The sequence below is a fragment of the Kitasatospora sp. NPDC058162 genome, assembly GCF_042884005.1.
In the GTDB taxonomy this organism is placed as follows: domain Bacteria; phylum Actinomycetota; class Actinomycetes; order Streptomycetales; family Streptomycetaceae; genus Kitasatospora.
In genome coordinates this window covers 221,547-276,921 of the sequence record NZ_JBHVUS010000005.1, presented here as the reverse complement: position 1 = coordinate 276,921, position 55,375 = coordinate 221,547, and the positions used below count along the sequence as shown (strand labels likewise).

Below are 55,375 nucleotides of genomic sequence, written 5' to 3'. Positions count from 1 at the left end.
GACGGTCTCGCGCTGCGGGATGCCGGTGATCTTCTGGACGACGTCGTTCAGCGATTCCAGGTGCTGGATGTTGACGGTCGTGATGACGTCGATCCCGGCGGCGAGCAGGTCCTCGACGTCCTGCCAGCGCTTGGCGTGGCGGCCGCCGGGGATGTTGGTGTGCGCCAGCTCGTCGACCAGGACGACGGACGGGCGGCGGGCGAGCACCCCTTCGAGGTCCATCTCCTCGAACTCGGCGTCGCGGTACGAGCGGTGGACCCGCGGCAGGACCTCCAGGCCGTCGGTCATGGCCTCGGTGTGCCGGCGGCCGTGGCACTCGATGTACCCGACCACGACATCGGCCCCGCGCTCCTGTCTGCGCCGGGCCTCGTCCAGCATCCGGTACGTCTTGCCGACCCCCGGGGCGGAGCCGAGGTACACCCTCAGCCGACCGGTGCGGATGCCGGAGCCGGGGGTGAGGTCGCGGGCCATGGGCACTGCTTCTTTCCATCAGGAGGTGGCGGCTGGGCGGTACGCGTCTGCGGATACGGGGCGGCCGACCCGGGCGCGGGGAGCATCCTCCCGCGCCCGGGCCGGCCCGGTCATCCTGGTATGTCGTCCGGTGTCACTGTCCGATCACTTCTGCTCGGTCACGTCGACTCGGCCACATCGGCTCAGTCACTTCGACTCGGTCACTTCGACTCGGTCACTTCGCTTCGCTGACGGCCTTGTTGAGCAGGACGACGTTGACGCCCTCCTGCCCGAGGAAGCCGAGCGAGCGGCCCTCGGTGTAGGTGTCGACCAGCTTGGCGACCGTCTCCACCGGGAGCTTGCGCTCCTTGGCGACCCGGTTGACCTGCTCCTTGGCGTAGGCCACCGAGATGTGCGGGTCGAGGCCGGAGCCGGAGGCGGTCAGCGCGTCCACCGGGACGCTCGCCGGGTCGACGCCGTCGAACTCGGCGACGGACTTGCGGCGGTCGTTGACGGCCTTCAGCAGGTCGTCGCTGTTCGGACCGAGGTTGCTGGCACCGGAGTTGTCACCGGCGTAGCTGTTGGCGGAGGGGCGGGGCTGGAACCACTTCGGGTCCGGCTGGGCCACCTCCTCCTTGTCGTCCGGGTTCTTCTTGGGCAGGTTGTAGTTCTGGCCGAGCAGGCTGGAACCGATCACCTTCCCGTCGGACTTCACCAGCGAGCCGTTGGCCTTGTCGCTGAACGCGACCTGGCTGATCCCGGTGACCAGCAGCGGGTAGGCGACTCCGAGGATCACCGTGAGCACGAGCAGCACGCGCAGCGCGGTCCAGTGGGTACGGACGGTCGTCGGCAGGGGCTTGGACATGATGTTTTCTCCTTCCCTGCGTCAGCTGAGGCCGGGGATGAACTGGACGATCAGGTCGATCAGCTTGATGCCGACGAACGGCACCACCAGACCGCCGAAGCCGTAGATCCCGATGTTGCGGCGCAGCAGCGAACTGGCGTCGGACGGGCGGTACTTCACACCCCGCAGGGCGAGCGGGATCAGGCCGATGATGACCAGGGCGTTGAAGATGATCGCCGAGGTGATCGCGGACTGCGGGCTGTGCAGGCCCATGATGTTGAGGTGGCTCAGGCCCGGGTAGACCCCGGCGAACATCGCGGGGATGATCGCGAAGTACTTGGCCACGTCGTTGGCGATCGAGAAGGTGGTCAGCGCACCGCGGGTGATCAGCAGCTGCTTGCCGATCTCCACGATCTCGATCAGCTTGGTCGGGTTGGAGTCCAGGTCGACCATGTTGCCGGCCTCCTTGGCCGCCATGGTCCCGGTGTTCATCGCGACGCCGACGTCGGCCTGGGCGAGCGCGGGGGCGTCGTTGGTGCCGTCGCCGGTCATCGCGACCAGCTTGCCGCCCTCCTGCTCCTTCTTGATCAGGGCCATCTTGTCCTCGGGCGTGGCCTCGGCGAGGAAGTCGTCCACGCCGGCCTCCTCCGCGATCGCCTTGGCGGTCAGCGGGTTGTCGCCCGTGATCATGATGGTCTTGATGCCCATCCGGCGGAGCTCGTCGAAGCGCTCCCGCATGCCCTCCTTGACCACGTCCTTGAGGTGGATGACACCCAGGACGCGGGCGGGCTTGCTGCCGACCTTGGTGGCCACCACCAGCGGGGTGCCACCGGCCGCGGAGATGCCGTCGACCAGGGTGGCGACCTCGTCGCCGACCGAACCGCCGTTCTCCGTCACCCAGTTGGAGACCGAGCCGGCCGCGCCCTTGCGGACCTGGTGGACGCCGTCGGCCTCGTCCAGGTCCACACCCGACATGCGGGTCTGGGCGGTGAACGGGACCCACGTGGCGTGCGTCAGCTCGCCCTGGGCGCGGGCCCGCAGACCGTACTCGGTCTTGGCCAGGACCACGATCGAGCGGCCCTCGGGGGTCTCGTCCGCGAGGGAGGAGAGCTGGGCGGCGCTGGCCAGTTCGTCGGTGCTCACGCCCGGGGCGGGCAGGAACTCGGCGGCCTGGCGGTTGCCCAGGGTGATGGTGCCGGTCTTGTCGAGCAGCAGGGTGTTGACGTCGCCGGCGGCCTCGACGGCACGGCCGGACATCGCCAGCACGTTGCGCTGGACCAGGCGGTCCATGCCCGCGATGCCGATCGCGGAGAGCAGCGCGCCGATGGTGGTCGGGATGAGCGCCACGATCAGGGCGACCAGGACGATCATCGACTGCGGGGCGCCCGCGAAGGTGGCCATCGGCTGGAGGGTGACGACCGCGACCAGGAAGACGATGGTCAGCGAGGCCAGCAGGATGTTGAGCGCGATCTCGTTCGGCGTCTTCTGCCGGGCGGCGCCCTCGACCAGGGCGATCATCCGGTCGATGAAGGACTTGCCGGGCTCCGAGGCGATCTTCACCACGATCCGGTCGGACAGCACCTTGGTGCCGCCGGTCACCGCGGAGCGGTCGCCGCCGGACTCGCGGATGACCGGCGCGGACTCACCGGTGATCGCCGACTCGTCGACGGACGCGACGCCCTCGACCACGTCGCCGTCACCGGGGATGACCTGCCCGGCCTCGACCACCACGTGGTCACCGAGCTGGAGCGCGGTGCCGGGCACCTCCTCCTCGTCCTGGGTGGCGGGCCAGTTGGTGAGCCGGCGGGCGACGCTCTCGGTCTTGGTCTTGCGCAGGGTGTCGGCCTGGGCCTTGCCGCGGCCCTCGGCGACGGCCTCCGCCAGGTTGGCGAAGATCGTGGTGAGCCAGAGCCAGACGGTGATCGCCCAGGCGAACACGGACGGGCTGGCGATCGCGGAGACGGTGGTGACCACCGAGCCCACCTCGACCACGAACATCACCGGGTTCTTGACCATCACCCGGGGGTCGAGCTTCTTCACCGCGTCCGGCAGGGACGCGAGGATCAGCTTCGGGTCGAGGAGGCCGCTCTGCACTCTGTGCGGCGCGGCGGGCTCGGCCTTGTCGTCGGCCGGTGCGGGGTTGAGCGTAGGGGTGGACATCAGGAGAGACCTTCCGCGAGCGGCCCGAGGGCCAGGGCCGGGAAGTAGGTGAGGCCGACGACGATCAGGATCACGCCCGACAGGAGGCCCACGAACAGCGGCTTGTGGGTGGGCAGGGTGCCCGGAGTGGCCGGAACCGGCTGCTGCTGGGCGAGCGAGCCCGCCAGCGCCAGGACGAAGACGATCGGCAGGAAGCGGCCGAAGACCATCGCCAGACCGAGCGCGGTGTCGTACCAGTCGGTGTTGACGGTGATGCCGGCGAACGCCGAACCGTTGTTGTTGGCGGCCGAGGTGAAGGCGTACAGCACCTCGGAGAAGCCGTGGGCACCCGAGTTGAGCATCCCGGCCCGCTCACCCGGCAGGGCCATCGCCACACCGGTGCCGACCAGCACGAGGGTCGGGGTGGTGAGGATGTACAGCGAGGCGAACTTCATCTCGCGGCCGCCGAGCTTCTTGCCCAGGTACTCGGGGGTGCGGCCGACCATCAGACCGGCGACGAACACCGCCACGACGGCGAGGATCAGCATGCCGTACAGGCCGGAGCCCACACCGCCGGGCGCGATCTCGCCCAGCATCATGTTGAAGATCGTCAGACCGCCGCCGAACGGCGTGTACGAGTCGTGGAACGAGTTCACCGCACCGGTCGAGGTCAGCGTGGTCGACGTGGCGAACAAGGCGCTGGCCGCGATCCCGAAGCGCTGCTCCTTGCCCTCCATCGCGCTGCCCGCGGCCTGCAGGGCGGTGCCGTGGTGCTGCGACTCGGCGAAGGTCATCAGGGCGGTCGAGGCCACCCAGAACAGACCCATCACCGCGACGATCGCGTAGCCCTGGCGGTTGTCGCCCACCATCCGGCCGAAGGTCCGCGGCAGGGCGAACGGGACCAGCAGGATGAGGAAGATCTCCAGCCAGTTGGTGAAACCGGTCGAGTTCTCGAACGGGTGCGAGGAGTTCGCGTTGAAGAAGCCGCCACCGTTGGTGCCGAGCTCCTTGATGACCTCCTGGGAGGCCACCGGGCCACCCGGGATCTTCTGGATCTCACCGGTGAGGGTGTGCGCCTCGGTGAAGCCGTGGAAGTTCTGGATCAGGCCGTTGGCGGCCAGGACCAGGGCGAAGACGAACGCCAGCGGCAGCAGCAGCCGCAGGTTGATCCGGACCAGGTCCACCCAGAAGTTGCCGACCCGGTCGGTCTTGTTGCGCGTGAAGCCCCGGATCAGCGCGGCGACGACGGCGATGCCGACGGCCGCGGAGACGAAGTTCTGCACCGCCAGGCCCGCCATCTGCACCAGGTGGCCCATCGCGGACTCGCCGCTGTAGGACTGCCAGTTGGTGTTGGTGACGAAGGAGATCGCGGTGTTCCAGGCCTGGTGGCCCTCCATCTGCGGAACGCCCAGGTTCAGCAGCAGGTAGCCCTGGAGCCGGATCAGGCCGTAGAGGAAGAGCACCGAGACGGCCGAGAAGGCCAGCACCGAGCGCAGGTACACCGACCAACGCTGATCGGCGTCACCGTCGACGCCGATCACCTTGTAGATGCCGCGCTCGACTCTGAGGTGCTTGGGGGTGGTGAGGAGCTTGGCGATGTAGTCGCCGAGGGGGCGGTAGCACAGGGCCAGCGCGCCGACGAGGGCGAGGGCCTGCAACCAGCCCGCGAGAGTGGATCCCATGTCAGAACTTCTCCGGGAAGATCAGCGCCACGACGAGGTAGCCGACGAGAGCGACGGCCACGACCAGACCTGCGATGTTCTCGGCACTCACAGCTTCTCCACCCCCCGCGCGATCAGGGCGATGACGGCGAACACGGCGACCGTGACACCGACGTAGATGAGATCGGACATGGGCTCCACCAGCGTGGTTCGGAAGATGCCGCAGGCGGGCCGGAAGGCCACGCTCGGCACCGGCGGACGACCGGCAGACGAAGCAAACCAGCCGTCTAAGGCGCGTTAGGGAGCCCTGACGCCCTCCATACGGGTGATAGCGGTCCGTTGACGCGACCTTGACGTCCGCTTCACCGGGCCGAGACCGGCGTGATCGGGCCGAGACCTGGGGCGCGTCGGGCGGGGGCGCGTCGAGGACCGGCCCCGGACGCGATTCGGGCCCCGGTGCGACACGGCGTCGCACCGGGGCCCGTCCGTCTCCCCTACCGGGGCCCGTCCGTCACCCTCTACCGGCTCTACCGGGGCAGCCGGGTCACATCCGCATCCGCAGCCGGCAGACCACCGCGTCGGTGTGCCGGCGCAGGGCGCGGTCGATCACCGCGCCGCGCCGGTTCTGCAGCGCGCGCTGCCACCAGTGGGCGGGCTCGACCTCGGGGATCAGCACGGTGAGCCGGTCGTAGGCGTGCTCCTCGCCCAGCCGGTTGACGAAGTCGGCGATCGGCTGGCCGAGCCGCCGGTGGTCCTCCGGGATCTCCAGCAGCGGCACCCCGGGCTGCCACAGCTCCCAGTCCCGGCGCAGCGCCTCGGCGTCGGCCGGGTCGTGCACCACGGTGACCGCGAACACCTCGTCGCCCAGCGAGAGCGCCGCCGACAGGCCGTCCCGGGTGAGCCGGGTGATCGCCGTCACCGGGACCACCACCAGGCTGCGCTGGCGGGTCACCGCGCCCGGCACCCGGCCGAGCTCCAGCCGCTCGCCGATCCGCCCGTAGCTGCGGTGGATCGCCTCGAACAGCACCACCAGCAGCGGCAGGGCCACCACGATGCCCCAGGCGCCCTCGGTGAACTTGGTGCCGGTCACCACGACGGTCGCGACGCCGGTCAGCACCGCGCCGAAGCCGTTCAGCGCGGCCTTCCGCCGCCAGCCGGCCGGACGGTTCCGGTACCAGTGCCGGACCATGCCGACCTGGCAGATGGTGAAGCCGACGAACACGCCGATCGAGAACAGCGGCACCAGGTCGTTGACGTCGCCGCCGGAACCGACCAGCAGCGCGGCCGACACCACGGCCAGGAACAGCACGCCGTACCGGTACACCTGGCGGTCGGCGCGCAGCGCGAAGACGTGCGGGAGGTGGTTGTCCCGGGCGAGCAGGTCCATCAGCACCGGCAGGCCGCCGAAGGAGGTGTTGGCGGCGAGGCCGAGCAGGACGACGGTGGCGAACTGGACGACGAAGAAGCCGACGCCGTGGCCGAGCGAGGCGTCGGCGAGCTGGGCGAGCACGGTGACGCCGTCGACCGGCTGGAGGTGGAAGCGGCCGATCAGCACGGCCAGGCCGATCAGCATCACGCCGAGCAGGGCGCCCAGCGCGACCTCGGTGTGCTGGGCCCGCTTCACCCGCGGGGTCCGGAAGGAGGGGACGGCGTTGGCCACCGCCTCGACGCCGGTCAGCGCCGAACAGCCGGCCGCGAAGGCCTTGAGCAGCAGCAGCGCGCCGACCGCGGTGGCGTTCTCGGCGAGCACCGAGGCGTGGCCGGCGGCGGCCGCGGTGCTGGCGGGGGCGTCCCGGAACAGGCCGACCACGATGATCGCCAGAATGGAGAGGACGAAGACGGCCGTCGGCACCATGAACCAGCGCGCCGACTCGGCGATGCCGCGCAGGTTGACGGCGGTCACCAGGGCCAGCACGCCCAGGCAGAGCCAGACCCGGTCGTCGTACAGGCTCGGTACGGCGGAGGTCAGCGCGGCCACTCCGGCGGTCACCGAGACCGCGACGTTCAGGATGTAGTCGATCACCAGCGAGGCGGCGGCGGTCAGCGCCGTCCGGCGGCCCAGGTGGGCCTTGGCCACCGCGTAGGAGCCGCCGCCGTCCGGGAAGGCCGCGATCACCTGCCGGTAGGAGGCGACCAGCACCGCGAGCAGGACGGCGATCGCCACCGTGACCGGCACCGTGAAGCCCAGCCCGTACGCGCCGGCCGCGGCCAGCACCAGCACGATCGACTCCGGGCCGTAGGCCACCGAGGCCATCGCGTCCAGCGACAGCGCGGCCAGTCCGCCGAGCGCGCTGAGCCGGTGCCGCTCGTCGCCCGCACCGGTATCGGGCGGTTCGTCGGCCGTCACGGCCGGGGTGGAGATGGCGCTGGACATCGGACGGACCTCCGCAGTCGGTAGTTGCTCCGAATCCTGCGGTTCGCGCGCCCGGGAGGCGCCCGTCCCCTACGCGTTCCTGACGCCGCCACCAGTGCCCTTGACGCGGTCTTGACGCCGCCGCCGTACGGCACGAAGGGGGCTTGGCGGGGGTGGGGTGAGCCGTTGTCCCGGCGGGCGCCGGTTGGGAAGACGATCAGCTCGGTCGAAGGACTCCCACCCCCGACGCCCCACTCTGCTGCCTCCCAAAGGTAATTGCAAGCAATGCGCAACAAGCCCCGCCCTCGGCCCCGCCGCCCGGGCAAACGAAACAGCCCCCGATCCGCGTTTCCGCAGATCGGGGGCTGATCTCTATCCTGTGGCTGGTGCAGGGTTCGAACCTGCGTAGCTTGCGCGACAGATTTACAGGCCGCTGACCAGAGGCGCTCTGACCTGCGGACTCTTGCTCCCGGCCCGGATCTGGTCCGCCACTGGTCCGGATCATGATCCCGGAACCCCTGACCAACCCACCCCCGCGAGCACCCCAAGGGCCGGGCTCGGGCAGCGGAGACGCTGCCCGAGCCTGGCCCTTCTGTGTTTCCGATCACTCTCCGCCGGTCGGGTTGCCGACGCCGAGATCGAGCCGGGCCTGCGAGTGGTAGGCGTTGAGCAACCCGATCAGGACGGCACCGTCGGGCACGCCGGCGTGCCCGCGGGCCGCGATCTCGGCCTCCCACAGCGCGGCGTTCACCGCCTTCGCCGCCTCCACCGCGGCCGGACTCGCGAGCAGAACGAGCGTCTCGAAGAGCGCCGACCGCCGAATCTCCGCCTGCTCCATCGTGGCCAAGAACTCCGCCCGCGACGTCGACCCCGCCTCGGCGTCGACGGCCCGCTTGGCCACCGCCACGATCTCCTTCACGCAGGTCGCGTACTGCACGTAGGTGTCGAGCTTCCTCTCGTCCCACCGCGCGGCCATCAGCCGCCGGTGCTTGGTCCGCTCCGCCCACCCGGTGGCCACGAACGAGGTGAGCGCCCCCAGCAGGACACCCACCAGCGTGACGATCTGAGTAATCACCGCCCAGAACCTACAGAGGTCACCCGCCCTGCAGAAGGGCGCCCGCCCTCGCGGCGAGCTCGCTGAGGGGGCGTCCCCGTTACGGCCAGCGCCCGGGTCGCACCGGCACCTCGCAGGTCACCATCCCGCTGTTCGATCGCTTGCCGACTCCAGCACTATCCCCTGGATGACCTGCACCATCACAGCCGTGTGTGGAATCCAGAAAGTCGCGACCTATCCAAGACATGTTGGCGTAGCATGCGATGCAGCCCGAGGTGGTGCTTTGAATAGACTGGCCGGAGAGGGGAATTATTCATGGCGGGACTCTCACGAGCATCGGTGAAACTTTGGACCTCCATGAAGTCGTTTGCGCCGTCGAGGATGGTTCAAAAGATCTCATTCGATAAGGATGCAAAATTTCCCGGCTCCTCCGTAGACCTAACCCCGCTAACAATTGTCTGCGGGCCGCACGGGTCTGGAAAAAGCACCCTCCTCAGCTACATCGCAGAGGCTCTACAGAGAGGGGCAATGCACGAGGATCACCCTCCCTTCGTAGGAGCGAGAAGATATCCTGGGCCCAAAACTCTCGCCGGAGTCTGCACTCTTGATCTAAATATCGACGGAGAGCACAAGGTCGTCGTCAGCGACTTGGGGGAAAGTGTCAGGCGCGACGACTCATGGCCGGACTTGGACCTGTATCCGATTGTCTACACACCCCTAGCAACCCCAGCCGATATTCACATGTTCTTCCAGGATTTGATTCCCGATTTCACAGAGCGCCAGGAGGGCAAGGAAATAACCCAAAAGCGGGCCGACCTGGATGCACTCCGCGAGATTTTGGGCGCCTCGTACGATGAGGTCATTTATATTCCCGTTCGCGCGGACAAGTACGGGCCTATCGAGCCTTACGTAAGGGCGCGCTCGGGAAGCAATTGGATTAGCTCTTATGATATGAGCTATGGCGAGCTCTATGTTCACAAGCTGCGCTGGGAGATGCAGTACGCCCGGGACTCTGTCTTCGTTATTGATGAACCTGAGGCTCACATCTCTCCGCGTGGACAAGCCGCCCTGATGGACGAGATTGCAAGACTTGCCAGAGCGCACGACACCCAAGTGATCATCGCTACCCATTCTCCAGACTTTATTCAGCGGGTTCCGGTGGAGTGGGTTCGCGCCTGCGTTCGATCTCCATCCGGATCTCTCATTTTTAAGCCAAACAACCTCTCTGACATTAGGGAGGTTTTGGGCGCCGAATCTCGCGTATCGGGACTTCTGCTCGTTGAAGATGAAGTCGCCGCCGCGACACTTCGAATGATCCTCACCGCGACGTCATTCCCGCGCATGAGCGAGCTTGAGATCGTCCCATCGGGAGCTTGGCAAGACCTAGTAATGGCAGAATCAGCACTGTCTAACGCGAAGCGCTTGCGAGTTGTAGCTATCCTTGACGGCGACCAGCGAAGTAATCCAAGAGTTGCAAATCGCCTAAGCTTCTTGCCAGGCGAAGAGGCGCCGGAGAAAGTTTTTATCGGCTATGCAATCGGCAAGCCAAGTGAGCTAGCAGATCGTCTTGGGTGCACCACCGAAAGCGTCAATATTGCGACTGCCGAGGTGATGGGACTCGAACATCACCTATGGCTTCGATCGATTTCGCGACGCCTAGGCCGAGAGTGGTCGCACTGCCTGAGAGTGGCATTTGAGATGTGGAACTCCGACCCCTTGAATTCTGGAAAGGCTGCCGATCTGAGTCGGGAAATTGCCCACAAGGTGTTTGGTTGACGTCGAACCGGTTTCCTATTCGGAGTGAGCGACCAGCGCGTCGGCGATGAGTTCCATGGATCTCACGACCACCACGGCCCCGGCAGCGGCCAGCTTCGCATCCTTCCCTGGCTTATTGGCGTAGCCGATCGTAAGGACGCTGGCCGCCTCCCCAGCCTCGACATCGCGGGCCGCGTCGCCGATGAAAATGCACTGCCCTGGCGCGGTACCCGCAGCCTCCATCGCTTCGAGCAAGAGGCGCGGGTTCGGCTTCATGGACGAGGGGTCGCCTGGGGCACGCCCGAAGACGCCGGCCACGTAGTCGCTGAGACCGTGCCCGGTGAGGTATGCCTCGATGGCCGTGCCCGCGTTGTTGCTGACCACGGAGACCAGGCGGCCGGAGCGGGCACACGCGTGGAGAACCGATTCTCCGCCCGGGGTCGGGCGGGCGACCCGGACGGCTTCGGTCTCCAGCGCGGCCAGCACGGCGTCCGTGCTCGCCGTGAGATCGGGCCGGGCATCCGCGACCAGGCGGAGCAGGGCGAGCGGGTCGTTCTCCTCCTCCGCCCCGACCGGGGCCTGCTCGCCCGAGGCGAGCAGGCCCTCACGGAGTCGCCGAGCGACCTCCGGAGCGGGAAGACCGGCGAAGACCGAGCAAACCGGGCCGTCGAAGTCGAGGAGCACGTGCTTCACCGGCCGCAGGACGTCGGCGAGTTGCTGAGGGGTGGCGGTCATGGCTGCCGCTCGTACGCGATCGTGCTCCACACGCTGTCGAACCACATCTGGGCCTGCTGGACGTACTGCGATCCGAGCGAGGCATCGTCCGGGCCGGCGGCGTGGTGAAACAGGGTGGTGTCCTTGCCGGTCACGTCGTAGAAGGTGTGGGCCGTGTCGTCGATCGACACGGTGCGCTCGCGGAGCGGGTAGAAGCCGAAGAACGCCTCCGACCGGTTCAGGATGTACAGCTTGAACAGGCTGGACGCCCGGTGCACCTTGACCTGGACGCTCGCCTTCTGGACCAGGCCCAGCTCGGCCAGCATCTCCACCGAGTGCGCGATCCCGCCCGCGTTCGTCAGCGCGATGTGCCGAGCGCGCTCCCGGAGGGCGACCTCGTCCTGGAGCCCGTCGACCAGCACCGGCACGGCCATCGGCGCCGTCGTGTCCGGCAGCAGCAGCCGGACGGTGATGGACTCCGGCGCCAGCCGGCCGGAGCGGACCTTGTCGAGCGGCTCCTGCAGCGCGTTGTGCAGCGTCTCGCTGGAGAACCCGGCGAAATCGAGGGTCACCTGCTGCTGCTCGAAGGCTGCTTCGAGGTGAGGCCGCAGCCCGACCGGCCGAGAGGTGCGCTCCCGCACGAACGAGCCGCTCCCCTGTCGGGTCACGATCAGTCCCTCGGTGCGGAGCAGGTCGAGCGCCTTGTCCACCGTGCCGCGCGCCACGCCGAAGTGCTTCGCCAGCTCGGGGCCTGAGGGGAGCTTGTCGCCGGTCTCGAAGCCCGGCTTCTTCGTAAGGATCGAGGCCCGCAGAGAGCTGCCGACCTGCTGATACGGGGGGCGAGAGTCATCCGGGTCTAGGGCCATACGCCAATGCTAGGGGAGGTGCCCAACAGGCGCGAGAAACCCAACTCTCTTGACCTGCCTAAGCAGGTTGTCTATGTTGTGCGTGTCGCACCAAGTGAGACAGAGGCGACACAGAGGGGCCTTCTTTGGGCTGCTCTGAGCTGCACAAACGCGCCCAGAGGGGTGGGGTGACAGCCCCCCGAAGGCAGCGCTCGTTCCTTCACAACTCCATAGGTCCCGCCGAGAACCCCGCGAAGGGAGGTGTCTGGGGAGAGGCGGTGGCAGACCAGGCGGACGGCCCGCAGCGGGCCCCTGCGGGGGCGAGGGTGCGAATCCCTCCCCGTCCACGTGCAGCACGCCGTGCATCCCACGCTGGCCGCTGCCTTCCTTGGGCCCGTGGATTGGGCCGCCGCGCATTCCTTGGCCGGGCGCGCGGCGGCCCTGGGCCCACAAACCCACGAGAGAGGTAGGCCCGTGAAGTCGATTGTTGCAGGTCAACACGCCAAGGACTCCAAGGAGTTCGCGGAGCTGGCGTTGGGCGTGGACGAGGAGCTGTTCGCCGGCGTGGTCGGCGAGTCGGCGATCGAGCGCCAGGCCCGGTTGGACGTGGCGTACGCGGTGGTGGCGGACCTGCGCCGGGAGGACCCGGAGCTGGCCGCCTTCGCCGAGCAGCAGATGAAGATGGCGCCGGTGCCGCTGCGGTGCCGGGCGATCGTCCGTCGTACCGCCAGCCTGGAGCTGGCGGCCGCGTGAGCGGGCTGGGTGGCTACCGCGCCGAGCGGCGGGCCGACCGCCAGGCCGACCGCGCCGACGCCCGAGCGGACCGCCGGGACGAGCGCGAGCAGAACCGGCTGGACGCCGAAGCGGCCCGCCAGCGGCGGGAGGCCGACCAGCGCGCCGCCGAGGAGACCCGTGGCCGGCGCCGGGCGGCGCGGGCCGAGCGGCTCGGCCGGGTGACCGGGTGGGTGACGGCCAACCCGGCGCGGGCGTTCGTCCGCTTCGTGCAGGCCTGCTCGATCGTGCCGGCTCTGGTGTCCCAGGTTGCCGCGCTCGACGGCGCGCAGGTGCACCTCTTGCTCGCGGTGCTGCTGGCCGCGATGCTGGAGGGCGGCGCATGGGCGCTGGTCGCCATGGGCGCCCAGGCCGAGGGTGAGCGCTCCACCCGCACCTACCGCCTCGGCGCGTGGGCGGCCGGCCTGGTCGCCGGGGGCATCAACTTCGCCCACGGTTGGCAGCAGTACCCCGCGCACCACTGGGTCGCGTTCGTGCTGGCCCTGTCCAGCATCGGCGCCGTCTGGCTGACCGACCTCCAGACCCACGGCGGCCGCGGCCCGACCACTGCCGAGAAGAAGCAGGCGAAGGAGAAGGCCGAGCACACCCGCCGTCGCTCCGAGCACCACCCGCAGGTCCGGGAGGTCGCCGACCGCCTGCTGTCCGCCGCGCCGTTCGGCGCGCTGCCGGCCGACGAGGCGTGGCGGATCGCGTGGGAGTACGTCCACGGCGTCACTGTCCCCGGCCTGACCGCCGATCTGCTCGCCCGCAGGCTCAACGCCCGCGCCCGGGTGGCGGAACTGAGCGTTCTCCCGGCGCCCGCCGATCTGTGGCCGGGAATGCCCGACGACCCGTTCCCCGCCCTCACCCTCCCACTGCCCTCCGGGCCATCCGACGGCGTCTACCTCGACACCGTGCCCGACGAGTCGCGGAACGCTTCCCCGATCACGATCGAAAGGCTGGAAGCCCTTTACGGAACGGGGTCGTACGCACCCGCACCCGATTCCGAGGCTCCCAAGGCGGACCGCCCGGACGAGGCCGCCGGGAACGCCTCCGCGGCTGCCGGGGAACGCCCCCTCGACCCGACCGACATCGCTCGGGTCCGCGTCCTGGCCGACAACCTCGCCGCGCGCGGCGAGGACCTCAGCACCAAGAAGGTCCGCGACGCCCTCAGCTGCCGCAACGACTACGCCGTGCGCCTGCGCCGCCACGTCGACACCGAGCGCAACAACCCGCCGGCCGCCGCCTGAGCGTCCGCCGCGAGGACATCTCCCCCTCCCCCAGATCCGCCCCACCACGCGCACACCGAGGGCAGTGTCATGATCCTGATCAGTACCGCACCCCCCATCCCCCCGATCACCCCCGAAGACCGCACCCGGGCCGCCGCCGGCGCCGACCGCGTGCTGACCGTCCAGGTCGGCAAGTCGGGCGGTGCCCGGTGAACACCATCCGCAACGTGCCCGGTCTCGGCATCGCCCGCCTCGACCACGGCGGCCTCGCCTACCGCCTCGCCGAGCCGCTGACGATCGACGAGGTCGCCAGCCTGCCCCGCGAGGCCTGGTGCCACCGCCTGACGGTCACCGACGCCTGCGTCGACGGCCGATACGCCGCCGAGTTCCACGCGATCTGCGAGCTGGACGGCGAGCCGTTCGTCCTCGTCGGCCGGATCGGGGAGGGCACCTGATGCGCGGCTTCGGCAAGAAGCAGCCCGCCCAGCCCGCGCAGTCCCGCCAGCAGCGCAGGGCGAAGGCCGTCCGCGAGGCGGACCACGCCGGGCACGCCGCCATGGACGCCAAGACCCGCCGCACCACGGCCCTGGAGGCCAACCCCGTCCGCGCCTGGTGGCGCTCCTCCTGACCCGCCGTCCGGGGCCCGGTCCCAGCCGGGCCCCCTTCTCTCCCGAGAGGAGACAGCCGTGATCTACCTGCTCTACCTGCTGCTGATCCTGGTCGACGTCGGGCTCGCCGTGTGGGGTCTCTGCGAGTTGGCCCGCCGGGGGTGGCTGCGGTGACGATCCCCCCGCCCCCGACCCAGCCGCCGACCGTCGGCGTGCCCGACGCCGAACCCGAGCCCGTTGCCGAGTGGTGGCGCAAGAGCGGTCCGTGGAACCAGCGCACCGCTCCCGAACCCGAGGCCGAGCCCGTCGACCTCCGCAAAGCCGCCCTCGGCGACGCCGGCGAGGACCAGGCCGACGAGGACCCGGTCGACGAGGTCGGCCCCGCCGACCCGCAGCAGCTCGTCCCGCCGCCCGCCCCCGCCTACGACATGGACAGCCTGGTGAACCGCCTGGGCCTGCTGATCAGCGAGACGCCGGAAGAGCGGGCCGAGCGGATCCGCAACGAGCGCGAGGACTGGTACCAGCGGCAGGGGGAGACCCCCGAGCAGCGCAAGGCCCGGCACCGGTCCGAACGGCTGGCCCAGCGCCACAAGGCCTCCGTGCTGTGGCGCCAGCCCCAGTCCGAGCGCGCCCGCCGCTTCCGCCGCTGGTGCATCCTCACCACCGCCTCCGCCGTGGTCGGCTTCAACGTCGGCGCTGTCCAGCTGGCCGCCCACCTGCCCCTCACCGTCGCCGCGTTCGCCGCGGCCGGCGCCTGGGTCCTCGACCTGCGCATGCGCAGGTGGGGCCACGTCCGGGTGTCCGAGGTCCGAGGCCCCGGCGCCCTCACCGTCCTGGTCCTCGTCAGGGTGCCGCTCGCCTCCGCCCTGGTCGGCGCCCTCGGCCTGGCTCCGCTGATCACCCTGCTCTCCAGCTCCCACCACTGACCGTCAGGAGATCACCATGGACACCCAGCTGCTCGGTTCGTTCGGCTCCGGCGGCCTCTGCCTGGCCATCGCCGTGTGGATCATCCTCGGCAGCCGCAAGGCCGAGAAGCAGGGCAAGCTCGCCAAGAAGCACAAGGACGAGCACACCGCCTGGCTCATGATCGTCTTCGGTATCTTCGCCGCCGGCGCCGGGCAGGCGTTCAGCGCACCGGGCACGGTCGGCGACGCCCTCACCCACGCCTTCACCTCACAGAGCCAGGCGTTCGGCAACGTCGGCGCCGGGGCGGTCGCCGCGATCCTGACCCTCGCCCTGTTCGGCACCAAGCCCGGCCCGTGGAAGGACAGCATCCTGGGCGCCACCGTGCCGTCCGTCTACGCCGCCGCCGGCGGAATCTGGGCCCTGCCGCTCACCGTGATCGGCTCGGTCCTCAAGGGCCTGGTCGGTGCCTGATGAAGCTGCACCGCTACCTCGAAGGCGTGTCGATGACCGCGTTCGGCCTGGGCAACAGGCTGATCATCCGGGCCGTCCGGCCCCGCGTCGAGAAGGTCTCGATCACCCGCCAGCAGGTCGGGGGAGCGCTCGCCCTCGGGCTCTTCCTCTCCCCCGTCCTGGCCCGGCCCGTCGCCCGGTACGCGCCGACCACGGTCACCGTCCTCCTCGTCCTGTGGGTGGTCGTGGCGGTCGTGGTCGGCAACACCGAAGCCGCCGCCGAGCTGGCGGAGGCCGACCAGACCGCGAAGGAGAAGGCCGCCAAGGTCAAAGCCGGGGGCCAGGAAGAAGCCTCCGCCGAGGCCGGGCCGGACGACCCCGACGACCAGGACGACGAGCTCCAGGACGCCCCTGCCGAGGCCGATCTGTACGCCCTCGTACGGCACGTCGCCGCGATGTCCGACCAGGGCACCGCCGCACACCTCTCCCAGGTCCTGGAGGAGGGCCAGGCGAGGGGCCTCTTCGGCGGCTGGAAAGTCCCCGACCTGAGGGGCCACCTGGAGGGCCTGGGGGTGGGTCTGGTGGAGGGCAAGAAGCTCACCTTCAACGGGCGCCAGCGCAACCGCCTCGCGGTGCTGCTGGATGCCCTCCCGGAGGCCGCTCCGGGCACCGTCCCGGCGGTTGCCCAGAAGGCTGCCTGACCCCGCTCCCCCAGCCCCTCCCGCCCCCCTCTCTCGGGCGGCGGTAGGGCGGTAGGAACCGCAGGTCAGCGCACACCTACCGCCCTCCCTACCACTCCCCTACCTACCGCCCTACCCCCTCCGATCGGCACCCGCCGGGAGGGGAAGTCGATCACCAGAAGGAGACCTCCATGGACCAGGACCTGGCCGCCGCCCTCGCCGCGGATGTCGCCGCTGAGGACGCCGGCATGCACCCCGACGACCGCCGCACCTGCTGCACCCACCAGTGCTGGGCCGAGGACTGCACCGACCGCTCGATGCACACCAACCCCAGCGTCTTCAGCTGAATCACTGCCCTCCCCGGGGCCTGTCCCCTCAACAGCCCGACGGACCCGGTCACATGACGGCGGTCCCGTCGGGCTGCCCAGCGAAAGGCTTCACCGTGGACGACGACTACGACGAGTTCGACGCCGCCGACTGGGCGCCGGGCGAGTGCGACCACTGCACCGGCGGCGAGCCCATCGAAACGCCGCTCGGACTCATCTACTGCGCCTGCCAGATCGGACAGGGCGCCGCCCCCGAGGACTGCCTCTGCGGCCCCGAGGACGACTGACCGACACAGCACGAAGCCCCGCAGCAACCGTCGACCTTGCCGGGTAACGGGCGGTTGCTGCGGGGCCAATCCGATCCCCTCTCAGAGATCAGAGGACTCCAGCATGCCCGGAAGCACCACCTCGCCGCAGCCCCGTTGCGAGGCCGCCCACCTCGGCGACGCCAGCCCCTGCGAGGGCCCGCTCGACGCCGTGACCGTCCTCGACCGCCACGGCGACGCCGCCGGGGCCTGCGTGCACCACGGCGCGCGCCTGTACGCCAGCCTCGTCGACCCGCGCGTCCACGTCGGCAGCGTCCCGGGCGCGGCCATCGAGGTCTACTACCGCGCCCAGACCACCTCCGCGTTCGCCTGGCTCGACCACCACCAGCTCCCCGACGAGGAGGAGCGGTGAGCGAGAACTCCCTGAACGTGATCCCGTTCCGCCCCGAGCCCGCCGACGTGAAGGCCGCCGAGCAGGCCGTCATCGGCGCCGCCCTGCTCGACCCCGCCCAGATCCCGGCGCTGGCCGCCCAGCTCGGCGACCCGAGCGCGTTCTACCACCCCGCGCACGAGACGATCTGGCGCACCATCACGCGCATGGCCGGCGGCGAGCGGCCGGTCGACCCGATGCTGCTGGCCGGCGCCCTGCGCGCCCAGGGCGACCTGGGCCGCGTCGGCGGGCCCGGCTACCTGCACGCCTGCGTCGAGGCGACCCCGACCGCCGCCAACGGCGACTACTACGCCGAGATCGTGCGCCTCGCCGCCGAGCGCCGCCGGATCGGCACCGCCACCAGCCGCCTCGCCAACATGGCCATGGCCGGCGAGGACCAGGCCGACCTCGACGCCGTTCGTACCGCTGCCCTCTCGATGCTCGCCGACCTCGCCGCCGGAGACACCTGGCTCGACCCCGTCCCCCTCGGCTCCCACGGCGCCCTGCCGACCTTCCCCGTCCAGGCCCTGCCCGGATGGGTCGGCGCCTACGTCGCCGCGGTCGCCGAGTTCACCCAGACCCCGCCCGATGCCGCCGCCACCATGGCCCTCGCCGCGCTGTCGACCGCCGCCGGCGGGCGGGTGAACGTGGAGATCCGGCCCGGCTGGCGCGAGCAGTCCAACCTCTACCTGACCTGCGCGATGCCCCCGGCCAGCCGGAAGTCCGACGTGTTCGCGTTCACGATGGGCCCGGTCTACAAGGTCGAGGCGGAGTTCCAGGCCGGCGCCAGGGCGGTGATCATCGAGGCCGAGACGGCCAAAGACGCCGCGCTGGCAGAGGTCGACGCCCTGATGGCCAAGGCCCGCAAGAACCCCGACCTCGACCGCACCCGGCTCATCGCGGAGATCTCCGCCGCGAAGATGCTCGCCGAGGAGATCACCGTCCCGCCGACCCCGCGGCTGACGCTGTCCGGGGACATCACCCCGGAGACCGTCACCAGCCAGCTCGCCGTGCACCGGTGCCTGGCCGCGCTCTCCCCGGAGGGCGACCTGTTCGACAGCATGGTCGGCCGCTACAGCAGCAAGCCGAACCTGGGGGTGTTCCTCCAGGCGCACAAGGGCGAGCGGCTCCAGTCCGACCGCATCACCCGCGAGCAGCCCACGGTCGACAAGCCCGCCCTGACCATCGGCGTGACCCCGCAGCCCGCCGTCCTCCAGGAGCTCGGCACCGCCCCCGGAGCCCGCGACCGCGGCCTGCTCGCCCGGTTCCTGTACTCCCTGCCGCCCTCCAACCTGGGCTACCGCAAGGTCCGCACCGCGCCGATCCCCGAGCAGGTCGCGAACGCCTACGACCGCAACCTGACCCGCCTGCTCCGCGCCATGACCGACCTCACCGACCCGGTCACCGTGCTCATGGACCAGGCCGCCGACCTCGCCATCGAGCGCCTCCAGGAGCGCGTCGAGGTCCAGCTCCGCCCGGACCAGCCGCTCGCCCACATCAAGGACTGGGCCGGGAAGTTGGTCGGCCACATCGCCCGGATCGCCGTTCTGCTGCACCTCGCCGACCGCATCGCCTCCGACCGGGACAGCAACGCCTGGCGGGCCGGCCTGGAGGCCGCCACCGTCGACCGCGCCGCCGAGATCGCGGACTACTACACCGCCCATACCCTCGCGGTCTTCGACCTCATCGCCGCCGACCCCGCCACCGAGGACGCCCACGCCCTCCTCCAGTGGCTCCAGCGGCCGAAGAAGGACGGCACCCACCGCACCCACATCAAGGCCCACGACGCCGTCGCGTCGTCCCGGCGGTTCAAGAAGGTCGCCGACGTCGAACCCGCCCTGCACCTGCTGGAACAGCACGGCTGGCTCCGCACCGACCAGCCCACCGCCAGCGGTCAGCGCGGCCGGCCCCAGGCCGTCACCTACCGCGTCCACCCGGCCGTGAGCACCCCCACGGCCGCAGACGCGCCTGCGTAACCGTCAGGGATGTCAGGGCAAAGCCCTGACCAGGCCAATCGCCACCAGACGGCCAGTCAGGGAACGTCAGGGCTGTCAGGGGATAACCGAGATCCCCTGACAGCCCTGACAACTCCTGACGCCCCGGCATAGGCCGTACCCGCAGGTCAGCGAGTTCCCCTGACATCCCTGACGCCTTCCACCCTCCGCGTCCGCCCGCGCGAGGGTCCGCAACACACCACAGCCTTCACTCCGCACCCACAGCAGGAGAATTCGCCATGCCCAAGCGCGAACTGCTCAAGCTCCCCGTCGTGCTCGCCGAACTCGGCATGTCCCGTGCCGCCTTCTACCGGATGCGCGCCCGGGGCCAGGCGCCGCGCCTCATCAAGCTCCCCAACGGTCAGGTCCGGGTCGACCGGGCCGACCTGGACGCATGGCTCACCGCCTGCGAGGTGGCCGCCTGATGCCCACCTCCTACAAGGTCAAGTTCTGGGACCACCGGCACCGCCCGGACCGGCGGGCCCCCTGGATGGTCCGCTGGACCGTCGCGGGGCGGGAGTTCTCCGAGTCCTTCCTGACCAAGACCGCGGCCGACGGCCGGAAGTCCGAGCTGATCTCCGCCCTCCGCGACGGGCAGCCGTTCGACGTTGACCGGGGCCTGCCGCTCTCCGAGCTCCGCAAGGAGAAGCAGATCAGCTGGTACGAGCTCGGTCGGCGGTACGTCGAGGCCCGATGGGAGGGCGCTCCGGCCAAGACCCGCACGACGTGGGCGGACGCCCTCGCCACGGTCACGTTCGAGCTGGTGAAGTCGAAGGCCGGCATGCCGGACAAGCGGCTCGTCCGCCGGGCGCTCTACAGCTGGGCGTTCAACGTGAACGCCTGGGAGGAGGACCCGCCGGCGGACTGGGCCAAGGCCTTGGCCTGGGTGCAGAAGCAGTCCGTGTCGGTCTCAGCCTTCGAGGAGCCGCCGATGGTGCGCCGCCTGCTGAACGCCCTCGCGGTGAAGCTCGACGGCAAGAAGGCCGCCCCCTCGGTCATCCTGCGCAAGCGCCGGATCCTCGGCCACCTCTTCGGCTACGCCGTCGAGGAGGGCTACCTGACTGCCAACCCCCTCCCGACCGTCCAGTGGCAGCCGCCGGAGGCCGAGGAGGAGGTCGACCCCGGTGTGGTGGTCAACGAGGACCAGGCCGCGGCGCTGATCGAGGCGGTCGGCCGCCAGGGGAAGCGCGGAGCCCACCTCCGGGCCTTCTTCGCCTGCCTCTACTACGGCTGGCTGCGGCCGGCCGAGGCCGTGTTCCTCACGCTCCCGCTCTGCCACCTCCCGGTCGAGGGGTGGGGCTACGTGGTCCTGGACGAGACCCGGCCGCGGGTCGGCTCGTCCTGGACGGACGACGGGACGTCGCACGACAAGCGCGGGCTCAAGCACCGGGCCGAGAAGGCGACCCGCCGCGTCCCGATCCCGCCCGAGCTGGTGGCGATCCTGCGGGAGCACATCGCCGCCTTCGGCGCCGCGCCCGACGGGCGGCTGTTCCGGACGTCCCGGGGCGGGATGGTGCAGGAGAGCGGGTACGGGGTGGTCTGGCAGCGGGCCCGCGCCGAGGTGCTGTCGCCGGCCGACTGCGCCACGAAGCTCGGCAAGCGGCCGTACGACCTGCGGCACGCGGGAATCTCGCTCGGGCTGAACTCCGGGGTCGACCCGACCGAGGTCGCCCGGCGGGCGGGGCACAGCGTCGCTGTCATGCTCCGGGTCTACGCGAAGTGCCTGCACGGCACCGTCGAGTACGCCAACGAGCTGATCTCGAAGCGGCTCAACCGGAACCGGCCGACGCCGCCAGCCCCGGATCCTGGTCCGTAGCTGGTCCAGATGCGCTGGTCAGCATCGGGATTCGGGCGAAACCAGGTGAGACAAACCACGCAAAACGGCCATCCGGCGTGACCGGCGTTCGAAGGCAACGAAACAGGCCCTGATCTGCGTTTCCGCAGATCAGGGCCTGTTTTCTATCCTGTGGCTGGTGCAGGGTTCGAACCTGCGTAGCTTGCGCGACAGATTTACAGTCTGCTCCCTTTGGCCGCTCGGGCAACCAGCCAGGATGGTGTCTCGCGGGGCTTCGCGGCCCCGTTCGACGTGGTAAACCATACCTGATCCCCGGGGGTGCTCCGCCACTCGATAGATCACGCGATGATCAAGAAGTGGCGCGCGGCGGTCACGGGCGGGGCCGGGGTGACGCTGGATAGGCTTGGGCGGCGGGCGCCCGGTGGGGCGGGCCGTGTCAGTGAAGCCAGAGCATCAAGGAGACCAACACCCATGGCCGACTCCAGTTTCGACATCGTCTCGAAGGTCGAGTGGCAGGAGGTCGACAACGCGATCAACCAGACCTCCCGCGAGATCGCCACCCGCTTCGACTTCAAGGGCGTGGGCGGCGAGATCAGCCGCTCCGGCGAGAAGATCGAGATGAAGGCCAACGGCGAGGAGCGCGTGCGCGCCATCCTGGACGTGCTGCAGACGAAGTTCATCAAGCGCGGCCTGTCGCTGAAGGCTCTGGACGCCGGTGAGCCGCAGCTGTCCGGCAAGGAGTACAAGATCTTCGCGGACATCAAGGAGGGCATCACCACGGAGGATGCCAAGAAGGTCGCGAAGATCATCCGGGACGAGGGCCCGAAGGGCGTCAAGGCCCAGGTCCAGGGCGACGAGCTGCGCGTCAGCTCCAAGAGCCGCGACGACCTCCAGGCCGTCCAGGCGCTGCTCAAGGGCAAGGACCTCGACTTCGCGATCCAGTACGTGAACTACCGCTAGTCGACCCCGCCCCTGGTCGCCCGCCCCCTGTGCGCGGGCGGCAGGACGGCACGGCCCCGCTCCCGGGTTCGGGGGCGGGGCCGTTCGCGTCGGTGCGGCCGGTCAGCCGGCGGTGTGGTGGGAGTGGGTGGTGGAGGTGAGGGCCTGCGCCTGGGTGCGCAGGGTGTCGAGCTGCTCCTGGAGGCCCGCGGGTGCGGAACCGGGGAGCCTGGGCGGGGTCGCAGCGACGCCCGGGACGGTGGGCAGCGTCGGCACGGCCGGGAGTTGGCCGAGCAGGCCTTGCAGGAGGCTCTGCAGGGAGGCGACCAGTTGCTGGACGGCACCGAGGTCGGGGACGGCCGAGGTCACCGTCGAGAGCAGGCCGGTGACCAGCTTGACGACGTCGCCGATCGCCCCGAGGGCCGCGCCCGGGTCCGGCGTGGCCGGGAGGGTGGGGAGGGTCGGGAGGGCCGGGGCCGCAGGGGTGTCGGGCACCGCAGGGGTGTCGGGCACCGCGGGGGTGTCAGGCACCGCGGGGGTGTCGGGTGCTGTCGGGGTGTCAGGGGCGGTCGGGGCACCGGGCACCGTGGGGGTGTCGGGGGCGGTGGGAGTGCCGGGGACCGTGGGCAGGTCGACGGCCGGGAGGGTGGTCGGCGGCGCCGGGACCGTCACCGGGATGACCGGGACGACGGGGGCCGAGACGGTGGTGCGGTGGGCCGCGGCTCCATGGCCTGCGGCGGTGGCGGACGCCGTGGCGACCATGGTCAGCGCAAGGGCTGCGGTCAGCGCGGCGGCCATCCGGGTGGCACGCATGGGTACTGCTTCCTCTCAGTGCGAGTCAGGCGAGATCGCCTGACTCACACCGTGCGGTCGCCGCCCGGGGGCAGCCACCGCAGGTACGCCGAACGGCGGCGCGTCGTACGGCGACCCGCGGTCGGCCGGCCGCGCCGCCCAACCCGTCGCTCAGCCGACCGCCCAGCCCGCGGTGCTGCGGTGCGCCCCCAGTCCGACCGAGTCGAACTCGTCCGTCCGCCCCGGCCCGACGAACCCGCCGAGCCGCCGCAGGGCGCGCGAGATCGGGGTGCCCTCGGCCGATACGGGCTCGAACTCCCCGCTGGCGAGCGGGCCGAGGACGATCCGGCCGTCCGACCAGACCGCGGCGCGCTGGGTGCCGCTGCCGCCGAAGTACTCGGCCTCGACGCAGGCGATCGGACCGGCCTTGGACCAGGCGGCGAGCCGGAGTTCGAACCCGGCGGAGTGCCAGCCGAATCCCGCCCCGCCCCCGGGCTTGGGCACGGCGGTGTCGCCCTGGAGCGCGGACAGCACGGCGGGGGTGACCGGGATCAACGCCAGCCCCTGGGCCAGCGGGACCACCCGGGCCGTCGGCACTTCCGCCGCCGCCACCGTCAGCAGCTCCAACATGCCTATCAGCGCTTGGAGTTCATACGACATGCCGGACATGGTGTCCCACCGCACTGACAGTCGGCCCGGAATTTATCGTTCCGTGCCCGCGCGGAGACCGTAGAGGAGGGTGAAGAGGGTCACGTCCACGGCGTCATCGGCCGTACTCGGACCTTCTTCGGACAGTCCGTCGAAGATTTCGGCCAGTTGGGTGCGGAGCCGGGCCAGCCGGTCCGGGTCGAGCCGGAGCGTGAAGTGCGCGAACAGGCCGGCCGACGGGCCCGAACCGTCCTGCGCGTGGCTGAAGTCCAGCCGGCCGTCGGTCACATGGGCGCGGAACTCGCCGCGCACCCGGTCGATCGCGGCCAGCATGGCCTCGTACGCCTCCGAGCGGGCCGGGGAGTCGGCGGTGAACATCTCCGGGGCGAGCCGGATCGAGTCCTGGGCGACCCGGTAGCGGCTCTCCACGATGCCGGAGACCAGCCGGGTGCCGGCCACCAGGACCAGCCCGGCCTTCTCCAGCTGCTTGATGTGCCGGTAGAGCTTGGTCTGCGGTTCGCCGAGCTCGGCGGCGAGCTCCTTGGCGGTCAGCGGGCGGTCCTCGGTGGCCTTCAGCGCGCCGAGGATGGCGAGGCGCAGCGGGTCGGCGAGTGCCTTGAGCACCGCGACGTCGCCCACCTGGCGCTCCTTCACCCAGGTGGTGGGCTGCTGCTGCTCGTCCCCGTCGGCGGGTTCCTGTTCGTGCTCGGCCACGGGCCCACCCTCGCAGATCGGCCGCTCCGGACGCAATCACGCCCCGGTGAGCGCTCACCCTTGCGCAATCGCTCACACTCACGCAATCATTCACGAGAGCGTGAACGATGTCGGAGAACGCGAACGGCAGGGGTGGGACATGACGGAGCACACCACGGCGACGGTCGAGCGGACGGCGGAGCCCGTACCGACGGGTCCCGTACAAGCGGAGCCCGTACCGCTGCGGCGCAACCTGCGGTTCCAGGCCCTGTGGATCGGCCAGTCCTGCGCGACCCTCGGCATGCGGATCGGCGACACCGCCTTCCCCCTGCTGATCCTCGCGCTCACCGGCTCCTCCACCGCCGCCGGTGCCGTCGGCGCTGTGGAGATGGCCACCGCCCTGCTGCTCGGCGTCCACGGCGGCGTGATCGCCGACCGGCGGGACCGCCGCCGGGTGCTGCTCGTCGCCGACACCGCCCGGCTGCTGGCCCTCGCCAGCGTCCCCGCCGCACTGGCCTTCGGCCGGCTGTCGCTGGTGCACCTGCTGGTGGTCGCCGCCGTGATCGGCGCGACCGTCGCCTACTCCGGCCCGATCCGGCTGCTGGCGCTGCGCTCGGTGGTCCCACCGGAACAGCTGCCGCAGGCGCTCGCCCAGGACGAGGCCCGGATGAGCGGCGCCGCGCTGGCCGGGCCGCCGCTGGCCGGGTTCCTGTTCGGGCTCGGCCGCTCGGTGCCCTTCCTCGGCGCCGCGTTCGCCTCGCTGGTCTCGCTGGTGTCCGCCCTGGTGGTGCGCTTCCCCAGCCCGGCCGCACCGCAGCAGCGCGAGAAGGGCGGCGCGCTGGCCGGCTTCCGGGTCCTCGTCGGCTCCCCGCTGCTGCGCCCCGCGCTGGCCGTACTGCTGGTGATCAACCTGACCGGGGCGGCGCTGCTGCTGCCCGTCATGGTGCTGCTGCGCGAGCACGGCACCAGCAGCGGCGGGATCGGCCTGGCGCTGGCCGGCGAGGCGGTCGGGGCACTGGCCGGGGCGGCCCTGGTCTCCCGGCTGCACCGGCTGGCCGGCCCCGGCGTGCTGCTGCTGATCGTGGCCTGGACCGCCGTGCCGGTGCCGCTGGCACCGCTGCTGCCCGGCGGGGCGGTCACCGTCTTCGTCGCCCTGTTCGTGGTCGGTGCGGGCGTCCCGTCCCTGCGGGTGATGCTCGACCTGCTGGTCTTCCGCCAGGTGCCGGACGAGCTGCGCGGCCGGGTGATCGCCGCGACCGTGACGCTGCTGACCGCCGGGATGCCCGCCGGGGCCCTCGCCGCCGGCCTGCTGCTGGACCACCTCTCCCCCACCGCCGCACTGGCCTCGATCGCCGGGGCGCTCGCCGCCGCCCTGGTGCCCGCCACCGCGAGCCGCACCCTGCGCCGCGCCGTCTGGCCCGCCGCCGCGCCGGCTTCCCCCCAGGGCTGAACTCCGGTCACCCGCACGGCCGCACGCCGCATGCGGCGGCCTCGGCAACCGGGTGAACTGGCCGGGTACGGCCCGCCTCCGGCGCCCCCACTCCCCCCGCGCAGCCGGCCCGGAGCCGTACCCGGAGGAGGACCGATGAGTGCCACGGACGCGCCCCCACCCGGCCCCGGGAGCGCACCCGGCCCCGGGGGCGACGCCGGCCCGGCCACCCGGGAGCGCGGCGGCTCGGTGGCCAGCCGGCTGGCCGGCGCCCCGCGGATGTCCTGGGTCACCCTCGCCCTGATGACCACCAGCTCGGTCGCCAGCCTGCGCTCCGCCCCGACCATGGCGGTGTACGGGCTGGCCTGCGTCTTCCTCTACCTCGTCCCGGCGGTGGTGTTCCTGCTGCCGACCGCGCTGGTCTCCGCCGAGCTGGCCTCCGGCTGGGAGGGCGGCGTCTACCGCTGGGTCTCGGAGGGCCTGTCGAAGCCGCTCGGCTTCCTCGCCGTCTGGTGCCAGTTCGCGATGACGATCTTCTACTACCCGTCGCTGCTGGCCTACGTGGCCTCGACCATCGCCTACGTGGTGAACCCGCGGCTGGCCAGCAACGGCCCGTACACCGCGGTCGTGATCATGGTGCTGTACTGGACCGGCGTCTGGGTCTCCGCCCGCGGGACGAAGGCGGTCGCCGGGCTGTCCTCGATGGGCCTGGTGATCGGCACCCTGATCCCCGGCACCCTGCTGGTCGTCCTCGGCTTCGTCTTCCTCGGCGAGGGCAACGCCTCCGCCGCCCCGATGGACTCCTCGCACCTGTTCCCGCAGTGGACCGGCCTGGCCAGCCTGGTGCTGATCGTCAACAACTTCCTCAGCTACTCCGGCATGGAGATGAACGCGGTCCACGTCTCCTCGCTGCGCGACCCGGCCCGGGAGTTCCCGCGGTCGATGTTCACCGCCTCCGCGATGGTGCTGGCGATCTTCATCCTGCCGGCGCTGGCGATCAGCTGGGTGGTGCCGTCCAGTGAACTGAGCCTCACCGCCGGGGTGATGCAGGCCTTCGACGCCTTCTTCCAGTACTTCGACATCGGCTGGCTCACCCCGGTCATCGCAGTGGCGCTGATCGCCGCCTCGCTCGGCGGCATGCTGACCTGGCTGGCCGGCCCCTCCAAGGGCCTGCTGATGATCTCCCGTCAGGAGGGCTACCTGCCGCCGTTCCTGCAGCGCCTCAACCGGGAGGGCGTCCAGCAGAACCTGCTGGTCACCCAGGGCGTGGTCACCACCGCCATCGCCCTCCTCTACGCCCTGATCCCGAACGTCTCCAGCGCCTACTGGATCTTCTCGGTGATCACCACCCAGGTGTACCTGATCGTCTACCTGCTGATGTTCACCGCCGCGATCCGGCTGCGCCGCACCCAGCCGGACCACCCGCGCGGCTACCGTGCCCCGGCCCTGGTGCCGATCTGCGTGATCGGCCTGCTCGCCTCGGCCGCCGCGATGGGGATCGGCTTCGTGCCGTCCTCGCAGTTCGGCAGCGGCAGCGTCTGGTCGTACATCGGGATCGTCGGCGGCGGCCTGCTGCTCCTCGGGCTGGTCATCCCCTACCTCTTCCTGCGGCTGCGCAAGCCGGGTTGGTGCTCGCCCGGGGCCGCCGCCGAGCTGGCCGCCCAGGAGGCGGACGAACTGCGCCGGACGGAAGGGGGTGCGGCGTCGTGACCACGAGCATGATGGCCTCCCGGCACCGCTGGATCTACCTCGGATCGATCGTCCTGCTGGTCGCGATGCTGGTCACCGGCCTGCTGTCGTTCTCCCAGCTGCACGCCACCGACCTGGCCGCCCGGAAGGCGAACCAGCTCTCCACCGCGCTGAGTTCGGCCGGCTACCCGGTGCCCGCCCAGGAGCAGATCACCCACACCCTGGGCGAGGACGGCGGCGCGGTCTGCGCCGACCCGGCGAACGCGCTCAACCAGGCGCAGTGGACGTACGGGATGTCCAACGGCGCGAACGGGCCCGGCCAACGCCCGGTGCTCTCCGACCGCGAGGTCGTCAAGGCCGAGGCGATCGTGCTCTCGGTGTACTGCCCGGACCGGCTCGCCGCCGTCCAGGACCGGATCGACGACCTCGACCTGCGCGACACCGTGCGCAAGTAGGAGCTCCAGATGACCGACGAACTCGCCCGCCGGATCGAAGAGTTGATGCCGCGAGCCCGAGCCGACCTGGCCGAGCTGGTGGCCATCCCGTCCGTCGCCGACCCCCGGCAGTACCCGCCGGAGAAGTGCCGGGAGGCCGCCGAGTGGGTCGCCGCCGCCTTCGCCGAGGCCGGCCTGCGCGACGTCCACCTGGAGGAGACCCCGGACGGCAGCCACGCCGTGGTCGGCCACCGCCCGCCCCCGCCCGGCGCCCCGACCGTCCTGCTCTACAGCCACTACGACGTCCAGCCCCCGCTCGACGAAGCCGCCTGGACCTCCCCGCCGTTCCGGCTCACCGAGCGCGACGGCCGCTGGTACGGGCGCGGCGCCGCCGACTGCAAGGGCAACATCGTCATGCACCTCACCGCGCTGCGGGCGCTCGGCGAGGACGTCCCGGTCGGCCTCAAGCTGGTGGTCGAGGGCTCCGAGGAGCAGGGCACCGGCGGCCTGGAGCAGTACGTTCCCCCGCACGCCGGGGAGTTGCACGCGGACGCCCTGCTGATCTGCGACACCGGCAACGCCGCCGTCGGCGTGCCCACCGCCACCACCTCGCTGCGCGGGGTGGTCACCGTGGTGGTCGGCGTCGAGGCGCTCAAGGGCGACGTGCACTCCGGCATGTTCGGCGGCCCCGCCCCGGACGCCCTCGCCGCGCTGATCCGGATGCTGGACTCGCTGCGCGACGCCGACGGCGGCACCCGGATCGACGGCCTGGACGGCGCCGGCACCTGGAGCGGGGTCGGCTACGACGAGGGCGCGTTCCGGGTCGACGCCGGGGTACTGGACGGCGTCCGGCTGACCGGCTCCGGCACCGTCGCCGACCGGCTCTGGGCCCGCCCCGCCGTCACCGTCCTCGGCATCGACTGCCCGCCCGTGGTCGGCTCGGCCGCCGCCGTCCCGGCCACCGCCCGGGCCCGGGTGAGCCTGCGGGTCCCGCCCGGCACCGACGCCCGCGCCGCCCAGGACGCCCTGGTCGCGCACCTGGAGGCGGCCGCGCCCTGGGGCGTACGGGTCGCGGTGGAGCGGGAGAGCGCCGGCGCGCCGTTCCGGGCCGGCACCGGCGGGCCCGCGTACACCGCGCTCGACCGGGCCATGCGGGACGTCTACGGCAAGCCGATGTCCTTCCTCGGCCAGGGCGGCTCGATCCCGCTGTGCAACGTCCTCGCCACCACCTTCCCCGAGGCGGAGCTCGTGCTGATGGGCGTCGAGGAGCCGCGCTGCCTGATCCACGCGCCGAACGAGAGCGTGGACCCGGAGGAGATCCGGCGGATGGCCCACGTCGAGGCGCTGTTCCTCCGGCACTTCGCCGACCGCCGCTGACCAGGGCCCGGCCGACTTCCCGTTCCCAGCCGCCTTTTGGTCCCCTTTCAGGGGGTATTCGGGACCTTGGTCCGGCAAGATTTGACCCAACCGTGTGATTTTCTTACGAGCCCGTCATACTTCACCCAGAGTCCTCCAAGCTTGCGTTGCTAGTTTCAGTGAGCATGACGAAGCTGCTCAGTCCAGCCCCACCCACCCCGGTGCGGGCCGGACGACTGCGCCCCGTGACCGCCCGCACCCGCCGAACCGGCCTGTCGAGACTGCGGTTGCTGGCCTGGCCGGCCTACCTGACCGCCTTCGTCTGGTTCCTGGCCACCCAGGGCATGGCCTTCGCCAACGACGTGGTGTTCCTCTGGCTGATCGGCGCCCTGCTCACCGCCGCCGTCCACAGCGGGCACGGCACCCGCGGCTTCCTGCTGGTGCTGCGGGACTGGATCCCGGTGATGGCCGTGGTCTGGGCCTACTCCCTGCTGCGCGGCTACGGCGCCCACACCCCCTGGGCCCCGCACTGGCTGCCCCAGCTGCGCGCCGACGAGGTGCTCGGCTTCGGCGAGACCTGGACCGTACGGATCCAGCACGCCCTCTACACCCCCGGCTCACCGCACTGGTACGACTACGCGGCGACGGCCGTCTACCTCTCCCACTTCCTCGTGGTCTTCGTGCTGCTCGCCGTCCTCTGGCGACGCTCCCACCAGCGCTTCCGGCAACTGCTCGCCTGCTACTTCACCCTGACCTTCGCCGGCTTCGCGACCTACCTGCTCTACCCGGCCGACCCGCCGTGGCTGGTCGGCCAGCAGGGCAACATGCCCGAACTGCACCGGGTGGTCTGGGAGACCATCTCCAACACGGGGCTGCCGCAGGCCGACTCCCTGCTGGAGAACGGCAGCCAGTTCGCCAACGACGTCGCCGCGATGCCCTCGCTGCACTCCGCCTACCCGGCGATGCTGCTGTTCCTGTTCTGGCCCACCGCCCGGCCCTGGCTGCGCGCCCTGCTGGTCGCCTATCCGCTCGCCATGGCGTTCACCCTGGTCTACGGCGCCGAGCACTTCATCGTGGACATCCTGATCGGCTGGACGTACGCCGCCGTGGTGGTCTTCGGCCTGCGGTGGCTGCGCAACCGCCGTACGGCGCGGGCGGCGGCCGGGGCAGAATCGGCCGGGTGAAGCCAACCCCGACTCCGATGAAGCCCACCCCCGAGCAGCTGCGGGCCGCGCAGGACACCACCATCCCGGACATCACCGGGCCCGGGCTGCGGGTGCTGTTCTGCGGCATCAACCCGGGCCTGTGGTCCGGGGCGACCGGGCACCACTTCGCCCGCCCGGGCAACCGCTTCTGGCCCGCCCTGCACCGCTCCGGCTTCACCGCCCGCCAGTACCGCCCGGACGAGCAGGGCGAGCTGCCCGCCCTCGGCCTCGGCATCACCAACGTCGCCCCGCGCACCACCGCCAAGGCGGACGAGCTCACCGCCGAGGAACTGCGCGCGGGCGGCGCGGCGCTGCGCGAACGGGTGCTGCGGCTGCGGCCCCGGGTCCTCGCGGTGCTCGGCATCGGCGCCTACCGGACGGCCTTCGGGCAGCGGAAGGCGGCGATCGGGCGCCAGCCGGAGGGCATCGGCGACACCGAGGTGTGGGTCCTGCCCAATCCGAGCGGCCTCAACGCCCACTACACCCTGGACGCGCTGGCCGCGGAGTTCCGCAAGCTCCGGGAGAGCCTCGACGGCTAGCCCGGGCCGGTGGATCAGGCCTGGCCCCGGGCGGCCGTCAGCCCCTCCGGCAGCGGCAGTTCGCGCAGTTCGCGGATCAGCGCCCGGACGGCGGCCGTGCCGGCCAGCTCGGGGGTGGTGACGTACCCGACGAAGCGGCTGGGCGGCCGCGGGCCGAGGTCGGTGACGGCCAGCCCTGGCGGGGCGCCGAGCAGGGCCGTCCGGGGCATCACCGCCATCCCGAGGCCCTGGGCGACCAGCGAGAGCGCCACCGTGTCGTCCTCCACGTCGACGGTCGCGGGCGGGAGCCAGTCCTGCCGGCGCCACCAGTCCCTGGTGTAGGAGTCGCAGTTCTCCGCCCAGTCCACCAGCGGCAGCCCGCGGGGCTCGGGGTGGTCCTGCGGGTGGGCGAGGGCGTACGACTCCCGGTACAGCCGCACCGCGACCAGTCCGGGGACGGGCGGCGGGCCGCCGGCGTCCAGGGTGGCCAGTCCGAGGTCGGCGAGCCCGTCGGCGACCTCCCCCGCGGTGCCCCGGCCGAGCTCCCGGACGATCCGCACCCGCGGGGTGAGCCCGGGGTGCCGGGCGGCGAGCCGGGCCAGGACGGGCGGCAGCAGGTGGGCGGCGGCGCTGCGGAAGGCGGCGATCCGCAGCGTGCCGGTCAGCGGGCCCGCCGGGTCGGCGCCCGCGCCCCGCACCTCGGGGCCCATCTCGGCCAGCAGCCGTAGGATCCGACGGGCGTACCCGACCGCCCGCGCGCCGGCCTCGGTGGGGCGTGCGCCGTGGCGCCCGCGCTCGAAGAGCACCGCGCCGAGCTTCCGTTCGCAGGCCCGCACGGCGTGCGAGACGGCGGACTGGGTGGTCTCCAGGCGCGCGGCGGCCGCCGTGAAGCTGCGCTCCTCGTCGACGGCGACCAGGACGCGCAGCTCGTGCGGGGCGAGTTCGGTCATGCCGCGAACCTACCGGCATCCATCGACGCCGCTCATGGAACCCTCCGTTCCATCGCCGCCGACCCCTGCCCGGCCGCTCCCCCGCTTCCTACCGTGGTCACGTCCGACCGCCACCGACCGTACGGAGCACCCGCCGATGTCCCGCCCCACCGCCCGCGCCGTCCACCTGGTCTCCCGTCCCTCGGGCGCGCCGAGCGCCGAGAACTTCGCCTTCGTCGACGAGACCGTCCCGGCGCTCGCCGCCGGGGAGGCCCTGGTCGAGAACCTCTACCAGTCCGTCGACCCGTACATGCGCGAGGAGATGGACGAGGGCGGCTGGGAGCTGCACGCCCCGCTGGAGGGCCGCACCATCGGCCGGGTGGTGGAGTCCCGGGCCGACGCGCTGCCGGTCGGCGCCCTGGTGTTCCACCGGCAGGCCTGGCGCACCCACTCGGTGGTGACCGCCGACCGGGCCAACCTGCTGCCCGACTTCGAGGGTGTCCCGCTCAGCGCCCACCTGTCGATCCTCGGCGGCACCGGGCTGTCCGCCTGGGTCGGCCTGACCAGGATCGCCCGGCTCCAGCCCGGCGAGACCCTGTTCGTCTCGGCCGCGGCCGGCGGCGTCGGCACCGCCGCCGGCCGGTTCGCCCGGCTGCTCGGCGCCGGGCGGATCATCGGCAGCGCCGGCTCCGCCGCGAAGGTCGCCCACCTCACCGAGCACGTCGGCTTCGACGCCGCCTTCGACTACCACGACGCCCCGATCGCCGACCGGCTGCGCGAGGCCGCCCCGGACGGGCTGCACGTCTACCTGGACAACGTCGGCGGCGCGCACCTGGAGGCCGCCATCGGCGCGATGCGGGACCACGGCCGGATCGCCTGGTGCGGTGCCGTCGCCCAGTACAACAGCCCGCTGGACCCGCCGCCGGCGCCGCGCAACCTCTTCGACGTGGTCGGCCGGAGCCTGCGCCTGGAGGGCTTCCTGGTCCGCGAGCACCTGGACGCCCGCCCCGGGCTGTACGACTTCGCCGTCCCGCACCTGCGCTCCGGCGCCCTCGTCCCGGACGAGACGGTCGTGGACGGCTTCGACCAGGTGGTGGAGGCCTTCCTGGGCGTGCTCAGCGGTGCCAACACCGGCAAGATGCTCGTCCGGCTCTGAGCCCCGCCCCCCTAGAGCGGGGTGACGGCCTTCAGCACCACCAGCAGGGCCACCGCCGCGTTGAGCGCGCACAGCGCCGAGGCCGCCGTGCCGACCGCGGCGACCATCGCCGCCAGGCCCGCCGGGGTCTTGGCCGGCGGCCAGTTGCGGGCCGTCGGCACCGGGCCGAGCAGCGCGGCCACCCGGCGCGGCACCGGGCCGGGCGCGGGGGCCGGGGCGGCGAAGGCCGCGAAGCCGGGCACCGGGGCGGCGTGCGAGACCAGCGCCGCCCGGGCCACCGCCCGGGCGGTGATCCGCCGGTCCCCGACCGCCTGGGCCGACTCCTCGTCCGCCCACCGCTCCGCGCTGAACGCCACCGCGTCCTCCAGCGGCCGCAGGAAGGGGTTGACGCAGGCGGCGAGCTGGGTGGTCAGCAGGTAGCGGTGGTGGCGGTGGCGCAGGTGCGCCCGCTCGTGCGCGAGCAGCGCCTCCCGCTCGTCCTCGGCCAGCCCGGCCAGCATCCCGGTGGAGACCACCACCCGGCCGGGCGAGCCGGGCAGCGCGTAGGCGTACGGGCTGCGGTCCGGCAGCACCGCGAGGTCGTCGTCCCCGGCCGGCCCCTCGGGCAGCCCGGCCAGCGCCCGCCGGGCCCGGGAGCGGACCCGCAGGTGCCGCACGACCGTCCGGCTGCAGGTGAAGCCGACCAGCACCAGCAGCCACATCGCGGCCGTGCCGACCGTCTCGTGGTACGGCAGCGCGTGCCGCACCACCGGGTCGGACCAGCTGTCCGGCAGCGGGTTGCCGGGGATCTGCGCGGTGCCCACCACGCCGATCAGCCCGAGGCAGAGCACGCTGCACACCGCCATCACGGCGCTGATCACGGTCATCAGCCGGGCGGCGCCGCGCGGGTGCAGGTGCTGCTCGGTCAGCCGGGCGATCGGCACCGCGGTCAGCGGCAGGATGAGCGGGAGGAAGACGAAGAAGCCCACGGGTCAGCTCTCACGGTCGGCCGCTGCGGGCTCCGCGGACGCGGCGTCCAGCAGCGCCCGCAGCAGTTCCTCGTCGTGCGGCAGCAGCGCGGTGACGAAGCTGGCGAGGACGGCGTCCCGGTCCGCCTCGCCGTCGAGCATCCGGCGCATCCGCAGCGCGGCCAGCCCGGCGGCGTCGGCGGAGGCCTGCCACAGGTACGAGCGGCCGGAGCGGCTCCGGGAGACGGCGTTCTTGGCGTGCAGCCGGGACAGGATGGTCATCACCGTGGTGTACGCCAGATCGCCCTCCAGGCGTTCCTGGACCCACCCCGCGGTGGCCGGGCCGGGCGCCCGCTGGAGCACCGCCAGCACCTGCGCCTCCAGCTCGCCCTGGCCGCGCCGTCGGGCCGGCGCGTCCCCGGACGCCGGGGCGTGCCTCTCGTCTGCCATGACGGCCCACTCCCTCCGGATGCCGCACCCCGGACCGACGCGGGGCGCGGGGTCATCCTAACGAGCGGAGGCCTCCTCCGGACGGCCCAACGCGAGGGTTCGGACCCGTACCAGCGCCTGGCCGGCCACGGCCCCGCTGGGTGACCGCGATGCGGAGCAGCACCACCACACGCCTACGCCCGGTACCCGGCCATCCGCTCCAGCCGGGCGATCCGCTCCGCCATCGGCGGGTGGGTGGAGAACAGCCGCGCACCGGCCTCGCCCGGGCGGAAGGGGCTGGCGATCATCATGTGGCTCGCCGTCTGCAGCTGGGGCTCCGGCGGGAGCGGCAGCTGGCGGGTGCCGGCGTCGAGCTTGCGCAGGGCACTGGCCAGGGCGAGCGGGTCGCCGGTGATCCGGGCGCCGTCGGCGTCGGCCTGGTACTCGCGGGAGCGGCTGACGGCCATCTGGATCAGCCCGGCGGCGACCGGCCCGAGGATCATGATGGCGAGCATCCCGAACAGCCCGGGGCCGTCGTCGTCCTCGCTCCGGCCGAACGGGACCAGCCAGGCGAAGTTCACCAGGAACATCACCACCGAGGCCAGCGCCCCGGCCACGGAGGAGATCAGGATGTCCCGGTTGTAGACGTGGCTGAGCTCGTGCCCCAGCACGCCGCGCAGCTCGCGCTCGTCCAGGATCTGCAGGATGCCCTCGGTGCAGCAGACCGCCGCGTTGCGCGGGTTGCGGCCGGTGGCGAAGGCGTTCGGGGCCGGGGTCGGGGAGATGTAGAGCCGGGGCATCGGCTGGCGGGCCGAGGTGGAGAGCTCGCGCACGATCCGGTACAGCCCCGGGGCCTCGAACTCGCTGACCGGCCGGGCCCGCATGGCCCGCAGCGCGAGCTTGTCGCTGTTCCAGTAGGCGTAGGCGTTGGTCCCGAGGGCGACCAGCAGGGCGATCACGAAGCCGGTCCGGCCGAAGAAACCGCCGATCACCAGGATCAGCGCCGAGAGGCCACCGAGCAGGACGGCGGTCCTCAGTCCGTTGTGCCGGCTGTGCACGTCAGGCCCTCCAGTGGTGCGGTGGGGAAGCCCTTTCCGCCTCGTCCCTCTTGCCCGCTCAACGGGCGGGCCCCGGGACCTTGTTCCCTTGTGACCGACGCGACACCGCCACACCACCCGGACGGCCCCGGGCCGGACCACGGCCGGATCCCCTCCGGCGGCCTTCCCGGCCCGCCCGGGGCCCGCCCGGCCGCTCAGAACAGGCTGCCGCCGGCCACCTGGAGGACCAGCTGCGGGGCGACCGAGAGCACCACCGCCGCCGAGGCGGTGAGCCCCAGCGTGGCGGTCAGGCTGACCGGCAGCCGGCGCTCGGCGGTGTCCGCGACCGAGGCCGGGTCGGCCGGGGCGAACAGCCGGGCCGTCCACAGCAGGTAGTAGTACAGGGCGACGACCACGTTGACGGCCATCACCACGGCCAGCCACCCCAGCCCGGCGTCCACGGCCGCGCGGAACACCACGACCTTGCCGAACAGGCCGATCACGCCGGGCGGCAGCCCGGCCAGGCAGAGCAGGAAGAAGGCCAGCGCGAGCGCCGTCCAGCGGTTGCGGGCGAACAGGCCGCGGAAGTCGTCCACGCTCGTCCCGGCCCGGCGGCCGACGGCGGCGACCACCCCGAAGGCGCCGAGGTTCACCACGCCGTAGATCAGCGCGTACGCGGCGGTCGCGCCGAGCGGGTCGGCGCCGGTCGGCGCGTAGCCGGCCGCGGCGAGCGGCACCAGCAGGTACCCGGCCTGGCCGACCGAGGACCAGGCCAGCAGCCGCACCGCGCTGTACCGGGTGTCGAAGCGCTGCCGCAGCGCGCCGACGTTGCCGACCGTCATGGTGACGGCGGCCAGCACGGCGAGCACCAGGCCCCAGGTGTGGGCGTACGGGCGGAACGCGACGGTGGTGGCGAGCGCGAGCCCGGACAGGCCGGCCGCCTTGCCGACCACCGAGAGGTAGCCGGCCACCGGCAGCGGGGCGCCGGTGTAGGTGTCGGGCACCCAGAAGTGGAAGGGGACGGCGGCGACCTTGAAGGCGAAGCCGACCAGGGTCAGCACGGCCCCGGCCTCGGCCAGGGTCTTGAGCTGGCCGGGCGCGTGCTCCAGGCCCTGGGCGACGGCGCCGAGGTGCAGGCTGCCGCTGGCCGCGTAGACGAAGCCGATGCCGAGCAGCATCACGGCGGTCGCGGTCACCGAGGAGACGAAGAACTTGAACGCGGCCTCGGCGCCCCGGCCGTCCCGGCGCAGCGCGACCAGGGCGAAGGCGGGCAGCGAGGCGACCTCCAGGGCGATCACCATGGTGGCGAGGTCGCGGGAGGCGGGCAGCAGGGCGGCGCCGGTGGCACTGGAGAGCAGCAGGAACCAGTACTCGCCGCGGGGCAGCTTCTGGTCCTCCACCGTGTGCATCGACAGCAGCGCCGCGATCAGCGCACCGCCGAGGGCCAGCAGCTGGAAGACCAGGGCGAAGTGGTCGGCGACGTAGGAGCAGCCCGCGCTGTCAGTGGCCCCTGCTACGTTCCGGAGGCAGAAGGTCGCCCGGGGTGATCCCCCGGTCAGCGGAAGGAGGGCGAGGAGGGCGAGGGCGAGTCCGGCGGCGGCCAGGTGGCCGAGCCGGCGCTTGTGCCGCTCGGGCAGGAAGAGGTCGGTGACCAGCACCGCGAGGGCGGCCACGGCGGCGATCAGCGGGGGCGCGATCGCCACCCAGTCCACGGACTGGATCAGGCTGCCCGGGTGGGCTACGGCGAGGGAGGTCACAGTGTGCTGCCCCGTGGAGTGAGGTCCGAGTGCGGCGGTGTGGGCTGCGAGCACGGTCAGCCACCCCCGAGGAGGTGCTTGACGGCAGGATCGGAGAGCCCGAGCAGGAGGGCGGGCCAGAGTCCGGCCACCAGGGTGAGCGCGGCCAGCGGCGTCCAGCTGACGGCCTCGTACGGCCGCAGGTCGGCCACCTCGGCCACCGGCGCGGGCTGCTCGGGGTCGCCCATGCAGACGCGCTTGACCACGATCAGCAGGTAGCCGGCGGTGAGCAGGGTGCCGAGGCCGGCCAGCGCCATGTAGGTGACGAAGGCCGGGCGGGACAGTCCGGCGGCCGGGTCGAAGGCGCCGAACATGGCGAGCAGCTCGCCCCAGAAGCCGGCCAGGCCGGGCAGGCCGAGGCTGGCCACGGCGGCGAAGGCGAGCAGCGCGCCGATCCGGGGTGCCCGGCCGTACAGGGCGGCGCCGGTGGCCCCGGACAGGGTGTCCAGGTCCGCCGTGCCGTAGCGGTCCTTGACGGCTCCGACCAGGAAGAACAGCAAGCCGGTGATCAGACCGTGGGCGATGTTGGCGAACAGGGCGCCGTTGACGCCCACCGGGGTGAGGGAGGCGATGCCGAGCAGCACGAAGCCCATGTGGCCGACGGAGGAGTACGCGATCAGGCGCTTGAGGTCGCCCTTGGCGCCTGGGCGGGCGAGCGCCAGGCAGGCCAGCGAGCCGTAGACGATGCCGACGGCGGCGAAGGCGCCCAGGTAGGGCGCGAGCGTCGCGGTGCCGTCCGGCACGACCGGGAGGAGGACGCGGACCAGGCCGTAGGTGCCCATCTTCAGCAGCACACCGGCGAGCAGCACCGAGCCGACCGTCGGGGCGGCGGTGTGGGCGTCGGGGAGCCAGCTGTGCAGCGGCCAGGCGGGGGCCTTCACCGCGAGCCCGACCATGATCGCCAGCGCGGCGACCACCTGGGTGGTGTGGCTCAGGCCGTTGCCGTGCCCGGCGGCCAGCGCCTGCATGTCGAAGGTGCCGGCCTTGCTGCCGATCAGCAGGAAGCCGAGCAGCATCACGGCCGAGCCGAGCAGCGTGTAGAGGATGAACCGGTTGGCGGCCGGGGTCTTCGCGCCGCTGCCCCAGCGGGCGATCAGGAAGTACATCGGGATCAGCACGATCTCGAAGGACAGGAAGAAGAGGATCAGGTCCAGCACCGCGAAGGTGGCGAGCATGCCGACTTCGAGGAGCAGGAACAGCCCGACGAAGGCCTGCGGCGAGGGGACGTTCTCCCCGTCCGGCAGCCGCTTCTCCGAGTACAGCGCGCAGAGGAAGGTCAGCAGCGCGGTCAGCACGATCAGCGGCAGCGAGACGCCGTCCACGCCGAGGTGGAAGCGCACGTGCAGGGCCGGGATCCAGGAGAGGTCGGTGGTGGCCTGCATCCGGGCCGGTGAGCCGTGGTCGAAGCCGGCCGCGAGGGCGACGGAGAGCAGCAGCACCGCGCCGGTGACGACGGAGTTCAGCCGCAGCGCCCGGCGCCCGGCGACGGCCCGGTCCGGGCCGAACACCGGCGCCAGGGTGAGCGCGGCGCCGAGCAGTGGCAGCACCAGGAGGGCGATGAGGACCGCGTTCATCGGGGGCTCCCAGCGGAGGTGAACGGGACGGGGGTGGGGGTCGACAGCACCGGCTACACCGCCACCAGGACGGCCAGCAGGACGACCCCGGCCAGCAGGGCGCTGAGGTAGGTCTGCGCGTTGCCGGTCTGCGCGAGCCGGACGGCCCGGCCGAGCAGGTTGGCGCCGATCCCGCTGCCCTGCACGTAGCCCTCGACCACCTCGCGGTCGAGGAAGCGGACCAGCCGGGCCGCGGCGGTCACCGGGCGGACGAACAGCAGGTGGTAGAGCCGGTCGACGCCGAAGCCGTGCCGGGCCGGTCCGAACAGCGGGCCGAGCAGGGTGCGCCCGGGGTCCGCGACGATCACCTCGGCGGCCGGGGCTCCGGCCTGCTCGGGCACCCTCCCGGCGGCGGCCGGGGCGGGACGGCCGGTGCCCAGCCGCGCGGTGGCCGAGCGCCAGGCGCCGTACGCGGCGAGCACGCCGACCACGGCGAGACCGGTGCCGGTCACGGCGGTGACGCCGGTGGGGCGCAGCGAGCCGCCGTCCAGCAGGGCGGGCAGCCAGTCCGAGCGCAGTCCGGCGACGCCGAAGGCCATGGTCGGGACGGCCAGCACCCAGAGCGGCCAGCGCATCGCGGGCGGCTCGGCGGTGGCCGGGTCGGCCTCGTCCGGCTCGGGCGAGTACGGCGCGTCGGCCTCGTGCTCGGCCGGGGCGGCCTGGGCGGCCGCGGCGGTCGGCACGGCCGAGCCCGCCGGGCTGTGGAAGGTGACCAGGAACAGCCGGGTCGCGTACGCGCCGGTGAGCAGTGCGGTGAGCGCGGCCGAGATCAGCACGATCCACCCGGCCGCCTGGGGCACCGCCGAGGCCGGGCCGAGGCCGTTGGTCAGCGCCTCGCCGTTGGCGGCGTGCTCGGCGGCGGTCAGCACCGCCTCCTTGCTGAAGAAGCCGGAGAACGGCGGCAGCCCGGCGAGCGCGACCAGGGCGATGCCCATCGTCCAGTAGGCGTCCGGCACCCGCTTGCGCAGGCCCGGGACCCGGGACATCGCGGAGATCGAGTTGGTGTGCGCGGCGTGGATCACCACCCCGGCGGCCAGGAACAGCAGCGCCTTGAACGCGCCGTGGCTGACCAGGTGGAACACCGAGGCCTCGCGGTCCCCGCTGGCCAGTGCGCCGGCCATGTAGCCGAGCTGGCCGACGGTGGAGTAGGCGAGGACCCGCTTGAGGTCGTCCTGGGCGAGCGCGCAGAGCGCCGAGCCGATCATCGTCACGGCGGCCATCACCGCGAGCACCACCAGCGCCGCCCCCGACTGGAGGAACACCGGCAGCAGCCGGGCCACCAGGTAGATGCCGGCCGCGACCATGGTGGCGGCGTGGATCAGCGCGGAGACCGGCGTCGGACCGGCCATCGCGTCCGGGAGCCAGGTGTGCAGCGGGAACTGGGCGCTCTTCCCGGCGACGCCGCCGAGCAGCAGCAGCGCGATCAGCGTCGGGTGGCCGAGCCGGCCCTCGCCCGCGGCCGCCAGCACGTCGCTGATCCGGAAGCTGCCGGCGTCCGCGCCGAGCAGGAAGATCCCGAACAGGAACGGCACGTCGCCGAGCTTGGTGACCAGGAAGGCCTTGAGCGAGGCCGAGCGGGCGTCGGCGGTCTCCCAGTGGTGGCCGATCAGGAAGTACGAGCAGACGCCCATGACCTCCCAGCCGACCAGCAGCACCACGAGGTCGCCCGAGTAGACCACCAGGAACATCGCCGCGGTGAACAGCGAGACCAGCGCAGCGTACGAGGGGTAGCGCCGGTCCTCCTTGAGGTACGCGGTCGAGTAGACCTGGACGCAGGTGGCGACCAGGCCGACCAGCACCGAGATCAGCGAGGTGAAGCCGTCCAGGTGGACGGAGAGCGCGATGTCCGGGCCGCCGGTCGGGGTGAGCCGGGTGGCCGCGTCGAGCGTCCGCCCCGTGCCGAGCTGGAGGGCGACCACCAGGGCGAGCACGGCCGAGACGGCGACCGGGACGATCGCCAGCGGCCGGGCCAGCCCGGGCGCCTTCTTGCCGACGGCCAGGGTGGCGGCGGCCCCGAGCGCGGGCAGCGCGGGGACGAGGACGGGCAGGGCGAGGTTCATGCGGTGGCCCGGCCCTTCAGTGCCTCGGCTGCGACCGGCTCGTCCTCGGCCGGGGTGTGCGGCTCGGCCGGGTCGCCGAGCGCGGTGGCCCGGTCGATGTCGGCGGTGCCCCGGGCCCGGAACAGCAGCAGGACGATGGCGAGCCCCAGCCCGATCTCGGCGGCGGCGACGGTGATGGTGAACAGGGTGAGCGCCTGCCCGGCGTGCAGCGAGTCGCGCAGCCAGGCGTCGAAGGCGACCAGGTCGAGGTTGACGGCGTTGAGCATCAGCTCGACGGACATCAGCACCAGGACGGCGTTGCGCCGGGCGAGCACGCCGTACACACCGACGCTGAACAGCAGCGCGGCGAGGACGACGGGGTAGGCGAGGTGCATCAGCTCTCCTCCTCCGGCGCGGACGTCTTCGGCCCGGCTTCCGGTGCGGCGGTCGGCGCGGCGGTCGGAGCCGTGCGCGGCGCGGTCGCGGCCACGGTCCCGTTCGACCCGACCGGCCGTCCGGCCCGCACCTTGCCCGCCCGGGGCGCCGGCACCCGGCGCCCGGACCCGCGCGACAGCACGATCGCGCCGACCAGCGCCGCCAGCAGCAGCACGGACAGCGCCTCGAAGGGCAGCACCCAGTTGCGGAACAGGCTGGCCCCGGTGACGGAGGCCGAACCGCCGCCCGCACCGAGGTCGATCCAGGAGGTCCGGAAGGCGTCGACCACCAGCGTCACCAGCGTCCCGGCCGCGGCCAGCGCCACGACCAGGGCGACCCAGCGGTTCTTGGAGTCGGCGTCCGGCGAGCGGCCGATCGGCGCCTTGGTGAGCATCAGCCCGAACAGCACCAGGACGACCACCGAGCCCAGGTAGATCAGCACCTGCACCCAGGCGATGAACTCGGCCGTGAGCAGCAGGAACTCCACCGCGAGACCGCCGAGCGCGACCACCAGCCAGAGCGCCGCGTGCACCAGCTGCTTGGTGGTCACCGAGACCACCGCCGAGCCGAGCACCGCGATGCCGACCAACAGGAAGACGATCTCCTGCCCGGTCGGGGACAGGAACGAACGGGCGGCCGGCTCCAGGGAACCGGTCGCCGCGAGGAGCGTGGCAGCGGCGTTCACGCGTCGTCACCCTTCTCCTCGGCAGCAGCCGCAGCGGCGGCCGCCAGCTTGTCCGCCGCCTTGCGCGCGGTGGCGATCTCCTTGGGCTCCTCGGCCGCCGGGTCCAGCGCCGGCGGCGCCGGGACGGTCCACATCCACTCGCGGAGCTTCTCCCGCTCATGGGTCAGCTCGAGGATGTCGGTCTCCGCGTACTCGAACTCCGGCGACCAGAACAGCGCGTCGAAGGGGCACACCTCGATGCAGATCCCGCAGTACATGCAGAGCGAGAAGTCGATGGCGAAGCGGTCCAGCACGTTGCGGGTACGGGCCCGGGCGTTCGGCTCGGCGGCCGGCAGCGTCTCCTTGTGGGAGTCGATGTAGATGCACCAGTCCGGGCACTCGCGCGCGCAGAGCATGCACACCGTGCAGTTCTCCTCCAGCAGCGCGATGACGCCGCGCGAACGCGGCGGCAGCACCGGCTGCACGTCGGGGTACTGCGCGGTGACGGTCTTCTTCGTCATCGTCCGCAGCGTCACGGCCAGGCCCTTGGCCAGGCCGGCACCGGGAAAACTCATGCGATCGCCACCTTGATGATGCCGGTGAGGGCCAACTGGACCAGCGCGAGCGGGATCAGCACGATCCACGCGAAGCGCATCAGCTGGTCCTCGCGCAGACGGGGGTAGGTGACCCGCAGCCAGATGACCACGAAGGCCAGCGCGAAGGTCTTGAGGAGCATCCAGAGCCAGCCGAGCTGGTCCGCCATCGGCCCGTGCCAGCCGCCCAGGAACAGCACCGCGGTCAGCGCCGACACCACCAGGATGCCCGCGTACTCGGACAGCAGGAACAGCGCGAAGCGCAGCCCGGTGTACTCGGTGTACGCGCCGAAGATGATCTCCGAGTCGGCGACCGGCATGTCGAACGGCGGCCGCTGGAGCTCGGCCAGGCCGGCCGTGAAGAACACGAAGGCGCCGATGATCTGCCAGGGCAGCCAGTACCACTGCCAGGCGTCCAGGATGCCGGGCAGCGACAGGGTGCCGGCGGCCATCGCCACCGAGGCCGCCGCGAGCACCATCGGCAGCTCGTAGGACATCAGCTGGGCGGCCGTGCGCAGGCCGCCGAGCAGCGAGAACTTGTTCGCCGAGGCCCAGCCGGCCATCAGCTTGCCGATCACGCCGACGCCCATCACGGCCAGCACGAAGAACAGCCCGGCGTCGATCGCCTGGCCGACGAAGCCGTCCGGGCCGACCGGGATCGCCAGCAGCACGAACAGGTACGGCAGCAGCGAGACGGCGGGCGCCAGCTGGAAGACCCGGCGGTCCGCGTCGGCCGGGACGATGTCCTCCTTCTGGACGAACTTCACCCCGTCCGCGACGAGCTGCGCCCAGCCGTGGAAGCCGCCCGCGTACATCGGGCCGAGCCGGCCCTGCATGTGCGCCATGACCTTGTGCTCGGTCTGGCCGATGAGCAGCGGGAAGACCAGGAAGACGACCAGGGTGGCGACGCAGCGGAGCACCGTGTCGAGCAGGTTCACGCGCCGTCTCCGTCCCGGTCGGCCGGGTCGGCCGCCGTGTCGTCCTTCTGCTCCGGCCCGCCCGTCGGCTCCGCGGGCCCGTCGGCCGCCGGCTTCTCGTCGTGGGCCGGCACCGGGTTGTGCCAGGGCGCGTCGGAGGACGCGGGCCGTACGGGAGCGGGACGCTCCGGCCCGGGCTCGTCGGCGTCGGCGGCCTGGCTGACCGAACCGTCGGAGACCGACCTGGTCCGGCGCGGCCGGTCCGCCCGCACCGGCGGGGCACCCTCGGCAGCCGGCGCAGCGGCAGCCGGTGCAGCGGCATCGGCATCGGCAGCCGGGGCCTCGCCGCCCGCCTGGCTCGCCGACCCCTCGGCCACCGACCTGGTGCGCCGCGGCCGGTCCGCCCGCACCGCCGCAGCACCCTCGGCAGCCGGCGCACCAGCACCGGCACCGGCAGCAGCCGCAGCACCCGCCCGGGGCGTACGCGCCGCCGCGCCCGCCGCCCGCGCACCACGCGCGGGCCGCTCGGCGACCGGCGGCAGGGTGCCCTTGAGCGGCCCCCACTCGTTCGGGTCCGGCACACCGGCGGGCTGCATCTTGCGTCGGGCCGGGCCGCCGCCGTGGTCCGACTCGCCCGGCTCCTTGGCGCCCGGCCAGTCCTTGGCGACCCGGGCCGCGAGCACGAACTCCTTGCGCAGCGGGTGCCCCTCGAAGCCGTCCGGCAGCAGCAGGGTGACCAGGTGGGGGTGCCCGGGGAAGTCGATGCCGAACATCTCGTGGGTCTCGCGCTCGTGCCAGCCGGCCCCGGCGTACACCGCGACGGCGGTCGGCAGCGCGGCCCGCTCGCGCGGCACCCGGGTGCGCAGGGCGAGGTGCCGCACCCCCGGCGCCTCGACGGCGGCCAGGTGGGCGACCACGGAGAAGCCCTCGGCGAGCTCGTCGACGGCGCTCAGCCAGTCGAAGAAGCCCAGGCCCAGCACGTCCCGGGCGCTGGTGAGCGCCTCGATCCAGTGTTCGGCCGGCACGTCGACGGTGATCAGCCCGTACGCCTCGGCGCCGGTCGCCCACTCCCCGACCGACGCCGCGTACTGCTCGGCCGTGAGCCGCTCGCCGGGTCGCTCGCTGTGGTCGCTGTGCTCGCTCACGAGGCCGCTCCCCCGTTCGAGGGCCCGGCCACCAGCGGACGGCGCAGCGCCGAGGCGGGCGCGGCGTAGCGGTCGGGCAGGGACTCGGCGGCGATCTTCTCCTGGAGCTTGAGGATGCCCTGGAGCAGCGCCTCGGGCCGCGGCGGGCAGCCGGGCACGTAGACGTCGACCGGGATGATCTGGTCCACGCCCTTGGTGACGGAGTAGGAGTCCCAGTAGGGGCCGCCGGAGTTGGAGCAGGCGCCGAAGGAGATGACGTACTTCGGCTCGGGCATCTGCTCGTAGAGGCGCTTGACGGCGGGCGCCATCTTGTCGGTGACCGTCCCGGAGACGATCATCAGGTCCGCCTGACGGGGGCCTGGCGCGAACGGGATGACGCCCATCCGGATGAAGTCGTGCTTGGCCATGGACGCGGCGATGAACTCGATCGCGCAGCAGGCCAGGCCGAAGTTGAAGCACCAGAGGCTGTAGCGGCGGCCCCAGTTGAGCACGACCTTGACCGGGTCGGGCGCGAGCCGGGCCAGCGGGCCGATGCCGCGGCGCTCGACCGCGCCGGGGTTGGCGGGGTCGGGCAGTCCGAGCGGGACGGGACCGCCCTGGCCACCGTGCGAGTGGGTGTGCGTCACGTCCATTCCAGAACGCCCTTCTTCCAGGCGTAGAGCAGTCCGACCGCGAGGAAGCCGATGAAGAGGAACATCTCCACCAGCGTTCCGGCGCCGTACCCGGCGGCGGCGAAGACCGTCGCCCACGGGAACAGGTAGATCGCGTCGACCGCGAAGATCACGTACAGGAACGCGTACACGTAGTAGCGGATCTGGGTGTGCGCCCAGTCCTCGCCCACCGGGTCCACCCCGCACTCGTAGGCGAGGAGCTTCTCGGGCGAGAAGACCACCGGCCGCAGCAGCCGGTTGGCGGTGAACGCCACGGTCACGAAGAGCACGCCGATGACGGCCAGCAGGCCCATCGCGGCGTACGCGTCGAAGTAGCCGCCGCCGACCGCCGGGTCGGCCGCGACGGCAGCCGCCTGCTGCCCCTCCATGCCTTCGCCTCCACCTCGGCCGCGAACCCGCCCTCAAGACAGTTCTACGACTTTTCCTCACACGGTCTTAACCATGGCCAATGCGTGAGTCTAAGGGGAGGGCTCCACTCCCCCCGAAACCTGCCCGGTCCGCAAGACGTCCCGTGGACAACCCGGTGAACACCCGGGGACCCCTCGGGGGGTGGGGATAACCCCCGGCCGGGAAGAAGTATCACCCCCATGGCACACCGCCTCCCCCGTTCGGGATGCTGGGGTCCGCCAGCTCGAACGAGGGGACGGATGATCCGATGAAGTCGCTGAACCGCGCCGTGGACGCCATCAAGGAGCAGGACGCCCGGATGGAGCGCCCGGCCCTGTACGGCGCGCGGATGTGGCGCCAGGTCGGGCACCTGATGCTCAACTTCCCGCTGGGCGTCGCCGGCTTCGTGCTCTCGGTGACCGCGCTGTCGGCCGGCCTGGGGCTGGCGGTGACGGTGATCGGCCTGCCGGTGCTGGCCGCCGGCCTGGCCGGCTCCCGCGCCCTGGGCGCTCTGGGCCGCAGCCGGGCGCGCACGGCGTACGGCTCCGCGATCGACGATCCGCAGCCGGTGCAGCAGCGCCGCCCGGGCATGGTCGGCTACACCATCGCCCACCTCACCGACCTGCTGAACTGGCGCTCGGCGCTCTACAACGTGCTGATGCTGCCCTGGGGCATCCTGAGCTTCACCCTGACCCTGGTCTCGGTGATCACACTGTGGCCGGTTCTGCCCTTCATCGTGCGTGCGATGGCCGCGGTCGACCGGATCCTGATCGAGTCGCTGCTCTTCCCCGGCGCGCTGGCCGAACGGGTGCGCGAGCTGGAGGACGACCGCGGCACCGTGGTCGACACCGCCGCCGCCGACCTGCGCCGGATCGAGCGCGACCTGCACGACGGCGCGCAGGCCCGCCTGGTCGCGCTGGCGATGGACCTCGGCATGGCCAAGGAGCGGCTGCGGGAGGTGGAGAGCCAGGAGGACATGGCGGCCGCCACCCGGATGGTCGACAACGCGCACGGCGAGGTGAAGCTGGCCCTCCAGGAGCTGCGCGACCTGGCCCGCGGCATCCACCCGGCGGTACTCACCGACCGCGGCCTGGACGCGGCGCTGTCCGCCGTCTCGGCCCGCTGCACCGTCCCCGGCGGGGTGAAGGTGAACGTCGACCTCACCGGGCCGGACGGCGAACCCGAGCGCCCGGACTCGGCGGTCGAGGGCATCGCCTACTTCACCGTCAGCGAGCTGCTGACCAACGTCTCCAAGCACGCCGGCGCCACCACCGCCTCGGTGGACGTCTGGCGCTCGGACGACCAGCTGATGGTGCTGGTCCAGGACGACGGCCGGGGCGGGGCCGCCCCCTACCCGGGCAGCGGCCTGGGCGGGCTGGCCGAGCGGATCCGGGCGGTGGACGGGGTGTTCCTGGTGGAGAGCCCGGCGGGCGGCCCGACCACCGTCACCGTGGAGCTGCCCTGGCACACCCACACCGCCCGCCGCTAGGGCCCGTCCGGGCACGCGAAGGCCCGAACGCGGAGGCCCGAACACGAAGAAGCGCCGGGACCCGTCCGAGGCAGTGGACGGGGCCCGGCGCCGGGCCGGTGCGGCGGCCGGCCCGCGGAACCCTTGCACGGTGGGCGGGCCGGCCGGCGTACCGGGGTCGGGGGGAGTCGGAGTCGCTAGGAGCTGCTCTCCAGCGTGCCGAGGGTGACGTCGGCGGTCTTGCCGCTGCCGTCCCTGGTGTAGCCGACGGTGACCTTGCTGCCCGGGGTGAGCGAGGCCAGCGCGGTGGTGAGCGCGTTCAGCGAGTCGACCGGGGTGTCACCGATCTTGGTGATGACGTCCCCGGCCTGGAGCCCCGCCGCGGCGGCCGCGCCGCCCTGGCTGACCGCCACGATGACCGCGCCGGCCGGCTGGAACTGCTGGTTGAAGCTGGTCCGGGCGGTGATCCCGAGCGCGGCCCGACCGGAGTTGGTGACCTTGCCCTGCTTGATCAGCTGGTCGGTGATGTTGGTGATGGTGGACGCCGGGATGGCGAAGCCGATGCCGGGGGCGGCCGCGCCGTTGGTCTGCGGCTCGGTCGCGGCGAGGGTGTTGATGCCGATCACCTGGCTGTCCAGGTTGACCAGCGCGCCGCCGCTGTTGCCCGGGTTGATCGCGGCCGAGGTCTGCACCATGTTGCCGATGGTGGCGCCCGGCGAACCGCCGCCGCGGGGCTCGGAGACGGTCCGCCCGGTGGCCGAGACGATGCCCTGGGTGACGCTGCTGGAGAGCCCGAGCGGGCTGCCCATGGCCAGGGTGATCTGGCCGAGCTGGACCTTGCCCGAATCGCCGAAGGTGGCCGGCTTGAGGCCGCCGGGCGGGCTGCTGAGCTTGATCACCGCGAGGTCGGAGTCGGGGTAGCTGGCGACCAGGGTGGCGTCCAGCGCCTTGGTGGAGTTGGCCAGCGTGACGGTGAAGGTGCTCGCCGAGCCGACCACGTGGGCGTTGGTGACGATGTCGCCCTTGTCGTCGTAGACGATCCCGGAGCCGAGGCTGTCGCCGGTGGTGATCTGGACCACCGAGGGCAGCACGTCGGCGATCACCTTCTGGTACGCGTCCTGCAGCTGGTTGGCGCCGCCCGGCTGGGCGGCGGGGGCGGCGGAGGCCTGCTTGCTCGCACCGGAGGAGGAGCCGGCCGAGGGCGAGGAGGCCGAGGAGGAAGAGGACGAGCTGCTGCACCCGGCCAGCGCCAGGGCGAGCGCCGTGACGGCCGCGACCGCGCCCGGCACGAGCAGCCGCCGGTGCGCCGCCTTGGGCCCGGTCGGCCGGGGGCCGGCCGGCAGCGGTCGGTTGTGTTCCTTCTTTCGGCTCACCTGGCTGCCTCCGATTCGTCACCGCGCTGGGGGCGCGGGGCATGAGAGCACGGAAATCTTTGTCAGCATTCCACCGATTTGTCCGTTTTGCTGGCTGGACTCGCCCGAGCCCGATGGCCGAAACCGAACGCCTAGGATTGCCGCATGACTTGGTTGATCACCGGCGGTGCCGGATACATCGGCGGGCACGTCGTCCGCCAGCTGCTCGACGCCGGTGAGCGCGTCGCCGTCCTGGACGACCTCAGCACCGGCGACGCCTCCCGGGTGCCGGCCGGCGTCCCGCTGATCGAGGGCTCCACCCTGGACCGCGCCGTCCTGGACGCCGCGATCCGCGAGCACGGCATCGAGGGCGTCCTGCACTTCGCCGCCAAGAAGCAGGTCGGCGAGTCGGTCGAGCAGCCGTTCCTGTACTACCGGGAGAACATGATCGGCCTGCAGACGGTGCTGGAGGCCGCGGCCGAGGGCGGCGTCAAGCGCTTCCTGTTCTCCTCCTCCGCCGCCGTCTACGGCATGCCGGACGTCGACCTGGTCACCGAGTCCACCCCCTGCGACCCGATGAGCCCGTACGGCGAGACCAAGCTGGCCGGCGAGTGGCTGGTCGCCGCCGCGGGCAAGGCCTACGGGATGTCCACCGTGGCCCTGCGCTACTTCAACGTGGCCGGCGCCGCCTCCCCCGAGCTCTCCGACGCCGGGGTGTTCAACCTGGTCCCGATGGTCTTCGAGCGGCTGACCGCCGGCCAGGCGCCGCGGGTCTTCGGCGACGACTACGCGACCCCGGACGGCAGCTGCGTCCGCGACTACATCCACGTCTCCGACATCGCCTCGGCCCACGTCGCCGCCGCCAAGCGGCTGGCCGCCGACCCGGCCGGCGAGACCGCGCTGGTGCTCAACATCGGCCGCGGCGAGGGCGTCAGCGTCAAGGAGATGATCGAGGTCATCGCCAAGGTCACCGGCTACGACACCACCGCCGAGGTGACCCCGCGCCGCCCCGGCGACCCGGCCCGGGTGGTGGCCTCCGCCGACCTGATCCACCGCGAGCTGGGCTGGACCGCGAGCCACGACGTGGCGGACATGGTCTCCTCCGCGTGGGAGGGCTGGTGCAGCCGCCACCCCGGGGCCCGCAAGGCCTGACCCCCGGGTAGCACCACCGGACGGCGGTGTCCGCCCCGCTCAGCGGGCGGGCACCGCCGTGCCGTAATAGGCGTCCAGCGCGTACACGCAGCGGTCCTTGGAGCCGACGAAGACCCGCCCGCCGACCGCCACCGGGGAGCCGGTGAGCTCGCCCTTGGTGCCGAGCTCCCAGCGCAGCTGACCGGTCGCCAGGTCCAGGGTGTGCAGCGAGTGGTCCCGGCTGCCCAGGTGCACCAGGCCGTCGGCCACCGCCGGGGAGCCGACGATCTCGCCGCGCGCGGTGTAGCGCCAGCGCTCCCGGCCGGTCGCCGCCTCGAAGGCGTACAGCACCTCGCCGCTGCCCACCAGCACCATGCCGTCCCCGACCACCACCGGCTCGGCGCCCTGGCGGCTGCCGGTGACCCCGCGCCAGCGGTCCGTCCCGGTGGCCGCGTCCAGCGCGTAGACGGTGCCCAGGTAGTCGGCCACGTAGACCGCGTCGCCGTCCAGCGCCGGCGGGGTGAACAGCACCACCGGGGCGTCGAAGCGCCAGCGCTCGGTGCCGCTGGCCGCGTCCAGCGCGTACACCCGGGTGCCCGCCGTCACGTACAGCACGCCGCCGCGCTCGACCGGGTGCGCGGGCACGTCCTCGCCGACCTGGAAGGACCAGCGCAGGCCGGCGCCGCGCGGGTCCACGCAGCGCAGCCGTCCGGCGCCGTAGTAGTAGGCGGCGCCGCCCACCAGGACCGGGCCGGACTGCGGGTTCTCGTAGTCCTGCTGGGCGTCGTCGGCGCGCCACAGCTCGGCGCCGGTGGCGGCCGCGCGCAGCTGGACGCCGCCGCCGCGCACGCCGCAGCAGAGCACGCCGTCGGCGGCGGAGAGCGAGTAGACCCAGCCGTCCAGCGAGGTGCGCCAGCGCTCGGTGCCGTCCGCGACGTCCACGGTGTACAGGTGCGGGCCGTCCGCGGCGTGCACCCGGCCGGCGTCCACCGCGAGCGCCCAGGCGACGTCCCGGGTCTTGTAGCGGCGCTCGCCGGAGGCGATGTCCAGCGCGTGCACCTCGAAGCTGGAGACGAAGAGCGTCCCGTCGGCGACCACCGGGGTGCCCCAGACGTCGTTGGACATCCGGAACCGCCAGGGGCGCCAGCGGGCGGCCGGCGGCGGCGTGGGGGTCGGCGGGACCGGGACCGGCGGCGGGGTCGGCGCCGCCCGGCGGACCCAGTCGGTCGCGGCCGGAGCGGTGCCCGGGCCGGGCTGCTCGTGCTCGGCCCGGGGCCCCGGGCCTATCCGCACCGAGGCGCCGGACAACTGCACCTCGACGGCCACTGCGCCGGTGGGCGCGCGGTGCTTGTTCTTGGAGGGGATCTTCGCGGTCGGGACGGCGTCGTCCGGGTTCCCCGGGCGCGGCCCGGTGTGCACCGGTCCGGCGTGCACCGGCCCCGCGTGCACCGGTCCGGACGGCGGCGCGTGCCCGGCGCCCGGGTAGGTGCGCGGGTCGTCCGGGCCGGGGTGCCGCGGCGGCACGTGCGGCTGTGGCGGGCCCTGGGTGTGCGGCGGCCGCACCGGCTCGGCCGGTCCGGCGTACGGACCGGGCTGGGCGCTCGGGCGGGCCTGGGGGCTCGGACGGCGGCCGCGCTTGCGCTCGATCAGCTCCAGCGCGTGCGGGGGCAGCCAGTCGCCGGCCTCGCCGGTGGCGTCGTCCCGGGAGAACAGGTGCGGGGCCAGCTCGGCCTGGATCTGCGCCGGGGTGGGCCGGCGCTCGGGCGCCTGCTGCATGCAGGCGCGGACCAGGTCCATCAGCTCGGGCGCCATGCCGGTGAGGTCCGGCTCCTCGCGCAGCAGCTGGAACACCGTCTCGACCGGGTTGGAGCCCCGGAACGGCGGGTGCCCGGTGGCGCAGAAGACCATCAGCGAGCCGAGCGAGAAGACGTCGCTGGCGCCCCGGACGGTACGGCTGTCCCGGGCCTGCTCCGGGGACATGTAGGCAGGCGTCCCGACCGCGACGTTGGTCATGGTCAGCCGGGTGCTGGAGACCCCGGCCGCGATGCCGAAGTCGATCACCTTCGGGCCGTCCTCGACCACCAGGACGTTGGAGGGCTTGAGGTCGCGGTGGATCAGCCCGGCCGCGTGGATGGACTCCAGCGCCTCGGCGATGCCCGCGACCAGCCAGCGGGTCGCGCCGACCGGCAGCGGCCCGCACTCCTCGACCAGGTCCTCCAGCGAGGGCGCCGGGATGTACGCGGTGGCCAGCCAGGGCACCCGGGCGTCCGCGTCGGCGTCCACCACGGCCGCCGTGTAGAAGCCGCCGACCGTCTTGGCCGCCGCGATCTCGCGGGCGAAGCGGACCCGGAACAGCTCGTCCTCGGCCAGCTCCCCCCGGACGGTCTTGATGGCCACTCGTCGCCCGGCCGCAGAGCGCGCCAGGTAGACCAGCCCCATCCCGCCCGCGCCGAGCCGCCCCAGCACCTCGAAGGGCCCGATCCTCCTCGGATCGTGCGCCGTCAGCTGGTCCACTCCGCAGCCACCTCCCCGTCATCCGCACCCGCCGCGTGGTGCCGGACCCGATTCTCCAATGCCGCCCGGCGCATCTCCAACCTCCCCCACCGGGAGAAGGCCGCCGCCCCGGGCCGACAGTCCGCTGGTCAGCGGTGACGGAACGGCCGGATTCTGACGCCCGCTCCGGCCGCGGCTTGCGCCCCGGGACCCGGACCGTCGACGTGTCGCCCCGGACCAGCAGTCACGCTCTGTCACCCGACCACCCCTCAGCGGACTCGCCGTCACGCTATGGGGTCAAAAGCACACGGGGGGGCTTCAAGACCGCCTTCGGACCCCGGTGAATATCCGTCCGAAGTGGCTCAGGCCGCTATAGCAACCCCCCGTGCGGAGTAATAGTCGCATCACCGAATCGCGCCAAGATCGTGCCACGGTAAGCTGACGGCATGACAGGACAAGTTCGCACCGTCGACGGTCGCGTCGCCGGGCGACGCGGACAGGAGACGCGGCAGAAGCTGCTCGACTGCCTCCGCGAGATGCTCAGCACGTCGCCCTATCGGGACGTCAAGGTCATCGACGTCGCCCGTATGGCGGGTACCTCCCCCGCGACCTTCTACCAGTACTTCCCGGATGTCGAGGGCGCAGTCCTCGAAATCGCCGAGGAAATGGCCAAGGACTCCGACACCCTCAAAGAGCTGGTGGCCGGAAAGTCCTGGGCAGGGAAGTCCGGACCGACCACTTCGGAAGAACTGGTCGACGGATTCCTCGCCTTCTGGCGCAAGAACGACGCCATTCTCCGAGTGGTCACGCTCGGTGCCGCGGAAGGGGACAAGCGGTTCTTCAAGATCCGCATGACCGTCCTCAACTCGGTCGCCAAGCCACTCGCGGAGGCCGTCAAGGAACTCCAGGCGAAGGGTCAGGCCGACAAGTCGCTCGACCCGAACGCCGTCGCCGGGGCCCTGGTCTCGCTGCTCGCCTCGGCAGCCGAGCACCAGAAGGCCTTCACCTCCTGGGGCGTCAAGGTCAAGGACCTCAAGCCCAACCTCGCTCCCCTGGTGTACCTGGGCGTCACCGGCAAGAAGGCGCCCAAGTAGGACCGTCCTCCGATCCACCATCCGCTCCGCGCGCAGCCCCGGCCTCCTGTCCGGGGAACGACGGACGGCGGCCGTGTCCTCGGGGGAGGTCCGCCGACGTACCGCACGCGCGCCAGACATGCCGGTGGGCGGGCACCCCTCACACAGGGTGCCCGCCCACCGGCATTGATGCTGTTGTTCGCCCGCTCGCCTCCGGGGCGGTGTTCGCCCACCCCGAGGGGCCCTACGGGCAGCGGACCACTTGGCCGGCGTAGGCCAGGCCGCCGCCGAAGCCGAAGAGCAGGACCGGGTCGCCCGGGGAGAGCTCGCCGCGCTCGACCAGCTTGGAGAAGGCGAGCGGGATCGAAGCGGCCGAGGTGTTGCCGGAGTCGACCACGTCCCGGGCCACCACCGCGTCGGCGAGGCCCAGCTTGGCGGCGATCGCGTCGATGATCCGCAGGTTGGCCTGGTGCGGGACGAAGCCCTTCAGCTCCGACGGGTCGAGCCCGGCCCGCTCGCAGGCCTGCCGGGCCAGCGGGGCGAGCTGGGTGGTGGCCCAGCGGAACACCGACTGGCCCTGCTGGCTGATCACCGGGTCCCAGCCGGTGATCACCACGGCGTCGCCCCGTTCGGGCTCGGAGCCCCAGACCACCGGGCCGATGCCCGGCTCCGCGCCCTCCTCCTGGGCCTCGACCACCGCGGCGCCCGCGCCGTCGCCGAAGATCACGCAGGTGGAGCGGTCGGTCCAGTCGAGGGTGTCGGACATCCGCTCGGCGCCGATCACCAGCGCCCGCCGGGCCGCCCCGGCCCGGATCGCGTGGTCGGCGGTGGCCAGCGCGTACGAGAAGCCGGAGCAGACCGTGTTGATGTCGTACGCGGCGGGCGCGCGGACGCCCAGCCGGGCGGCCACCGCGGCGGCCGTGTTGGGACTGCGCTCGATCGCGGTGCAGGTGGCGACCACGACCAGGTCGATCTCCGCCGCCGTCCGGCCGCTGTTGGCCAGCGCCTTCTGCGCGGCCTCGGTGGCGAGGTCGACCAGGGTCTCGCCCTCGGCGATGTGCCGGGTACGGATGCCCACCCGGGCGCGGATCCATTCGTCGTCGGTGTCGACGAGTGCCGCCAGGTCGTCGTTGGAGAGGACCTTGGGAGGCTGGTAGTGCCCGAGTGCCACAATGCGCGAACCGCTCATGCTGCCATGGAACCGGGTTACCCGCTGGTCAACCGGGCATGACCGGCTACAGGATCCGCAGCTGTGATCTGTAGGGGCTCCACAAGGCCCTTGCGGCGCCTGGGCCCGGACGTCCGCCGAGGTCAGGCGGCCAGCGAGGTGGCGTCGCCCATCACGATCACCGGATGGGCGGCCGGGTCCAGGGTGCGGATCAGCTGGGCCATCTTGTCCTCGGGTATCGACACGCAGCCGTGGGTCGGGCCGTCGTGGTCGACGTGCAGCCAGATCCCGCCGCCCTTCTTGCTGCCCATCGGGCGGCGCATGTCGAGCGGGGAGCTGCCGGCGACCCGGTTGTAGTTGATCGCGACCACGTAGTCGAAGGAGCCCGCCAGCTGGTCGCCGAAGAAGCCCGTGCCGGAGACCACGAAGCTGGCGTCCTTGTCGTACGGGAGCTTGCTGCCGGGGTTGGCGTTGCGGCCGCCGGCGTCGGTGAGGTCGAAGACGCCGATCGGGCTGCGCAGGTCGCCCTCGTTGTGGTCGGTGGTCCAGCCGTTCTTGCCGTTGTGGCCCTGCCAGGTCTCACCGGCCAGCCAGCGGCCCTCGGGGGTGCGGGTCCACAGGGTGACGCTGTTCTTGTCGGTGTCCTTGCCCTGGCCGGTGGCGACCACGACCTGGGTGGTCGTGGCGGGGATCTTCGCGGTGAAGGAGGCGCCGAGGCCGGGTATCGCGGCCAGCGAGCCGTCCGGGCGGGTCTCGCTGCGCCCGGCGGCCGCGGGGGCGGCCTGCCGGTCGGCGGCGGCCTGGACGGCCGCGGGGTCGGGCGTCACGGGGTGGTCGGGCTTGCTGACGCCCTCCGGTCCGGGACCGTCGGCGGCCGCGGCGACGGACTTGGTGCCGTCCTGGCCGACGGTGTACCAGCCGGCGGCGGCCGCGACCAGCAGCGCGGTGCCGGCCATCAC

General features: G+C 72.3%; 57 protein-coding genes and 1 tRNA gene (2 of these 58 only partly in view). 26 read left to right on the top strand and 32 right to left on the bottom strand.

Features of this window, described 5'->3' with window-relative positions; genetic code table 11:
* From ACFVXG_RS12855 to ACFVXG_RS12820, 8 genes are all read right to left on the bottom strand, one after another.
* Positions 1-471: the beginning of an ATP-binding protein gene (locus tag ACFVXG_RS12855; protein ID WP_387926929.1), read on the bottom strand. Its footprint begins 2,196 nt before the window's first position; 471 of the gene's 2,667 nt are visible here — the first part of the coding sequence; it begins with the start codon at positions 469-471; its stop codon lies beyond the left edge, outside the window.
* Between the two features lie 214 nt (positions 472-685).
* Positions 686-1,315: a potassium-transporting ATPase subunit KdpC gene (gene kdpC / locus ACFVXG_RS12850; protein WP_387926927.1), complete on the bottom strand. Its 630-nt coding sequence runs from the start codon at positions 1,313-1,315 to the stop codon at positions 686-688.
* A 21-nt stretch (positions 1,316-1,336) separates the two neighbouring features.
* A complete protein-coding gene (kdpB, locus tag ACFVXG_RS12845; protein ID WP_387926925.1) occupies positions 1,337-3,454 on the bottom strand; it encodes a potassium-transporting ATPase subunit KdpB in 2,118 nt (705 codons plus the stop codon).
* Positions 3,454-5,115: a potassium-transporting ATPase subunit KdpA gene (gene kdpA, locus ACFVXG_RS12840; RefSeq protein WP_387926923.1), complete on the bottom strand. Its 1,662-nt coding sequence runs from the start codon at positions 5,113-5,115 to the stop codon at positions 3,454-3,456. Before kdpA ends, kdpB begins: the two co-directional genes overlap by 1 nt.
* 1 nt (position 5,116) lies before the next feature.
* Positions 5,117-5,206: a K(+)-transporting ATPase subunit F gene (gene kdpF / locus ACFVXG_RS12835; RefSeq protein WP_045693083.1), complete on the bottom strand. Its 90-nt coding sequence runs from the start codon at positions 5,204-5,206 to the stop codon at positions 5,117-5,119.
* Complete coding sequence (locus ACFVXG_RS12830; protein WP_387926921.1) at positions 5,203-5,337, bottom strand: hypothetical protein; 135 nt, start codon at positions 5,335-5,337, stop codon at positions 5,203-5,205. The genes kdpF and ACFVXG_RS12830 overlap by 4 nt, the downstream gene beginning before the upstream one ends.
* Positions 5,338-5,638: 301 nt before the next feature.
* On the bottom strand, positions 5,639-7,468 hold the full coding sequence (locus ACFVXG_RS12825; RefSeq protein WP_387926920.1) for an APC family permease: 1,830 nt from the start codon (positions 7,466-7,468) through the stop codon (positions 5,639-5,641).
* A 583-nt stretch (positions 7,469-8,051) separates the two neighbouring features.
* Positions 8,052-8,522: a hypothetical protein gene (locus tag ACFVXG_RS12820; protein WP_387926919.1), complete on the bottom strand. Its 471-nt coding sequence runs from the start codon at positions 8,520-8,522 to the stop codon at positions 8,052-8,054.
* 720 nt (positions 8,523-9,242) lie between these two features.
* On the opposite strand from ACFVXG_RS12820, the gene ACFVXG_RS12815 reads away from it, so the two are divergent.
* Complete coding sequence (locus tag ACFVXG_RS12815) at positions 9,243-10,277, top strand: AAA family ATPase (protein WP_387926917.1); 1,035 nt, start codon at positions 9,243-9,245, stop codon at positions 10,275-10,277.
* A 15-nt stretch (positions 10,278-10,292) separates the two neighbouring features.
* Here ACFVXG_RS12815 and ACFVXG_RS12810 read toward each other — a convergent pair whose 3' ends face one another.
* Together ACFVXG_RS12810 and ACFVXG_RS12805 are read right to left on the bottom strand one after the other, a co-directional pair.
* Positions 10,293-10,991, bottom strand: coding sequence for an HAD family hydrolase (locus ACFVXG_RS12810; protein ID WP_387926916.1), 699 nt, complete (start codon positions 10,989-10,991; stop codon positions 10,293-10,295).
* Complete coding sequence (locus tag ACFVXG_RS12805; protein ID WP_387926914.1) at positions 10,988-11,836, bottom strand: GntR family transcriptional regulator; 849 nt, start codon at positions 11,834-11,836, stop codon at positions 10,988-10,990. Before ACFVXG_RS12805 ends, ACFVXG_RS12810 begins: the two co-directional genes overlap by 4 nt.
* A 453-nt stretch (positions 11,837-12,289) precedes the next feature.
* On the opposite strand from ACFVXG_RS12805, the gene ACFVXG_RS12800 reads away from it, so the two are divergent.
* The 14 genes from ACFVXG_RS12800 (at position 12,290) to ACFVXG_RS12735 (ending at position 21,291) form a co-directional block, all read left to right on the top strand.
* Positions 12,290-12,568 (top strand): hypothetical protein, encoded by a 279-nt coding sequence (locus ACFVXG_RS12800; RefSeq protein WP_387926912.1) that lies wholly within the window; start codon positions 12,290-12,292, stop codon positions 12,566-12,568.
* Entirely contained in the window at positions 12,565-13,836 is a 1,272-nt protein-coding gene (locus tag ACFVXG_RS12795; RefSeq protein ID WP_387926911.1) for a hypothetical protein, read from the top strand. Before ACFVXG_RS12800 ends, ACFVXG_RS12795 begins: the two co-directional genes overlap by 4 nt.
* A 69-nt stretch (positions 13,837-13,905) precedes the next feature.
* Entirely contained in the window at positions 13,906-14,028 is a 123-nt protein-coding gene (locus tag ACFVXG_RS12790) for a hypothetical protein (RefSeq protein ID WP_387926909.1), read from the top strand.
* Positions 14,025-14,270 (top strand): hypothetical protein, encoded by a 246-nt coding sequence (locus ACFVXG_RS12785; protein ID WP_387926907.1) that lies wholly within the window; start codon positions 14,025-14,027, stop codon positions 14,268-14,270. Before ACFVXG_RS12790 ends, ACFVXG_RS12785 begins: the two co-directional genes overlap by 4 nt.
* Positions 14,270-14,443, top strand: coding sequence for a hypothetical protein (locus ACFVXG_RS12780; protein ID WP_387926906.1), 174 nt, complete (start codon positions 14,270-14,272; stop codon positions 14,441-14,443). Before ACFVXG_RS12785 ends, ACFVXG_RS12780 begins: the two co-directional genes overlap by 1 nt.
* A 150-nt stretch (positions 14,444-14,593) precedes the next feature.
* Positions 14,594-15,349 (top strand): hypothetical protein, encoded by a 756-nt coding sequence (locus ACFVXG_RS12775; RefSeq protein ID WP_387926904.1) that lies wholly within the window; start codon positions 14,594-14,596, stop codon positions 15,347-15,349.
* 16 nt (positions 15,350-15,365) lie between these two features.
* Complete coding sequence (locus tag ACFVXG_RS12770; RefSeq protein WP_280675274.1) at positions 15,366-15,800, top strand: hypothetical protein; 435 nt, start codon at positions 15,366-15,368, stop codon at positions 15,798-15,800.
* On the top strand, positions 15,800-16,480 hold the full coding sequence (locus tag ACFVXG_RS12765) for a hypothetical protein (RefSeq protein ID WP_387926903.1): 681 nt from the start codon (positions 15,800-15,802) through the stop codon (positions 16,478-16,480). The genes ACFVXG_RS12770 and ACFVXG_RS12765 overlap by 1 nt, the downstream gene beginning before the upstream one ends.
* Before the next feature lie 170 nt (positions 16,481-16,650).
* Positions 16,651-16,806 (top strand): hypothetical protein, encoded by a 156-nt coding sequence (locus ACFVXG_RS12760; RefSeq protein WP_387926902.1) that lies wholly within the window; start codon positions 16,651-16,653, stop codon positions 16,804-16,806.
* Between the two features lie 95 nt (positions 16,807-16,901).
* Positions 16,902-17,072, top strand: coding sequence for a hypothetical protein (locus ACFVXG_RS12755; RefSeq protein ID WP_387926901.1), 171 nt, complete (start codon positions 16,902-16,904; stop codon positions 17,070-17,072).
* Positions 17,073-17,175: 103 nt separating this feature from the next.
* Complete coding sequence (locus ACFVXG_RS12750; protein WP_387926900.1) at positions 17,176-17,463, top strand: hypothetical protein; 288 nt, start codon at positions 17,176-17,178, stop codon at positions 17,461-17,463.
* Positions 17,460-19,457, top strand: coding sequence for a DUF3987 domain-containing protein (locus ACFVXG_RS12745; RefSeq protein WP_387926899.1), 1,998 nt, complete (start codon positions 17,460-17,462; stop codon positions 19,455-19,457). The genes ACFVXG_RS12750 and ACFVXG_RS12745 overlap by 4 nt, the downstream gene beginning before the upstream one ends.
* A 257-nt stretch (positions 19,458-19,714) precedes the next feature.
* Positions 19,715-19,900 (top strand): helix-turn-helix transcriptional regulator, encoded by a 186-nt coding sequence (locus ACFVXG_RS12740; RefSeq protein WP_387926897.1) that lies wholly within the window; start codon positions 19,715-19,717, stop codon positions 19,898-19,900.
* Positions 19,900-21,291: a tyrosine-type recombinase/integrase gene (locus tag ACFVXG_RS12735; protein WP_387926895.1), complete on the top strand. Its 1,392-nt coding sequence runs from the start codon at positions 19,900-19,902 to the stop codon at positions 21,289-21,291. The genes ACFVXG_RS12740 and ACFVXG_RS12735 overlap by 1 nt, the downstream gene beginning before the upstream one ends.
* 151 nt (positions 21,292-21,442) lie before the next feature.
* Here the strand turns inward: ACFVXG_RS12735 and ACFVXG_RS12730 are convergent.
* Positions 21,443-21,523: transfer RNA gene (locus tag ACFVXG_RS12730), tRNA-Tyr, on the bottom strand.
* A 218-nt stretch (positions 21,524-21,741) separates the two neighbouring features.
* On the opposite strand from ACFVXG_RS12730, the gene ACFVXG_RS12725 reads away from it, so the two are divergent.
* Positions 21,742-22,230: a YajQ family cyclic di-GMP-binding protein gene (locus tag ACFVXG_RS12725; protein ID WP_380461575.1), complete on the top strand. Its 489-nt coding sequence runs from the start codon at positions 21,742-21,744 to the stop codon at positions 22,228-22,230.
* Positions 22,231-22,332: 102 nt separating this feature from the next.
* Here ACFVXG_RS12725 and ACFVXG_RS12720 read toward each other — a convergent pair whose 3' ends face one another.
* The 3 genes from ACFVXG_RS12720 to ACFVXG_RS12710 form a co-directional block, all read right to left on the bottom strand.
* On the bottom strand, positions 22,333-23,022 hold the full coding sequence (locus tag ACFVXG_RS12720; RefSeq protein WP_387926893.1) for a hypothetical protein: 690 nt from the start codon (positions 23,020-23,022) through the stop codon (positions 22,333-22,335).
* Between the two features lie 150 nt (positions 23,023-23,172).
* A complete protein-coding gene (locus ACFVXG_RS12715; protein WP_387926892.1) occupies positions 23,173-23,661 on the bottom strand; it encodes a hypothetical protein in 489 nt (162 codons plus the stop codon).
* A 42-nt stretch (positions 23,662-23,703) separates the two neighbouring features.
* On the bottom strand, positions 23,704-24,363 hold the full coding sequence (locus tag ACFVXG_RS12710) for an ArsR/SmtB family transcription factor (RefSeq protein ID WP_387926891.1): 660 nt from the start codon (positions 24,361-24,363) through the stop codon (positions 23,704-23,706).
* A gap of 139 nt (positions 24,364-24,502) precedes the next feature.
* Here ACFVXG_RS12710 and ACFVXG_RS12705 point away from each other — a divergent pair, with 139 nt between their 5' ends.
* The 6 genes from ACFVXG_RS12705 (at position 24,503) to mug (ending at position 30,994) form a co-directional block, all read left to right on the top strand.
* The gene (locus ACFVXG_RS12705; protein ID WP_387926889.1) at positions 24,503-25,792 is read left to right on the top strand and encodes an MFS transporter; all 1,290 of its coding nucleotides are present in this window, start codon (positions 24,503-24,505) and stop codon (positions 25,790-25,792) included.
* Between the two features lie 135 nt (positions 25,793-25,927).
* The gene (locus ACFVXG_RS12700; protein WP_387926887.1) at positions 25,928-27,481 is read left to right on the top strand and encodes an APC family permease; all 1,554 of its coding nucleotides are present in this window, start codon (positions 25,928-25,930) and stop codon (positions 27,479-27,481) included.
* Positions 27,478-27,915 (top strand): hypothetical protein, encoded by a 438-nt coding sequence (locus ACFVXG_RS12695; protein WP_387926885.1) that lies wholly within the window; start codon positions 27,478-27,480, stop codon positions 27,913-27,915. Before ACFVXG_RS12700 ends, ACFVXG_RS12695 begins: the two co-directional genes overlap by 4 nt.
* A 9-nt stretch (positions 27,916-27,924) precedes the next feature.
* Positions 27,925-29,271: a dipeptidase gene (locus ACFVXG_RS12690; RefSeq protein WP_387926884.1), complete on the top strand. Its 1,347-nt coding sequence runs from the start codon at positions 27,925-27,927 to the stop codon at positions 29,269-29,271.
* 164 nt (positions 29,272-29,435) lie between these two features.
* Complete coding sequence (locus tag ACFVXG_RS12685) at positions 29,436-30,434, top strand: phosphatase PAP2 family protein (protein ID WP_387926882.1); 999 nt, start codon at positions 29,436-29,438, stop codon at positions 30,432-30,434.
* Positions 30,435-30,451: 17 nt separating this feature from the next.
* The gene (gene mug, locus ACFVXG_RS12680; protein ID WP_387927154.1) at positions 30,452-30,994 is read left to right on the top strand and encodes a G/U mismatch-specific DNA glycosylase; all 543 of its coding nucleotides are present in this window, start codon (positions 30,452-30,454) and stop codon (positions 30,992-30,994) included.
* 14 nt (positions 30,995-31,008) lie between these two features.
* Here the strand turns inward: mug and ACFVXG_RS12675 are convergent, their stop codons facing one another.
* Positions 31,009-31,923, bottom strand: coding sequence for a LysR family transcriptional regulator (locus ACFVXG_RS12675; protein WP_387926881.1), 915 nt, complete (start codon positions 31,921-31,923; stop codon positions 31,009-31,011).
* Positions 31,924-32,059: 136 nt separating this feature from the next.
* On the opposite strand from ACFVXG_RS12675, the gene ACFVXG_RS12670 reads away from it, so the two are divergent.
* Positions 32,060-33,058 (top strand): NADP-dependent oxidoreductase, encoded by a 999-nt coding sequence (locus ACFVXG_RS12670; protein WP_387926880.1) that lies wholly within the window; start codon positions 32,060-32,062, stop codon positions 33,056-33,058.
* Positions 33,059-33,069: 11 nt separating this feature from the next.
* Here ACFVXG_RS12670 and ACFVXG_RS12665 read toward each other — a convergent pair whose 3' ends face one another.
* The 13 genes from ACFVXG_RS12665 to ACFVXG_RS12605 form a co-directional block, all read right to left on the bottom strand.
* The gene (locus ACFVXG_RS12665; protein ID WP_387926878.1) at positions 33,070-34,026 is read right to left on the bottom strand and encodes a M48 family metalloprotease; all 957 of its coding nucleotides are present in this window, start codon (positions 34,024-34,026) and stop codon (positions 33,070-33,072) included.
* Positions 34,027-34,029: 3 nt separating this feature from the next.
* Complete coding sequence (locus tag ACFVXG_RS12660; protein ID WP_350503671.1) at positions 34,030-34,455, bottom strand: BlaI/MecI/CopY family transcriptional regulator; 426 nt, start codon at positions 34,453-34,455, stop codon at positions 34,030-34,032.
* Between the two features lie 173 nt (positions 34,456-34,628).
* Positions 34,629-35,492 carry a zinc metalloprotease HtpX gene (gene htpX / locus ACFVXG_RS12655; RefSeq protein WP_387926877.1) on the bottom strand — a complete coding sequence of 288 codons (864 nt, stop codon included), beginning with the start codon at positions 35,490-35,492 and terminating at the stop codon, positions 34,629-34,631.
* Between the two features lie 194 nt (positions 35,493-35,686).
* Complete coding sequence (locus tag ACFVXG_RS12650) at positions 35,687-37,228, bottom strand: NADH-quinone oxidoreductase subunit N (RefSeq protein ID WP_387926875.1); 1,542 nt, start codon at positions 37,226-37,228, stop codon at positions 35,687-35,689.
* Between the two features lie 56 nt (positions 37,229-37,284).
* Positions 37,285-38,841, bottom strand: coding sequence for a NuoM family protein (locus tag ACFVXG_RS12645; protein ID WP_387926873.1), 1,557 nt, complete (start codon positions 38,839-38,841; stop codon positions 37,285-37,287).
* Between the two features lie 53 nt (positions 38,842-38,894).
* The gene (locus ACFVXG_RS12640) at positions 38,895-40,940 is read right to left on the bottom strand and encodes an NADH-quinone oxidoreductase subunit L (protein WP_387926871.1); all 2,046 of its coding nucleotides are present in this window, start codon (positions 40,938-40,940) and stop codon (positions 38,895-38,897) included.
* Positions 40,937-41,314, bottom strand: a complete 378-nt coding sequence (gene nuoK, locus ACFVXG_RS12635; RefSeq protein ID WP_350503678.1) for an NADH-quinone oxidoreductase subunit NuoK — start codon at positions 41,312-41,314, stop codon at positions 40,937-40,939. The genes ACFVXG_RS12640 and nuoK overlap by 4 nt, the downstream gene beginning before the upstream one ends.
* Positions 41,314-42,039 (bottom strand): NADH-quinone oxidoreductase subunit J, encoded by a 726-nt coding sequence (locus ACFVXG_RS12630; protein ID WP_387926869.1) that lies wholly within the window; start codon positions 42,037-42,039, stop codon positions 41,314-41,316. The genes nuoK and ACFVXG_RS12630 overlap by 1 nt, the downstream gene beginning before the upstream one ends.
* Positions 42,036-42,593 (bottom strand): NuoI/complex I 23 kDa subunit family protein, encoded by a 558-nt coding sequence (locus tag ACFVXG_RS12625; protein WP_387926867.1) that lies wholly within the window; start codon positions 42,591-42,593, stop codon positions 42,036-42,038. Before ACFVXG_RS12625 ends, ACFVXG_RS12630 begins: the two co-directional genes overlap by 4 nt.
* On the bottom strand, positions 42,590-43,549 hold the full coding sequence (nuoH, locus tag ACFVXG_RS12620) for an NADH-quinone oxidoreductase subunit NuoH (RefSeq protein ID WP_387926865.1): 960 nt from the start codon (positions 43,547-43,549) through the stop codon (positions 42,590-42,592). Before nuoH ends, ACFVXG_RS12625 begins: the two co-directional genes overlap by 4 nt.
* Positions 43,546-44,673, bottom strand: coding sequence for an NADH-quinone oxidoreductase subunit C (locus tag ACFVXG_RS12615; protein WP_387926863.1), 1,128 nt, complete (start codon positions 44,671-44,673; stop codon positions 43,546-43,548). Before ACFVXG_RS12615 ends, nuoH begins: the two co-directional genes overlap by 4 nt.
* The gene (locus ACFVXG_RS12610; RefSeq protein ID WP_387926862.1) at positions 44,670-45,305 is read right to left on the bottom strand and encodes an NADH-quinone oxidoreductase subunit B; all 636 of its coding nucleotides are present in this window, start codon (positions 45,303-45,305) and stop codon (positions 44,670-44,672) included. Before ACFVXG_RS12610 ends, ACFVXG_RS12615 begins: the two co-directional genes overlap by 4 nt.
* Positions 45,296-45,712 (bottom strand): NADH-quinone oxidoreductase subunit A, encoded by a 417-nt coding sequence (locus ACFVXG_RS12605; RefSeq protein ID WP_387926861.1) that lies wholly within the window; start codon positions 45,710-45,712, stop codon positions 45,296-45,298. Before ACFVXG_RS12605 ends, ACFVXG_RS12610 begins: the two co-directional genes overlap by 10 nt.
* A 338-nt stretch (positions 45,713-46,050) precedes the next feature.
* Here ACFVXG_RS12605 and ACFVXG_RS12600 point away from each other — a divergent pair, with 338 nt between their 5' ends.
* Positions 46,051-47,220, top strand: a complete 1,170-nt coding sequence (locus ACFVXG_RS12600) for a sensor histidine kinase (RefSeq protein WP_387927152.1) — start codon at positions 46,051-46,053, stop codon at positions 47,218-47,220.
* A 176-nt stretch (positions 47,221-47,396) separates the two neighbouring features.
* On the opposite strand, the gene ACFVXG_RS12595 is transcribed toward ACFVXG_RS12600, so the two are convergent.
* Positions 47,397-48,494 carry a S1C family serine protease gene (locus ACFVXG_RS12595; protein WP_387927150.1) on the bottom strand — a complete coding sequence of 366 codons (1,098 nt, stop codon included), beginning with the start codon at positions 48,492-48,494 and terminating at the stop codon, positions 47,397-47,399.
* Positions 48,495-48,716: 222 nt separating this feature from the next.
* Between ACFVXG_RS12595 and galE the strand changes: the two genes are divergently transcribed.
* Positions 48,717-49,703: a UDP-glucose 4-epimerase GalE gene (gene galE, locus ACFVXG_RS12590; RefSeq protein WP_387926859.1), complete on the top strand. Its 987-nt coding sequence runs from the start codon at positions 48,717-48,719 to the stop codon at positions 49,701-49,703.
* A gap of 39 nt (positions 49,704-49,742) precedes the next feature.
* On the opposite strand, the gene ACFVXG_RS12585 is transcribed toward galE, so the two are convergent.
* Positions 49,743-52,196, bottom strand: a complete 2,454-nt coding sequence (locus tag ACFVXG_RS12585; protein WP_387926857.1) for a PQQ-binding-like beta-propeller repeat protein — start codon at positions 52,194-52,196, stop codon at positions 49,743-49,745.
* Positions 52,197-52,621: 425 nt separating this feature from the next.
* Here ACFVXG_RS12585 and ACFVXG_RS12580 point away from each other — a divergent pair, with 425 nt between their 5' ends.
* Positions 52,622-53,269, top strand: a complete 648-nt coding sequence (locus ACFVXG_RS12580; protein WP_188307623.1) for a TetR family transcriptional regulator — start codon at positions 52,622-52,624, stop codon at positions 53,267-53,269.
* Positions 53,270-53,492: 223 nt separating this feature from the next.
* Here the strand turns inward: ACFVXG_RS12580 and ACFVXG_RS12575 are convergent, their stop codons facing one another.
* Positions 53,493-54,437, bottom strand: coding sequence for a beta-ketoacyl-ACP synthase III (locus ACFVXG_RS12575; RefSeq protein ID WP_387926855.1), 945 nt, complete (start codon positions 54,435-54,437; stop codon positions 53,493-53,495).
* A 122-nt stretch (positions 54,438-54,559) separates the two neighbouring features.
* A protein-coding gene (locus ACFVXG_RS12570) for a L,D-transpeptidase family protein (protein ID WP_387926853.1) crosses the window boundary here: on the bottom strand, positions 54,560-55,375 show its 3' portion. Its footprint extends 489 nt past the window's final position; the window shows 816 of its 1,305 coding nt (coding positions 490-1,305); its start codon lies off the right edge, out of view; the stop codon is at positions 54,560-54,562.

Excerpts from the sequence above, each read along its gene's own strand:
- kdpC (WP_387926927.1), bottom strand. The coding sequence starts at position 1,315 with ATGTCCAAGCCCCTGCCGACGACCGTCCGTACCCACTGGACCGCGCTG.
- kdpB (WP_387926925.1), bottom strand. The coding sequence starts at position 3,454 with ATGTCCACCCCTACGCTCAACCCCGCACCGGCCGACGACAAGGCCGAG.
- kdpA (WP_387926923.1), bottom strand. The coding sequence starts at position 5,115 with ATGGGATCCACTCTCGCGGGCTGGTTGCAGGCCCTCGCCCTCGTCGGC.
- ACFVXG_RS12825 (WP_387926920.1), bottom strand. The coding sequence starts at position 7,468 with ATGTCCAGCGCCATCTCCACCCCGGCCGTGACGGCCGACGAACCGCCC.
- ACFVXG_RS12815 (WP_387926917.1), top strand. The coding sequence starts at position 9,243 with ATGTTCTTCCAGGATTTGATTCCCGATTTCACAGAGCGCCAGGAGGGC.
- ACFVXG_RS12810 (WP_387926916.1), bottom strand. The coding sequence starts at position 10,991 with ATGACCGCCACCCCTCAGCAACTCGCCGACGTCCTGCGGCCGGTGAAG.
- ACFVXG_RS12805 (WP_387926914.1), bottom strand. The coding sequence starts at position 11,836 with ATGGCCCTAGACCCGGATGACTCTCGCCCCCCGTATCAGCAGGTCGGC.
- ACFVXG_RS12790 (WP_387926909.1), top strand. The coding sequence starts at position 13,906 with ATGATCCTGATCAGTACCGCACCCCCCATCCCCCCGATCACCCCCGAA.
- ACFVXG_RS12780 (WP_387926906.1), top strand. The coding sequence starts at position 14,270 with ATGCGCGGCTTCGGCAAGAAGCAGCCCGCCCAGCCCGCGCAGTCCCGC.
- ACFVXG_RS12770 (WP_280675274.1), top strand. The coding sequence starts at position 15,366 with ATGGACACCCAGCTGCTCGGTTCGTTCGGCTCCGGCGGCCTCTGCCTG.
- ACFVXG_RS12765 (WP_387926903.1), top strand. The coding sequence starts at position 15,800 with ATGAAGCTGCACCGCTACCTCGAAGGCGTGTCGATGACCGCGTTCGGC.
- ACFVXG_RS12760 (WP_387926902.1), top strand. The coding sequence starts at position 16,651 with ATGGACCAGGACCTGGCCGCCGCCCTCGCCGCGGATGTCGCCGCTGAG.
- ACFVXG_RS12750 (WP_387926900.1), top strand. The coding sequence starts at position 17,176 with ATGCCCGGAAGCACCACCTCGCCGCAGCCCCGTTGCGAGGCCGCCCAC.
- ACFVXG_RS12740 (WP_387926897.1), top strand. The coding sequence starts at position 19,715 with ATGCCCAAGCGCGAACTGCTCAAGCTCCCCGTCGTGCTCGCCGAACTC.
- ACFVXG_RS12735 (WP_387926895.1), top strand. The coding sequence starts at position 19,900 with ATGCCCACCTCCTACAAGGTCAAGTTCTGGGACCACCGGCACCGCCCG.
- ACFVXG_RS12725 (WP_380461575.1), top strand. The coding sequence starts at position 21,742 with ATGGCCGACTCCAGTTTCGACATCGTCTCGAAGGTCGAGTGGCAGGAG.
- ACFVXG_RS12720 (WP_387926893.1), bottom strand. The coding sequence starts at position 23,022 with ATGCGTGCCACCCGGATGGCCGCCGCGCTGACCGCAGCCCTTGCGCTG.
- ACFVXG_RS12715 (WP_387926892.1), bottom strand. The coding sequence starts at position 23,661 with ATGTCGTATGAACTCCAAGCGCTGATAGGCATGTTGGAGCTGCTGACG.
- ACFVXG_RS12705 (WP_387926889.1), top strand. The coding sequence starts at position 24,503 with ATGACGGAGCACACCACGGCGACGGTCGAGCGGACGGCGGAGCCCGTA.
- ACFVXG_RS12700 (WP_387926887.1), top strand. The coding sequence starts at position 25,928 with ATGAGTGCCACGGACGCGCCCCCACCCGGCCCCGGGAGCGCACCCGGC.
- ACFVXG_RS12690 (WP_387926884.1), top strand. The coding sequence starts at position 27,925 with ATGACCGACGAACTCGCCCGCCGGATCGAAGAGTTGATGCCGCGAGCC.
- ACFVXG_RS12685 (WP_387926882.1), top strand. The coding sequence starts at position 29,436 with ATGACGAAGCTGCTCAGTCCAGCCCCACCCACCCCGGTGCGGGCCGGA.
- mug (WP_387927154.1), top strand. The coding sequence starts at position 30,452 with ATGAAGCCCACCCCCGAGCAGCTGCGGGCCGCGCAGGACACCACCATC.
- ACFVXG_RS12675 (WP_387926881.1), bottom strand. The coding sequence starts at position 31,923 with ATGACCGAACTCGCCCCGCACGAGCTGCGCGTCCTGGTCGCCGTCGAC.
- ACFVXG_RS12670 (WP_387926880.1), top strand. The coding sequence starts at position 32,060 with ATGTCCCGCCCCACCGCCCGCGCCGTCCACCTGGTCTCCCGTCCCTCG.
- ACFVXG_RS12660 (WP_350503671.1), bottom strand. The coding sequence starts at position 34,455 with ATGGCAGACGAGAGGCACGCCCCGGCGTCCGGGGACGCGCCGGCCCGA.
- ACFVXG_RS12645 (WP_387926873.1), bottom strand. The coding sequence starts at position 38,841 with ATGAACGCGGTCCTCATCGCCCTCCTGGTGCTGCCACTGCTCGGCGCC.
- ACFVXG_RS12640 (WP_387926871.1), bottom strand. The coding sequence starts at position 40,940 with ATGAACCTCGCCCTGCCCGTCCTCGTCCCCGCGCTGCCCGCGCTCGGG.
- nuoK (WP_350503678.1), bottom strand. The coding sequence starts at position 41,314 with ATGCACCTCGCCTACCCCGTCGTCCTCGCCGCGCTGCTGTTCAGCGTC.
- ACFVXG_RS12625 (WP_387926867.1), bottom strand. The coding sequence starts at position 42,593 with ATGAGTTTTCCCGGTGCCGGCCTGGCCAAGGGCCTGGCCGTGACGCTG.
- ACFVXG_RS12610 (WP_387926862.1), bottom strand. The coding sequence starts at position 45,305 with ATGGACGTGACGCACACCCACTCGCACGGTGGCCAGGGCGGTCCCGTC.
- ACFVXG_RS12605 (WP_387926861.1), bottom strand. The coding sequence starts at position 45,712 with ATGGAGGGGCAGCAGGCGGCTGCCGTCGCGGCCGACCCGGCGGTCGGC.
- ACFVXG_RS12600 (WP_387927152.1), top strand. The coding sequence starts at position 46,051 with ATGGAGCGCCCGGCCCTGTACGGCGCGCGGATGTGGCGCCAGGTCGGG.
- galE (WP_387926859.1), top strand. The coding sequence starts at position 48,717 with ATGACTTGGTTGATCACCGGCGGTGCCGGATACATCGGCGGGCACGTC.
- ACFVXG_RS12580 (WP_188307623.1), top strand. The coding sequence starts at position 52,622 with ATGACAGGACAAGTTCGCACCGTCGACGGTCGCGTCGCCGGGCGACGC.
- ACFVXG_RS12575 (WP_387926855.1), bottom strand. The coding sequence starts at position 54,437 with ATGAGCGGTTCGCGCATTGTGGCACTCGGGCACTACCAGCCTCCCAAG.